The sequence below is a fragment of the Acidovorax sp. 93 genome, assembly GCF_003633835.1.
In the GTDB taxonomy this organism is placed as follows: domain Bacteria; phylum Pseudomonadota; class Gammaproteobacteria; order Burkholderiales; family Burkholderiaceae_C; genus Acidovorax; species Acidovorax facilis.
Genome location: NZ_RBIT01000001.1, coordinates 3,947,168 through 4,002,989, shown reverse-complemented (window position 1 = coordinate 4,002,989; position 55,822 = coordinate 3,947,168). Strand labels below are relative to the sequence as shown.

The window sequence follows — 55,822 nt, the reverse complement described above, 5'->3', positions numbered from 1 at the left end:
GGTGCGCGCCTGCCGTGGCGGAGCGCAGCAGCCAGTGCAACGGCTCCCCGGTGCGTGGGCTGGCGGCCCAGGTGCGGAAAGCCCGGGCGAGTTGGGGGTCGGGCCATTGGTGCAAAGGCAGGGCTGGTTCGACGTTTTCATCGTCGTCGCCCGCCAGCTCGTCCCAGGCGTCCTGGTCTTTTTCCTCCTGCTGGCTGAAGGTCGTCGTAAGCGACTGCAGGGTGGCGCCATTGCGCAGCGCCGCTTTGCGCCACCAGACACCCCAGCACAGCCAGGTGGCCACGTCCTCAGGCGCCAGCCGCGCCCATTCGGCCCCGGACGCGTGGGACAGGCGGCGCAGCTGTTCGAGCAAGGGCGGGGGCAGTGGAACGGGGCTGTCCGCCAGGGTCGTGTTGTTACCCAGGCAGGCACCTGCGCGCGCCGCCAGTGCCTGGAGGGTGCGGCGCTCCGGCTCCCGTGCATCGGCCAGCACGGCCATGGCCAGCGCCTTGGCCAGTGCGCGTGTGCGGGCTGGAGTCTTCGTCACGAAGCTGCGAAGTGCAGGAAGTTGGCCCGGTGCCAACCTGCGGGTTGGGTGCGAACTGCACGCCACGGGTGGCGGGAGGTTCGCGCGCCGCGATGGACGCGTTGGAAGACAACACCGTGGGGCTGCCCCACGGCTCGATCCTGATCGACAGGCTCGAAGTGCTTGGCACCGGGCCGGTCTGATTCTATAACTGCTATAAATTTAATAGCTATTGACGCAATATCAGTGAGCGCAGGCACCAAAAACTCAAGAAATATCAACCTTGAGGTAGTGCGCCCCCGCAATGGGGTTGTGGTAGTAGGGTGGAATCTCTTCAAAGCCCAGGTCGGTGTACAGCGCCCGGGCCGATTCCATGTCGTCGAGCGTGTCGAGCAGCACGCAGGCGTAACCCGCCTGGCGCGCCCGGTCGAGCATGGCCTCCGCGAGTTCGCGGCCCAGGCCGAAGCCCCGGAAGGCTTTGCGCACGTACAGCCGCTTCATTTCGCTCGCGTTGGGGTAGTCGGCCGTATCCAGTGGCCGAAGGGCGCAGCAGCCGGCAATCGCCCCTTCGACCTGGGCCAGCAGCAGTGCGCCGCGCGGCGGGCCGTAGTCGCCGGGCAGGCCCGCGAGTTCGGTCTCGAAGTCCTGGAAACACAGGTCTACGCCGAGGGTGTCGGCGTACTCCCGGAAGATGGTGCGGACCGCTTCCATCTCAGCGGGCGAGGTGGGGGTCAGCAGGGTGACGGAAGGCTTGTCCAAAACGCAGTAGTTCAAAACAGCGGAAGCCGCAGTGTAGCGAGTCTGGCTAGAACCCCGCCGCTGCCCCCAGAGAGGACACCCACCAGGCCAGCGCGGCACTCAGGGCCAGCACCACCAGCGCCACGGCCCGGCTGGTCAAGTCGTCGCGAGACGGCGTGGCCGGGGCGGGCAGCAGCTTGTCGCCATGCAGCATGGGCCGGACGAGGCGTTGGCGGCGAACCAGCACATAGAAAATGATGGCGATCAGGTGCAACCCCACCAGCCCCAGCACCAGGTACTGGCCAATTTCCTTGTGGTAGCCCGTGGCCTGGCCGACCACTGCATTCGACACAAACCGGGTGAGCGGGCCAGCGAAGGCGATCTCGTCATCACTCAGCAAACCGGTGGCCACTTGGGCCACCAGCACGGCCAGCAGCGCAAAGACCGACAGGGCGCCCAGTGGGCTGTGGCCAATGCTGTCTTCGGCGTGGGCTGAACCGCGCAGATACCGCAGCACCCGCATCGGGGAGTACAGAAAACTCGTGAAGCGCGACCAGCGCCCGCCCATCAGTCCCCAGACCATGCGGAACACCAGCAGCGCCAACACGCCGTACCCCAGCCGGAAATGCCATTCCATGGCGTTGCCCCCCACCTTGGCGGTGATGACCAGGCCCACGACGCTCGCGGCGAGTGCCCAGTGGAAGATGCGGGTGGGAAGGTCCCAGATGCGTACGGAGTGTTGCGTCATGGCGGCGGGGCAGGGTGGTTGGACGAAGGGTGGTGGGCCGCATTGTGAAGGAGGCGGGGTCAACCCGAAAGAGCATGCCCGCTGCGAAATGGGCGGTAAAACGGCATACTTGCCCCGGGCTCTCAGAGCCTGTCCACCCCACGAAAAAGGAATCTCCCTATGAAAGCACTTGCCGCGTTCGCCCTTGCCGCCGCTACGCTGACCTTGTCCGCACCGGCCTCTGCCCAGTTCGCCAAGGCGGAAGACGCCATCAAATACCGCCAGAGCGCGCTGTTTGTGATGGGCCAGCACTTTGGCCGCCTTGGGGCCATGGCCAATGGCCGTATCCCGTTCGACGCCAAGGCCGCGCAGGAGAACGCGGACGTGGTGGCGCAGATGGCCAAGCTGCCCTGGGCGGGATTTGGCGCGGGCACCGACAAGGGCGCGCCCACCAAGGCATTGCCTGAAATCTGGACCGAACAGGCCAAGTTCAAGGAGCATTCCGACAAGCTCGAAGCCGAATCCGTCAAGCTGGCCGCTGCGGCCAAGACGGGCAACCTGGACAACCTCAAGACCGCATTCGGCGCGGCCGCTGGCACCTGCAAGGCCTGCCACGACAATTACCGCGCGAAATAGGGTACATCCCCCTGAGCGGCTGCGACGCTTCCCCCTTCTCTCTACGCGCTACGCGCTCCGGGAAGGGGGACGACGCCAGCGCGGCGGGGCGGCCCTTGCGTGGCGTCCGCTCCTCTGGGCAACGCCAGTTTCAGATGCCATTCGCAAAATTGATAGCTGCTGGCGCTTTATCCATAAGCGCAAGAGGCCGACTTCTTACGAAATCGGCCTCTTGTTTTTGAAGGTGTTGTGGTGGCTCAGGTTTCTGCCAGCAGCTTCTCGATGAGCTGGTGCAGTTCAGGGAAATTCGGGGCACCTACATAGGTCTTCACAATCTCCCCACGCTTGTTCACGATGAAGGTCGATGGCGTGAGCCGCACATCGCCCCAGGCCTGAGCCACCTTGCCGGTGTTGTCGATCGCCACCTTGAAGGGCAGTTTGCGGGTTTCGGCAAAGTTCACCACGTAGCTGGGCGGGTCGTAGCTCATGGCCACGGCGAGCGTGTCGAAGCCTTTGGCGTGGTACTTGTTGTAGGTGGCCACGATCTCGGGCATTTCGGCCACGCAGGTGGTGCAGCTGGTGGCCCAGAAATTCACCAGCGTGACCTTGCCGCGCAGATCGGCGGTGGATTGGCTCGTGCCGTTTAGCAACACGAAGGTGGATTCCGGTGCCGCAGAGCGGCCTGTATCCAGGTACACATAGGCACCCACGGCCGCAAATGCTGCCACTGCCACCCCTGCCGCCCAATGCTTGATCGCCATGACTTGTCCATTCATCCTGAAACTGTGGCCCCTGTGGGTACCCGGGCCTGCAACCGGCATTGTGCCGGACCTGCCCTAACAACAACGCCCGTCTTCTACCTTCAAGGGTGGCCCGCAGGCCGAACTTGGGATGGAGTCGGCTTGACGGGCAAAAGTTCGCCCGCAGGGGATGCCGCCTGTTGATCTGGGTCACTGTGCCGATAATCGACCGATGAACTGGACACCAACCCGGGCTGCTGCCCTGCCACCGTTGCTGTGGCTGCTCGTGGGCTGCAGCCCTGCGCTGAACTGGCGCAGCGTGCCTTTGCCCGAGGCCGGCATCACCATCACCTTGCCTTGCAAGCCTGACCAGGCCACGCGCACGGTTGAACTGGCGGGGGTGCCCGTCGAGCTGTCCATGGCGGGCTGCGATGCCGACGGCGCCACATTTGCCGTGTCGCATGCGGCCCTGGCAGACCCTGCCCAAGCGGGCGCTGCCCTGCGGCACTGGCGGGCCGCTGTGGTCGCCAACCTCGGCGCGGGTGCCGCAGCCAGGGCGGCTGATGCGCCGTATGCCCCCAAGGGTGCACTGCCCCTGCCGCAGTCGGTGCGCACCGTGGTGCAAGGCCAGCGTGCCGACGGCAGCCCCGTGTTTGCCCAGGGCGTGTGGTTTGCGCGCGCTGCGGGGCCGCAGATGCGGCTGTACCACGCGGTGGTTTACACGGGCAAGCCCCGCCCCGAGTTGGCCGACCAGTTCTTTGCAGGGATGGTGCTCCAATGACCGGGCATGCGGTGCTGCCCAGGCGGGCAGCGGTCATCGTTTTTCTGGCCTTTGCCTTCGCCTACTTCCTGTCGGCGCTGGTGCGGGCTGTTACGGCCACGCTAGCGCCCACACTGGCGCAGGAGTTTTCGCTGCAGGCCAGCGACCTGGGCTTGCTTGCGGGCGGGTACTTTCTGGGCTTTGCAGCCACGCAGCTGCCGCTGGGCACCTGGCTGGACCGGCATGGCCCCCGCAAGGTGGCACTGGGATTTCTGGGTGTGGCCGTGGTGGGCAGTCTGGTGTTTTCGGTGGCGACGGGGTTTTCGGGCCTGCTGGCCGGGCGTGTGTTGTGTGGCGCAGGGGTCAGCGCCTGCCTGATGGCGCCGCTCACGGGCTATAGGCGCTGGTTTGAGCCCACGGCGCAGATGCGCGCCAACTCCTGGATGCTGATGACGGGCTCGCTGGGCATGGTGGCGTCCACGCTGCCTGTGCAGTGGGCACTGCCCTTGGTGGGGTGGCGGCCGCTGTTCTGGGGGTTGGCGGCGCTGATCGCGCTGTCGATGGTGGTGATTGCCGTTTGGGTGCCCGGATGGGCGGCGGGCACACCGGGCGCGGGCGGTGGTGGCGGTGGTGATGCCACAGCGGAGCGCGGCCCCCGGGGTGTCACTGTGCCACCGGGCTATGCGATGGTGTGGCGCCACCCGTATTTCCAGCGCCTGGCGCCCCTGGGCTTCTTTGTGTACGGCGGCATGGTGGCCATGCAGACGCTATGGGCAGGCCCATGGATGCAGCGGGTGGCGGGCTACTCGCCGCTGGAGGCTGCCACGGGGCTGTTCTGGATCAACGTGGCCATGCTCTGCACGTTCTGGACCTGGGGCATGGTCAACCCCTGGCTGCTGCGCAAGGGGCTGGGAGCGGACCGGCTGATGGCTGCGGGCTTGCCGCTGTGCCTGGTGGTGTTGCTCGGCATCATTCTCGCGGGGCCGCAGGCGGGAGGCGGTGCCTGGGCGCTGTTTTGTGTGTCGTGCACGTTTGTGTCGCTGTCGCAGCCTGCGGTGGCCATGGCGTTCCCGCAGGCGCTGGCGGGGCGCGCGCTGTCAGCCTACAACCTCGTGATTTTTGCGGGAGTGTTTGTGGTGCAGTGGGGCATTGGCCTGGGGGTGGACGCCTTTGCCGCGGCCGGCCTGTCCACGGTGCAGTCGTTCCAGGCCGCGATGGCGGTGTACCTGGCGTGCAACGCGGTCGCCTACGCGTGGTTCCTGCTGCAGGGGCGGCGCCATAATGTGCTGCAAACCACCACGCCATGAGCACCACCAGCATCCTCATCATTGCCCACGCCCCGTTGGCCCATGCACTGCGCGAATGTGCGCTGCATGTGTTTCCTGACTGCGGCGACAACGTGGCCGCTCTCGACGTGCAGCCCAACCAGCCGCCCGAAGAGTCGCTGGCGCAGGCCCGCATCATGCTGCAGCAACTGGGCGCAGATTCCACCCTGGTGCTCACCGACGTGTTTGGTGCCACCCCCTGCAACGTGGCGCAGCGCGTGATCGAGAACGTGCGCTCGCGCCTGGTGACGGGGGTCAACCTGCCCATGCTGCTGCGGGCCGTGAGCTACCGCCACGAACCCCTCGACGCGGTGGTCACCCGCGCCGTGGTGGGGGGCACCCAGGGCGTGATGCAGGTGGCCATCTCCGCGCCGCAGAACCAGAACACCCGTAATCGACATGATCAAGATACGTACGACCATCAGCAATAAATTGGGCCTGCATGCCCGCGCTTCGGCCAAGCTGACCAAGCTGGCTGGCAGCTTCCCCTGTGAGGTTTTCATGAGCCGTGGCGACCGCCGCATCAACGCCAAGAGCATCATGGGCGTGATGATGCTGGCCGCCGGCATGGGCACTGAGGTGGAGATTGAAACCAACGGGGATCGTGAACAGGAGGCCATGGATGCCCTGCTGGCCTTGATTGCCGACAAATTTGGTGAGGGTGAATGACTTTTTCCGTCCACGGTCTCGCAGTCGCTCGCGGCATTGCCATCGGCCGTGCCGTGCTGGTGGCGTCCAGCCGTGTGGACGTGGCGCACTATTTTGTGAAGCCAGAACAGGTCGAGGGCGAAATTGAGCGGGTGCGCAACGGCCGCAATGCCGTGGTCGAGGAACTGCAGCGCCTGCAGACCGACATGCCCGCCGATGCGCCGCATGAGCTGACCGCGCTGCTCGACGTGCACCTGATGCTGCTGCAGGACGAGGCCCTCACGGGCGGCGTCAAGCACTGGATCACCGAGCGCCTGTACAACGCCGAGTGGGCGTTGACCACACAGCTCGAAGTCATCGCGCGCCAGTTCGACGAGATGGAGGATGAGTACCTGCGCGAGCGCAAGGCTGACCTGGAACAGGTGGTCGAGCGCATCCTGCGCTACATGAAGGGCGTGGCCAGCCCCGTGGCGCCGCCGGTCAGCAGCCCGCGCCGCCACAAGCAATTGGGCCTGCAGCAAGACCTGCTGCTCGACGACACGGTGGACGTGCCCCTGGTGCTGGTAGCGCACGACCTCTCGCCTGCCGACATGCTGCAGTTCAAGCAAAGCGTGTTTGCGGGCTTTGTGACCGATGTGGGCGGCAAGACCAGCCACACGGCCATCGTGGCGCGCAGCATGGACATCCCGGCCGTGGTCGGTGCGCGCGCCGCGAGCCAGCTGGTGCGGCAGGACGACTGGGTCATCATCGACGGCGATGCAGGTGTGGTCATTGTCGATCCGTCGCCCATCATCCTGGCCGAATACGGCTTTCGCCAGCGCCAGGTGGAGCTCGAGCGCGAGCGGCTGGCCCGGCTGCGCCACACCCCCGCCATCACCATCGACGGCCACAAGATCGAGCTTCTGGCCAACATCGAACAACCCGGCGACGCGGCCACCGCCGTGCGCGCCGGGGCCGTGGGCGTGGGCCTGTTCCGCAGCGAATTCCTGTTCATGGGCAAAACGGGCAACCTGCCCGGCGAGGACGAGCAGTACCGCGCCTACTGCGAGGCCATTGACGGAATGCAGGGCCTGCCCGTCACCATCCGCACCATCGATGTGGGCGCTGACAAGCCGCTGGACCACAAGAGCCATAAGGACAACTACCTGAACCCCGCGCTGGGCCTGCGCGCCATCCGCTGGAGCCTGGCCGACCCGGCCATGTTCCGCACCCAGCTGCGCGCTGTGCTGCGTGCGGCGGCGCATGGCAAGGTCAACCTGCTGTTCCCCATGCTGGCGCACACGCACGAAATTCAGCAGACGCTCGCCCAGGTGGACCTGGCCCGGGGTGAGCTGGATGCGCGTGGCGAACCCTACGGCCCGGTGCAGCTGGGCGCGATGATCGAGGTGCCCGCCGCCGCGCTCATGGTGCGCACCTTCCTCAAGTACTTCGACTTTCTCTCCATCGGCACCAACGACCTGATCCAGTACACCCTGGCAATCGACCGTGCCGACGAGGCTGTGGCCCACCTGTACGACCCGCTGCACCCCGCCGTGCTGCGCCTGGTGGGCGACGTGATCGCCGAGGGGGAGCGCCAGGGCAAGAGCGTGTGCGTGTGTGGCGAGACGGCGGGCGATGTGACCATGACGCGCCTGCTGTTGGGCCTGGGCCTGCGCAGCTTCTCCATGCACCCCGCGCAGATCCTGGCTGTGAAGCAGGAGGTGCTGCGCGCTGACACGCGCAAGCTGGCGCCCTGGGCGCAGCAGGTGCTGGAGGGCGACGAACCTGCGGCGTTGCTGAGCTCTTGAGCGATAGGTTCTGCTCTTAAAATAATAGCTGTTAGCGCTTTATAGATGAGCGCTAGAGGCCAATTTGACGCGTATTTCTCATGGTCAGCGCGCCCGCATCCCCATCACTGCCGCGCTGATGATCATCACCGTGGCCAGTGCGATGCTCCAGCTGAACGAGCGGCCACTCACCACGATCAGCAGCGCGGTGGACGCCAGCGGCGTGATGTAGCTCAGGATGCCGATGTGCCGCGCGTCCCCGAGCTTGAGGGCCTTGTCCCACATGAAAAACGACGCCCCCAGCGGCCCCAGGCCCAGCACTGCCAGCAGGGCCCAGTCGCGCGGCTGCAGCGCCACGGCGGGCTCCAACACCACATGGCACAACAGCGACAGCACGCCGGACACCAGTCCGAACAGGCCGATGGCTGTGGTCGGAAAAGCCGCCACGCGCTTGGTCATGAGCGAGTACGTGGCCCAGATGAATGCTGCGGCCAGCGCGGGCAGGTAGCCCCAGGCCAGCGTGCCACTCAGCTCGCGTCCACCCGCAATCGCAATGGCTGCACCCGCAAAACCCAGCAGCGCCGCCAGCACATGCGGCAAGCGCAGCGCCACAACGGGCAGCACCACAGGCGAGAGCACCACGATGAACAGCGGCCACAGGTAGTTCACCAGGTTGGCCTCCACGGGCGGCGCGTGGCGCAGCGCAATGAACAGCAGGAAGTGGTACGCAAACAGGCCATACACACCGAGCGCTAGCGTGCGCAGTGGAATGCGCCACTGCGACGGGTCACGCAGCACAAACGGCCAGGCTGGCACGCTGCCGATGATGAGCGCAATGCCCGTGAGCAGGAACGGTGGAATGTGGGTGAGCGAGACACCCAGCGAGGCGAGGGAGGCCCACAGCGCGATGGCGCCCAGGGCGTACAGGTTGGCTTGCATGGCGCCGAGCTTACGCGCGCAGGACATTCGGAATCGTCGCGCAACGACGGTCCGTCGTCGCGTGGTGATCGTCTGCTGGACGCGGCAGCCTTTGTCAGTGATTCAGTGATCTTCAGCGCGCCGCAGTGCCGCCGTGAGGGCCGAGGGCGAGCGGTAGCCCGTGCGCCGCGCCACTTCGGCCACGGCCATGCCTGTGCCCCGCAGCAGCCGCGCCTGTGCCAGGCGCTGGCCGCGCAGCCAGGCCATGGCACCCATGCCCTGGTCTTCGCGGCACCTGGTAGCGAACTGGCTGGGGCTCAGATGCACCTGCGCCGCCAAGTCGGCAACGTTGAGTTCGCGGTGCCATTGCAGGGCAGCCCAGCGCTGCAGAGCAGGCCAATCGATAGTGCGTTGTCGCGTGGATCGGTGGAGGGATGTATGGGGCGTTGAGCCCGCCAGCCACGCTTCCAGCAGCAATGCCGGGCCGTGGGTCTGCGCCAGCGGGCGGCCTTGTTGCAATGCGCTGGCCAGGTAGTGCGCCAGGGGCAGCGCATCGGTGGGCAGTGCGGTAGTGAGCTGCGCGCTGGCGCACTGCGCCCAGCCGGGGTGGGCGCTGTCGAGCACCAGGCAGACGCTGCCGCGCGACGATTCGAAGTCGTGGCGATCCCCCGGCGCAATCACGCAGCCGCCACCGGGCGCCACGCGCACACCGTGCCCCGCGACTTCCAGGTCCAGTGCGCCGGAGAGACCCAGCAGTATCTGGAAGTGATCGTGGCTATGGCTGCCCGGCGATGCGCCGTAGCGCCGCAGCGAGAGCGATTCCGCTGCGCCCATGATCGTGCTCTGGGTTGCGCGTCCCGCCAGGCTTAAACGCCAGCGGCGTGCGCCTGCTGGTCCGCGTGGTAGCTGCTGCGCACCATGGCGCCAACCGCAGCGTGGCTGAAGCCCATCTTGTAGGCCTCTTCCTCGAACATCTTGAAGGTGTCGGGGTGCACGTAGCGGCGCACGGGCAGGTGGCTGTTGCTGGGCGACAGGTACTGGCCGATGGTCAGCATGTCGATGTTGTGTTCGCGCATGTCGCGCATCACCTGCAGGATCTCTTCGTCCGTCTCGCCCAAGCCAACCATGATGCCGCTCTTGGTGGGAACATTGGGGTGCAGGGCCTTGAACTTTTTCAGCAGATTCAGGCTGAACTGGTAGTCGGAGCCTGGGCGCGCTTCCTTGTACAGCCGGGGTGCGGTTTCCAGGTTGTGGTTCATCACGTCGGGTGGCGCGGCTTTCAGGATTTCGAGCGCACGGTCGTCGCGGCCCCGGAAGTCGGGCACCAGGATCTCGATCTGCGTGGCGGGCGACAACTCGCGGATGTTCTGGATGCACTCCACAAAATGGCCGGAGCCGCCGTCGCGCAGATCGTCGCGATCCACGCTCGTGATCACCACGTACTTGAGCTTGAGCGCGGCGATGGTCTTGGCCAGGTTCAGGGGCTCGTCCTTGTCCAGCGGGTCGGGGCGGCCGTGGCCCACGTCGCAGAACGGGCAGCGGCGCGTGCACTTGTCGCCCATGATCATGAAGGTGGCCGTGCCCTTGCCGAAACACTCGCCGATGTTGGGGCAGGAGGCTTCTTCGCACACCGTGTGCAGCTTGTGCTCGCGCAGGATCTCCTTGATCTCGTAGAAGCGTGTGGTGGGGCTGCCCGCCTTCACGCGAATCCACTCGGGCTTCTTGAGCACTTCGCCTTGCTCGACCTTGATCGGAATGCGCGAGAGCTTGGCGGCCGCTTTTTGCTTGGCCAGCGGGTTGTAGGCTTCGGTGGATTGCGCTTCGCGGACGACTTCAGGGGTGCTCATGGCATGTAGGCAGGTTCAGGGCGCCAACCGGATGCTGAGCTGCTGGCCCAGCACCTGCGCGGCTTCTTCCCAGGTGGTGTGGACCCCGATTGTAGAAAGGTCCACCGTTTGCAAACCTGCGTAACCGCAAGGGTTGATGCGCGCAAAGGGCTCCAGGTCCATCGCCACATTGAGCGCCACGCCGTGGTAAGTGCTGTGCCGACTGACCTTGATACCCAGGGCGGCGATCTTGCCCAGGCCCTCGAAGTCCGGGATTGGCGCCGCCGTGCCGATGCGCTTTTGCGGACGCTGCGGCAGCAGGGCGTGACTGTGTGGGTCGTCCAGCCGCACATAGATGCCAGGCGCGCCGCCCACGCGGTGGCCCGTGATGCCAAAGTGCGCCAGCGTGCGGATCACGGCTTCTTCCACGCGGTAGACGTACTCCTTGACGAAGTAACCTGCGCGCTGCAGGTCGATCAGTGGATAGGCCACCACCTGGCCGGGGCCGTGGAAAGTGACCTGCCCGCCACGGTTGGTGGCTACCACCGGAATGTTGCCCGGGTTCAGCACGTGATCACTTTTGCCTGCGAGCCCTTGTGTGTACAGCGGTGCGTGCTCGCACACCCAGAGCACGTCGGGTGTACCGGCCGAACGCGCGGTGGTGTAGTCCTGCATGGCCTGGACGGTGGTGGCGTAGTCCACGCGGCCCAGCATGCAAATGTCGATGGTCATGCGGCAAATATGCTGCAGCTCCGGGGCTACAGCACCACTTTCACCAGGGGGTGTGACGACAGTGCGCGGTACAGGTCGTCGAGCTGCTCCCGGCTGGTCGCGGTGATGGTGATGGTTACTCCGAGGTAATTGCCAGCGCGGCTGTCTCGCAGTTCAATGGTGCTGGCGTCAAAAGTGGGGTCGAACTGGCGGGCCAGTTCAGTGACAGCATGCACGAAGCCGTCCACCTTGGCGCCCATGACCTTGATGGGAAACCTGGAGGGGTATTCGATCAACGAGTCTTTGCGTGGATCGTTAGCCTGTGTGTCGAGGCCATTGGCAGGTGGTGGGCTGGAGGTTGTCATGGTGCGTACTGCTTCGGTTTCAATAGCTGGCGGGGCTTTGCCATTGTGCGCCAGCGGGGTTGTTGTGCTGCCGCTTGGGTGCAGGCAGCCTGCCCCAGGCCAGTGCACGGCAGTGCGGAAAGGATCGGAAAGCCGTTGGCCTGTCACCACAACAGCGCATGCACGCGCACCGGTTTTGGGCCGGGCTTGCAGGTCTTTGTCGTGCGTCACGGGTTTTTACTTATAATTAGAGGCTTTGTGAAAGTTGCAGTCTGTAACGCGGGCGTCATTCAACAATGAAAACAATCCCGCCTGAGACTGAAATTGAGGCTGAAGAATCTGACTTCAAGCCCCTGACGGCCGAGGAGGCCGAGGTGTGGCGCAGTCGCAATCCTTCCATCTCTGTGTGGAAGGTGGTGGCGGGTCAGGCACTGGTCGGGATGCTGGTGGCCCTGGTGGCCTGGGCTCTGACGGGCAGGGCATCGGTGGGCTGGTCTGCGGCTTATGGTGCGCTGGCTGTGGTGGCTCCGGCAGCGTTGTTTGCACGCGGTGTGTTGCGCCATTCGGCGTCTTCCAAGCCGCGTGCTGCCATGGTGGGATTCTTTGGTTGGGAGATTGCCAAGATCGTGCTGACGGTGGCGCTGCTTGCTGCGGCACCTCGGCTGGTGTCGGGCTTGAGCTGGATTGCCTTGCTGGTTGGCATGGTGGTCGCAATGAAAACGTACTGGGTGGCGCTTTTGGTGCGACCCGGTGTCCGAAAAACCGATTGATATAGAGAAGAGTTGTCCGATGGCCGCAGAAGCGCACGCTCCGACTGCAAGTGAATACATCGTTCACCACCTGCAGCATCTTCAAAACGTCAACCAGACCAAGATTGTTGATTTCACCGTCATCAACTACGACTCGATCATCGTCGGTCTGGTTCTGGGTGTGCTCACCCTTTTGATTCTGTGGTCAGCTGCCCGTAAGGCAACCTCCGGTGTGCCCGGTCGCTTCCAGGCGGCGGTGGAAATGCTGGTCGAGATGGTGGACAACCAGGCCAAGGCCAATATCCACAATGCCGAGAGCCGCAAGTTCATTGCTCCTCTGGGTCTCACGGTGTTTGTCTGGATCTTCTTGATGAACTTCATGGACATGTTGCCGGTGGACCTGCTGCCCGCCATCTGGGCCAAGATCTATGGCGCTGCTGGTCATGATCCCCACCACGCCTATCTGCGTGTCGTGCCTACGGCCGACCTGTCCACCACCCTGGGGCTGGCATTTGCTATTCTGATCCTGCGCTTCTGGTATAGCGTCAAGATCAAGGGCGCTGGCGGCTGGGCGCATGAACTCGTGTCGGCTCCGTTCGGCACCAGCAAGAACCCCATCTTCGCCCTGATTCTGGGCGTCGTGAATCTGCTGATGCAGATCATTGAATATGTCGCCAACACCGTATCGCATGGCATGCGGTTGTTCGGCAACATGTACGCCGGTGAACTGGTGTTCATGCTGATCGCCCTGATGGGTGGTGCGGCTGCACTGTCGCTGTCGGGTGTGCTGCTGCCTGTGGGCCACGTCATCGCTGGCACCATCTGGACGCTGTTCCACATTCTGGTGATCTCTCTGCAAGCCTTCATCTTCATGATGCTTGCACTGATCTACCTCGGTCAGGCGCACAACGCGCACTAACGGTTCCCTTTCGTTTCCCTTTTCTTTTTCAACCTTTCTTTTTTTAACTCAGGAGTCATCATGGAAAACATTCTCGGTCTCGTCGCTCTGGCTTGTGGTCTGATCGTTGGTCTGGGCGCTATCGGCGCTTCCATCGGTATCGCACTGATGGGCGGCAAGTTCCTCGAATCGTCGGCACGTCAGCCTGAACTGATCAACGAACTGCAAACCAAGATGTTCATCTTGGCTGGTCTGATCGACGCCGCCTTCCTGATCGGCGTGGCTATCGCTCTGCTGTTCGCTTTCGCCAACCCCTTCGCTTCGACGTTCTTGGCCAACCTGCCCAAGTAAGTCCCGTTCAACGCCACTCTAGAAAGGTGTTGCCGTGAGTATCAATGCGACCCTGTTCATTCAGGCCATCGTCTTCTTGATCCTGGTGTGGTTCACGATGAAATTCGTGTGGCCCCCGATCGCGAAGGCGTTGGATGAACGAGCCCAGAAAATCGCCGAAGGCCTCGCTGCTGCCGACCGTGCCAAGTCCGAACTGACCGCTGCCAACCAGCGCGTCGAAAAGGAGTTGTCACAGGCGCGCAACGAAACGGCCTCGCGTCTTGCGGACGCCGACCGACGTGCCCAGGCCATCATCGAAGAAGCCAAGGCACGCGCCACGGAAGAAGGCAACAAGATTGTTGCCTCCGCCCGTGCCGAAGCCGAGCAGCAAACGGTGCAAGCCCGCGAAGCCCTGCGTGAGCAGGTGGCAGCGCTGGCCGTCAAGGGTGCTGAGCAGATTCTCCGCAAGGAAGTCAATGCCGGCGTTCACGCCGACCTGCTCAACCGCCTGAAGACCGAGCTGTAAGGGGACACACATGGCTGAACTCGCCACCATTGCCCGCCCTTACGCCGATGCCCTGTTCAAGGCCGCTACTGCGGGTGCGGGCATGGACCTGGCCAGCACCGCTGACTGGGTCGATGAACTGGCGGCCATTGCCGCCAACCCCCAGTTGCGTCAGCTGGCGGACAACCCCAAGGTGACGGCAGATCAGGTGTTTGCCGTCTTCACGGGTGTTGCGCGTTCGGCGCTGTCCGATACGGCCAAGAATTTCCTGCGCACAGTCATCGACAACGGACGCATCAACGCGCTCCCGGAAGTGGCTTCGCAGTTTCGTACCCTCGTGAATCGCCGCAACGGCTCTTCGGATGCCGTGGTGTACAGCGCTTTTCCGATGGACAGTGCCGCACTGTCCGAGGTCAGCGCAGCGCTGGAAAAGCGCTTCGGCCGCAAGCTCAATCTCGCTGTTCAGCAGGACGAGTCCCTGATCGGCGGCATTCGCGTAGTGGTGGGTGACGAGGTGCTGGACACTTCGGTCAAGGCCCGTCTTGAACAAATGAAAGCGGCCCTCACCGCGTAACGCGCGGCGAGGACAGCGAACCAAAGAAAGAAGGAAAGAGTCATGCAACTCAATCCCGCAGAAATTTCTGAACTCATCAAGAGCCGCATCGAAGGTCTGGCTGCCAGCAGCGATATCCGCAATCAGGGCACCGTGGTGTCTGTGTCGGACGGTATCGTTCGCGTTCACGGCCTGTCGGACGTGATGCAAGGCGAAATGCTGGAGTTCCCCGCCACCAAGGACGGCCAACCTTCCTACGGCTTGGCGCTGAACCTGGAGCGCGACTCCGTCGGCGCCGTGATTCTGGGCGAGTACGAGCACATCTCCGAAGGCGACACCGTCAAGTGCACGGGCCGCATTCTGGAAGTACCCGTCGGTCCCGAGCTGATCGGCCGCGTGGTGAACGCCCTGGGCCAGCCTATTGATGGCAAGGGTCCTATCAACGCCAAGCTCACCGACGTGATCGAAAAGGTCGCTCCGGGCGTGATCGCCCGTAAATCGGTGGACCAGCCTCTGCAAACCGGCCTGAAGTCCATCGACTCCATGGTGCCTGTGGGCCGTGGCCAGCGCGAGCTGATCATTGGTGACCGCCAGACCGGCAAGACGGCAGTGGCCATCGACGCCATCATCGCCCAGAAGGGCCAAGGCGTGACCTGTATTTACGTTGCCATCGGTCAGAAGGCTTCGTCGATCAAGAACGTGGTGCGCGCACTGGAACAAGCCGGTGCCATGGAATACACGATTGTGGTGGCCGCATCGGCCTCCGAATCGGCCGCCATGCAGTACGTGTCGGCCTACTCCGGCTGCACCATGGGCGAATACTTCCGCGACCGTGGCGAAGACGCCCTGATTGTGTATGACGACCTGTCCAAGCAAGCTGTTGCGTACCGCCAAGTGTCGCTGCTGCTGCGTCGCCCACCAGGCCGCGAAGCCTACCCTGGCGACGTGTTCTATCTCCACAGCCGTCTGCTCGAACGTGCAGCCCGCGTGAATGCCGACTACGTCGAAGCCTTCACCAAGGGTGAAGTCAAGGGCAAGACCGGTTCGCTGACCGCACTGCCGATCATCGAAACGCAAGCTGGCGACGTGTCTGCTTTCGTGCCTACCAACGTGATCTCGATCACGGACGGCCAGATCTTCCTGGAAACCTCGCTGTTCAACGCCGGTATCCGCCCCGCCATCAACGCCGGTATTTCGGTGTCGCGCGTCGGTGGTGCTGCACAGACGAAGCTGGTGAAGAACCTGTCCGGTGGTATCCGTACCGACCTGGCCCAGTACCGTGAACTGGCTGCGTTCGCGCAGTTCGCTTCCGACCTCGATGAAGCCACCCGCAAGCAGCTCGACCGCGGTGCCCGCGTGACCGAACTGCTCAAGCAGGCGCAGTACAGCCCGCTGTCCATCTCGCTGATGGCTTCCACGCTGTTTGCTGTGAACAAGGGCTTCATGGACGACATCGACGTCAAGAAGGTTCTCGACTTCGAACACGGCCTGCACCAGTTCCTGAAGACCAGCCACGCCGCTCTGCTGGCCAAGCTGGAACAGGCCAAGGCCATGGACAAGGACGCAGAAGCTGAATTGACCGCAGCCATCGCCGCGTTCAAGAAGTCGTTCGCTTAAACCGGACGAGGAGCCATCATGGCAGCAGGCAAGGAAATACGCGGCAAGATCAAGTCGGTGGAGAACACCAAAAAGATCACCAAAGCCATGGAAATGGTGGCTGCATCCAAAATGCGCAAGGCGCAAGAGCGGATGCGGGCTGCCCGCCCTTACAGCGAGAAGATCCGCAACATTGCAGCCAATCTCGGCCAGGCCAACCCTGAATACGTGCATCCGTTCATGAAAGTGAACGATGCCAAGACGGCTGGCGTGATCGTGGTGACGACCGACAAGGGCCTGTGCGGTGGCATGAACACCAACGTGCTGCGCGTCGTGACGTCCAAGCTGCGTGAGCTGCAGGGCGCTGGCGTGTCCACCGAGGCGGTTGCCATTGGCAACAAGGGCCTGGGTTTCCTGAACCGTGTCGGTGCCAAGGTGGTTTCGCACGTGACGGGCCTGGGCGACACGCCCCATCTGGACAAGCTGATCGGACCGGTCAAGGTGCTGCTCGATGCGTATGCTGAAGGCAAGATCAACGCGGTGTACCTCTCGTACACCAAGTTCATCAACACCATGAAGCAGGAATCGGTGGTGGAGCAGTTGCTCCCCCTGTCGTCCGCGCAGATGCAGGCCGACAAGACCGAACATGGCTGGGACTACATCTACGAGCCCGATGCACAGACCGTGATCGACGATCTGCTGGTCCGCTATGTCGAGTCCCTGATCTACCAGGCCGTTGCGGAAAACATGGCGTCCGAGCAGTCGGCACGCATGGTGGCCATGAAGGCCGCCACCGACAACGCCGGCAGCGTCATTGGCGAGTTGAAGCTGGTCTACAACAAGACGCGCCAGGCAGCGATCACGAAAGAACTTTCGGAAATCGTGGCTGGCGCCGCTGCTGTGTAAGCAGCTCAACCAACATCTTTATTGGAGCGAAAAATGGCTCAAGTGCAAGGCAAGATTGTTCAATGTATCGGCGCTGTGGTGGACGTTGAGTTCCCGCGCGACCAGATGCCCAAGATTTACGACGCTCTGAAGCTCGACGGTTCGACCCTGACGCTGGAAGTGCAGCAGCAGCTGGGCGACGGCGTGGTGCGTACCATTGCGCTGGGTTCGTCCGACGGCCTGCGCCGCGGCATCATGGTGACCAACACCGGCAACTCCATCACCGTGCCCGTGGGCAAGGCGACGCTGGGCCGCATCATGGACGTGTTGGGTGCTCCCATCGACGAACGTGGTCCCGTGAGCCAGGAACTGACAGCCTCCATCCACCGCAAGGCCCCTGCGTACGACGAACTGTCGCCTTCGCAAGAGCTGCTGGAAACCGGCATCAAGGTGATTGACCTGGTGTGCCCGTTCGCCAAGGGCGGTAAGGTGGGCCTGTTCGGTGGTGCTGGTGTGGGCAAGACCGTGAACATGATGGAACTCATCAACAACATCGCCAAGGCCCACAGCGGTCTGTCGGTGTTCGCTGGTGTGGGCGAGCGTACCCGCGAAGGGAACGACTTCTACCATGAAATGGCCGATTCCGGCGTGGTCAACCTGGAGAAGCTCGAAGAGTCCAAGGTTGCCATGGTGTACGGCCAGATGAACGAGCCCCCAGGCAACCGTCTGCGCGTTGCTCTGACCGGCCTGACCATCGCCGAGTCGTTCCGCGACGAAGGCCGTGACGTGCTGTTCTTCGTGGACAACATCTACCGCTACACGCTGGCCGGTACCGAAGTGTCCGCTCTGCTGGGCCGCATGCCTTCCGCCGTGGGCTACCAACCTACGCTGGCCGAAGAAATGGGCCGTCTGCAAGAGCGTATTACGTCGACCAAGGTCGGCTCGATCACCTCCATCCAGGCCGTGTACGTGCCTGCCGATGACTTGACCGACCCATCGCCTGCTACGACGTTCGCCCACTTGGACTCCACCGTGGTGCTTTCGCGTGACATCGCCTCGCTGGGTATCTACCCTGCCGTGGATCCTCTGGACTCCACCAGCCGCCAGCTGGACCCGAACGTCGTGGGCGAAGACCACTACGCTACGGCCCGTGCGGTGCAAGGCACGCTGCAGCGCTACAAGGAACTGCGCGACATCATCGCCATTCTGGGCATGGACGAACTGGCACCTGAAGACAAGCTGGCCGTGGCCCGCGCGCGCAAGATCCAGCGTTTCCTGTCGCAGCCTTTCCACGTGGCCGAAGTGTTCACGGGCTCGCCAGGCAAGTACGTTCCGCTGTCGGAAACCATCCGTGGTTTCAAGATGATCGTGAACGGCGAATGCGATCACCTGCCAGAACAGGCGTTCTACATGGTGGGCACCATTGACGAAGCCTTCGAAAAGGCCAAGAAGGTGGCCTGATTGCCCGGCGGCTGAGCAGCCTACCGCCGCTCGGCCTTCAGCAATCAAGCAACCCACCTTTTCCTAGGAGCAATGATGAACACCATCCACGTTGATGTGGTCAGTGCCGAAGAGTCCATCTTCTCCGGTGAAGCGCGTTTCGTGGCGCTGCCTGGCGAAGCTGGCGAGTTGGGCATCTATCCCCGCCACACCCCGCTGATCACCCGTATCAAGCCGGGCTCGGTGCGCATCGAAATGGCTGACGGTTCCGAAGAGTTTGTCTTCGTGGCCGGTGGCATTCTGGAAGTGCAGCCCAACTGCGTGACTGTGTTGTCCGATACCGCCATCCGTGGCAAGGATCTGGACGACGAGAAGGCCAACGCCGCCAAGGCCTCCGCCGAGGAAGCGCTCAAGAATGCCAAGAGCGAAATCGACCTGGCCAAGGCCCAGTCCGAACTGGCCGTGATGGCGGCGCAGATTGCTGCGCTTCGCAAGTTCCGCCAGAAGAAGTGATTCAGATCTTGGTGGATCTGCCCCAAAACCCGGCTTGGCCGGGTTTTTTTATGCCCGCCTGCTGCAAAACGGCAAGCGGTCATGGAAGTCTGCTTTAAGGCAAGGCGGGGGACGTTTCCCGCAGGTGAAGTTGCAGCCCTTCACACGCCACGGAAAGCACATCGCCGCTGTCCGCCTGGAGCAAATGCCGGCTGCTCAGAAAGGCACGCGCTATAGATAGTGAGCGCACGCTCAGCGACAGCGATTCAATCAGTAAGTGTTCTCCTGGAACCAGCTCCAGACAGACATCCGGCGTGACTGCAATGGGATGGCCAGGCTGCGAGCCTGTGAGTGCCCGCCAATGGCGCTGGTGTGTTTGCACATCCGGGGTGCCCATGCGCAAGGCATGCAGTCCGGTGATTCCGAGGGGGCCGCCCCCGCTGTCCTGCAGGGCCTGCCGATGCTGCGCGCGGCGTTCTACCGGCGTTGCGGTTTCGGACCAGGGGTAGAGGGCCGCACGCCGATCCCACTCACAAAAGAACACACAGCAGCTTGGAGCGGAAAGCCCAAGCAGCACGGAATTGGTGAAATTGGTGACGCTTTCGCCCCGACTGTTCTCGGACTGGAAGGCGCGGGGAGGCTTGCAAGTGATGCCTGCCTCCATCGCGTGCGCCAGACTTTCGGCCAGGGGCGAAGCAGGCTCCAGAGCAAAACCGTGGATCAAGGGCGGTTGCGCATGGTCGGGAAGATCGCCGTTGGCGGTCGCCGCCCACAATTCGAGGTCTGTGTTGCCCAGATGGACCCAGCCATACGTGGCGAAATCAGTACGTTGCAAGGGCCAGGCCACGGGCAACCCGAAGGTCTCGCTGAAGAGCTGAAACAAAGGCTCGGCTGCGTGAAGGCGCAGCATGACATGGTCGATGGAGCGGTAGCTGGAAGCCATTGAGGTGTTCTGGGCCGGTGACTGGGCCATTGTCAATCTGTTCACGATTGGCAGGGCAGAAAAAAGCCGAGGCCCCGTGAGGGGCCTCGGCTTTTGAGCATGAGACTGCGTCGGCGTGCCGACCGCAGCACCTGCCGTGCAAATTACATGGCGCTGAATTCGCCCGAAGGGATCTTGCCAGTGCGCAGGGCTTCAGCAGCCTGGGCGCGCACAGCAGCGCGGTCAGCCGTGGACGTGTAGGTCACCACACGCGAACCAGCGGGCTCGATGCTGCGGGTCTGGGCCACGGTGGCGGCTTCAGCGGCCACTTCGGCACGGGTGCGGTTCGTGTCGAACTTCAGGGCAAATTGCGAACCATCGGCTTCGTCAGCGTGGGCGCCGAAAGCAGTGAAAGCGGCAACAGCGGCGATAGAGAGGAAACGGACAGACTTGTTCATGGTGAAACTCCAGTGAAATTCAAAAAATAGGGACGAGGTACTTGGCAATACGAAAACGTGTGAACCGTGGATTCAACAAGAATCAACCACGCTCACCCGAAGGGATCTGGCCAGCGCGCAGGGCTTCTGCAGCCTGGGCACGCACGGCAGCGCGGTCAGCCGTGGACGTGTAGGTCAACACACGCGAGCCTGCCGGCTCGATGGAGCGGGTCTGGGCAACGCTGGCGGCTTCTGCTTGCACTTCAGCGCGGGTGCGGTTGGTTTCAAATTTGGTAGCGAATTGCGAAGCATCGGCTTCGTCAGCCTGTGCGCCGAAAGAGGCGAAAGCGGCAACGGCAGCGATGGAGAGGAAGCGGGCGGTGTTGTTCATGATGAAAATCCTTGGAAGTTAAAAAGCGTCTCAAAAAAGCCGGGTCAAAAAACCATTCCTGAACCGGGTTCGGTGAGTCGCCTTGCGGGTTCGGCTCATCGATGGGTTGAACTGTACGCGGGTGAAGTCCAAAGAAAAACCACCGAGTCGCAAACTAACTGTTCCAGTATTGGAAACAATGGGCTGGGAACTTCGGTCGCAGATTTCGTAATGAGCGAGAAGATCGCCTTGAAACAAGGTGATATAGAGGAAAACCCTGCGGCTTATTTGGAACAGTGAGAATGCCCTGAAAGACATGCACGGTGCAGGAAGCGCCAGCCACTCCCCAGCAAATCGTGCCCCTGCAGGGCCCGCAAATCGCTTGGGCGGGCCGTCAAAAGCCCGCAGCGTCAACCCACTTTCTGGAGGCAACTCCGTGCGATCAGCCTCCCGCCGTGGAGGCTGCGCGCGCGATGTCTAGCGCAGCACCGGTGCGTCCGGCAATTCGTTGTGCCCGGGCGTATCGGGCAGGCGTGGAAAGTGCCGGGCAAGGCGCAAGGACACGGCGTCGACGGCTTGTGCGAGGCCCTCTTCGTACTGCTCCTGGCGAAAGCGGGGAGCCATCAGCGCAATCACATCGCGCCATTCGTCCGCTGCCACATGCCGGGCAAGGCCCCGGTCGGCCACGATCTCTATCGCGTGTTCGGGCAGCAGCAGGTAGATCAAGACGCCGTTGTTGTGCTCGGTGTCCCACACGCGGTATTTGCTGAACAGCATGAGGGCGCGTTCGCGCGCGCTGGCGTTGCGGCGCAGGTAGCTCCAGGGCAGGCTGGCTTCTGCGACGATGCGGATCTGGCCCGTGTGCTGCTGCTCGCTGGCAGCCACCCGCGCGGCCAGGCGCTCCAGGGTGTCGCCGGGTAGCGCGCGGCGTGCCGGGGGCTCGCCCCAGCGATGGCGGGCCAGGCGCCAGAGGGCGGCCGGTAAGGTCGCTATGGAGGTGGTGGTGGTTGATCCTGGACCCATGTTCACCAGTCCCCCGAGGCGCCGCCGCCTCCAAAATCGCCACCGCCACCCGAGCTGAACCCGCCACTGTCGCTGCTGCTGCCACCGCCGCTCCAGCCTCCGCCGCCGACACCCGCGCCCCAGCCGCCGACCGCCGCACCGCCTCGACCACGCCGTCGGCTGCTGCCACCGCCAGTGCCGCCGAAGATCCAGGTGTAAAGCAGAGCGAGGAGGCCGGCGCCGCCCGCCACGATCAGGCTGGAGGTAACCACAAAGGCCAACAAGCCCACACCACCGCCCATGAGCAGGCCCCCGAGGCGGCTGCCAAAAATGCTGCGCATCACCGGTCCCGCCACCATCACGCCGAAAAACAAAAAGATGGCGAGGTCCGTCCAGTCGAATCCGTCGCGGCTGGTGTCGGGGCTGTGGGCTGCGGTGCCGCTGTTGCTCGCGGGTGCTGGCAACGCCTCACCGGCTATGCGTGCGGAGATCTGAGTGACGGCGTCGCGCAGGCCGCCTGCATAGTCGCTTTGCTGGAACCGGGGCTTCATGGCGCCGTCGATGATGCGCGCCGCTGCAATGTCGGGGATGGCGCCTTCCAAGGCCTTGGCGACCTCGATGCGCATCTTGCGGTCGTTCTTGGCCACGATCACGAGCACGCCGTCACCCACGTCGCGGCGCCCGATCTTCCAGGTGTTGCCCACGCGATTGGCGAACGATGCAATGTCTTCGGGAGCGGTGGTGGGCACCATCAGCACCACCACCTGCGCGCCCCGGGTCTGCTCCAGCGTTTGCAGCTGCGTCTCCAACGCGGCCTTGTCGGAAGCGCTCAGGGTACCGGTCTGGTCGATGACGGGGCCGGTGAGCGCGGGCACGGGCAACAGGCCGCCGTCAGCATGCGCCCATGGGACTGCAAATGCTATCAATACTATAGCTAACAGCGCTTTATAGATAAGCGCTAGGGGCATATTCGCTCAAACTCTCAGCGGTGAGGAGTGCCGTGTTCAAGGCTTGGGCTTGGATGCGGAGAAATCCACGGTGGGCGGCGCGGAGATCTGGGCTTCGTTGGCCACGGTGAAGCTGGGCTTGGGCGCATAGCTGAACGCGATGGCGGTCAGGTTTGTGGGAAAGCTGCGCGCGAGCACGTTGTATTCCTGCACCGTCTGGATGTAGCGGTTGCGCGCCACGGTGATGCGGTTCTCGGTGCCTTCCAGCGTCACGCGCAGGTCGCGAAAGCCCTGGTTGGCCTGCAGCGTGGGATAGCGCTCGGACACCACCATCAGCCGCGACAGCGCGCCCGACAACTCGCCCTGCGCCTGCTGGAACTTGTTGAACGCCTCGGGGTTGTTCAGGGTTTCGGGCGTGACCTGGATCGAGGTGGCCTTGGCGCGCGCCTCGACCACGCGGGTCAGGGTTTCCTGCTCGAAGTTGGCCTCGCCCTTGACGGTGGCGACGATGTTGGGCACAAGGTCTGCGCGGCGCTGGTACTGGTTGAGGACCTCGCTCCACGCGGCCTTGGACTGCTCGTCCAGCCGCTGGAAGTCGTTGTAGCCGCAGCCGGTCAATGCGCTGAGCGCCAGCAGGGCGGTCAACAGGGCAAAAATGCGTTGGATCATGGTGGCTTCGCCAGGTGGAGTTCAGGGACAGTTTGGGGCACAGAGACAAGATGCCAAGGTGCCATCAACCGGCAGCTTGGCTGATTCTGCAACAAGTGCCGTCCCTGGTGCCACTTTCCGGGCGGGCCACAAGGCTTTGGGAGATGGCCGCACAATAGCAACCCGCACATGGCGGGCCGCATGGCCGCCGCGCCACCTTCCATCCCAGACGCCTCACCAACCACCATGCCCCGTTCTCGCGCCAGCGCCGCCACCCTCGGAGGTTCCTCGGACGAAACCGAAGCCGCGTTCTATGAGGCTTTGCAGCGGGGCGACATCGAGCTTTTGATGTCCTGCTGGGCAGAAGACGACGACATCATCTGCGTGCATCCCGGCGGGCCCCGGCTGCTGGGTGCTGGGGCGATTCGCACGGCGTTCGAGGCGATGTTTTCGCATGGCACGGTGCGGGCGCGGCCGTTGCAGGTGCACCGTGTGGTGGCGCTGACCAGCGCTGTGCACAGCGTGGTCGAGCAGGTCGAGGTGATGCTGCCCGACGGCCTGCACCAGGCCGTGGTGCTGGCCACCAATGTCTATCACAAGACCCCGGAAGGCTGGCGCCTGGTGGCCCACCATGCGAGCCCCGGCGTCGCGCCCGATGCGCAGGTGGTGGACGCCCAACGGCCCGTGCTGCACTGAGTGGTGGGGCCTTGAATCCAAGCCTTTTTAGGGTCTGGCGCTTGATAGGAAAGCGCAAATAGCTATGAAATATGTAGCGCCTCGATGGTTGCCCGGTGGACAGCTCCAGACCATCTGGCCAGCCCTGTATTCGCGCCGCGTGTTCGGCGCCCGCCCCGTGTACCGCCGAGAGCGCTGGGACACGCCGGACGGTGATTTTGTAGACGTGGATTTTCTGCAGGAGGAGGGCGCCACGGCGCCTGCGGCACTCCGGCCGCTGTTGGTGGTCTTCCATGGCCTGGAAGGCTCGTCGCGCAGCCATTACTGTGAGGCCTTTGGCGACTGGGCGCGCGAGCGCGGTTGGGCCTGCGCCTTGCCCCATTTCCGGGGTTGCAGTGGCGAGATCAACCTTGCACCCCGCGCCTACCACTCGGGCGACCATGCCGAGATTGGCTGGATGCTGCAGCGCCTGCGCGCCTCGCACCAGGGCCCCTTGGTGGCCGTGGGGGTCTCGTTGGGCGGCAATGCGCTCTTGCGCTGGGCGGCCGAGGTGGGCGAAGACGCTGCGCGCAGCGCCGATGCCGTGGCGGCCGTGTGCTCGCCCATCGATCTGGCCGCAGGGGGGCACGCCATCGGGCGTGGCTTCAACCGACAGGTCTACACACGCATGTTCATGCGCACCCTGGTGCCCAAGGCGCTGCGCAAACTCGCGCAGCACCCCGGGTTGTTCGATCGCCAGGCACTGATGGCCGCGCGCGACCTGTATGCGTTTGACAACGTGTTCACCGCGCCACTGCATGGCTTTCGGAACACCGAGGACTACTGGCAGCGGGCGTCGACCAAGCCGCTGCTGCACCACATCCGCGTTCCGGCCCTGGTGGTGAATGCGCGCAACGATCCGTTTGTCCCGGCCGCCAGCCTTCCGCTGCCGCACGAGGTGCGCAATGGGTTCGTCACGCTCTGGCAGCCGCCACACGGCGGCCACGTCGGGTTTGCCCATGGCCGCTTGCCGGGGCACGTGCGTGCCATGCCCGACGCGGTGGGCGGGTGGTTGGCGGAACACGCAGGGGCTGGGACGCGGGCGAGCGCACAATCGCCGCATGGATGACATCGTCAAACAGGCGCTGGCCAAGTGGCCCAACGTGCCCGACTGCTATGGCTGGCTGGGCCTGGACGCGCGTGGCCACTGGTACCTGCGCGATGACCAGGCCCAGGCAGCAGGGCCGTTTCCGCAGAGCAAGGGGTCTTTGCTGCAGCATGAAAAGCTCATCGGCTTCATCGCGCGCAATTACGAATCCGATGCGCAGGGACAATGGTTCTTTCAGAACGGGCCCCAGCGGGTGTATGTGGAGCTGGAGGCTACGCCCTGGATCTGGCGCATACAGTCCGATTTTTCGGTGGTGTCCCACACGGGCCGTGGCGCGGCGGTGCAGGACTGCCTGGTGGACGCGCAGGGCCATGTCTACCTGACGTCGGCGCTGGGCGTGGGCCTGGTGCATACGCTGGACGTGCCTCTGGTGGCCGAAGCCGTGGAAGCAGGGCGCTGGCTGCCGCAGGAAGTGCTGGCGGAAGAGTTGCCTGATCGCTACGGCTTTGTCATGAGCCCGCAGGGCCAGTGGGGTGCCCGCGAAACCCCTGGGTCACCGCGCATGGTGGATGCAAAGCAATCCTGAAAAGCAAAAAAGCCGGTCCACTGAACCGGCTTTTTTATGCCTGCATGCAATGCCCCAAAGGGTGCACCGCACTGCCGCAAGGGGAAGGCTTACTTGGCGGCGGCAGCCATGAACTCGACCGCTGCGCGCAGGTCGGCGTCTGACGCCTGGGCTGCACCGCCACGGGGAGGCATTGCGCCCTTGCCCTTGGCCACGCTGTTGTACAGCGCATCGATGCCGGCAGGCAGGCGGGCCGACCAGGCGGCCTTGTCACCAAACTTGGGAGCACCGGCTACGCCTGCAGCATGGCACACCTGGCAGGCCTGCTTGTACAGGGCTTCGCCTGCGCCCGCGGCGGCGGCCGCTGCCACCGGCGCGGCAGCGGCTGGCGCGGCTTCCGCGGCGGGGGCTGCTGCTGTCACCGGCGTGGCGGGGGCGGCGGGAGCGGCTTCTGCCGCTGCCGGAGCAGCACCAGCCGCAGCGGGTGCTGCAGGCTCGGCAAATTTGGCACCGGCAGCATTGGCCATGTAGGCCACGGCCCGTGCGATTTCGGTGTCGTTGAAGTCGCCGCCACCTTGTGGGGCCATCGCACCCTTGCCCTTCAGGGCGGATTGCACCAGCGTTTCAAAGCCGGTCGCGATGCGGGCCGTCCAGGCGCCAGCGTCGGCAAATTTGGGAGCACCAGCGGCGCCGGTTGCATGGCAGGCGGCGCACTGACCCTTGTACACCTCTTCGCCAGCACGGAGAGGGCGGTTGGCGTCACGGATCTCGACCATGCCCACCTTCTGGATGCGCTCGGCAATGGCTTTCTCAGGATTGACGGCACCAGCGGCAGGCTTGTCTGCCGACGTGACGTACAGGACCAAGCCAATGATGGCAAAGATCGGAATCACAAACGAGAAAAGTACCGCGACCAGCAACTGCTTGGGGTTCTTGATCGGGCCGGTATGGGCTTCTTCGTGGTGGTTGTCGCTCATGACGTCCTCTGGTGTATCGGGGGCTTTGATGAAATCAACCTTAAATTATATCTGCGGGGCTGTTGCCTTCGGCTCAGGCCCGCGCGCGCCCTGTATCTCACCCCACACAGCCTGAGCCTGGCACGCGCCCGAAAACCATGGGGGCCGCGCCAAGCTTGCCGCCGCCTGCGTCAGGAAGGGTTGCCTGCTGCCGCTTCGGGTGCACCGCCGCCCAGGGCCTTGTACAGCGCCACCTGGTTTTGCAATTGGGCAAGTTTCACCTGCACCACAGCCTGTTGCGCCGTGAACAGCGAGCGCTGGGCGTCCAGCAGGTCCAGGTAGCTCGACACGCCATTGCGGTAGCGCAGATCAGACAGTTGCAGCCGGGCGGCCTCGGCCTGCGCCTGCAGCTGTTGCGCCTGCGCCTGCTCGCCCAGCGTGGCCTGGCCGGCCAGCGCGTCCGACACTTCGCGAAAGGCCGTCTGAATGGCTTTTTCGTATTGCGCGACGGCGATGCTGCGGCCCGCTTGGGCGCTTTCCAGGTTGGCCTGGTTGCGCCCTGCATCAAAGATGGGCAGCAGCAGGGAGGGTGCAATCGTGAACCCCCACGAGCCGCTCTTGAACAGGCCCGACAGCTCGCCGCTGGCGGTGCCTGCCTGCGCTGTGAGCGAGATGCGCGGGAAGAACGCGGCCCTGGCGGCGCCAATGTTGGCATTGGCAGCAATCAGCTGCTGCTCCGCCTGGCGGATGTCGGGGCGGCGGGTCAGTAGTTCGGATGGGAGCCCCGCCGGCAGCTGTGCCATGGCGGGGGCGGCTGCCAGTCTGCTGCCTGTAAGGCTGGCGCGAATGTCATCGGGCAGGGCTTGTCCCAACAGCAACGCCAGGGCGTTTTCGTCGAGCGCGCGCTGGCGCTGTTGCTGGGCCAGCGTGGCCCGCGCCGCCTGGGTCAGTGACTCGGCCTGGCGAAAGTCCAGCTCCGAGGCCACGCCTGCATCGAGGCGCATCTTGGTCAATCGGATGGACTCCTCGCGCGAGGCGAGGGTCTGGCGCGACAGGTCCAGCAGTTCTTCGTCGGCCAGCAGGTTCAACCAGCCGTTGGCTACGGCGGCCACCAGGCTGACCTGTGCGGCGTTGCGGCCTTCTTCGGTGGCGAGGTACTGGGCAAGGGCCTGTTCCTTGAGACTTGCAATGCGGCCAAAAAAGTCAATCTCCCAGGCCGAAACGGCCAGGCCCACGCTGAACGAGTTGGTCAGATCGCCGGACCCCGCGGCGGGCGCGCGGCTCGCGTTGGCGGCCAGGCCCACGCCGGGGTACTGGTCGGCCCTGCGCACCTGGAATGTGGCGCGGGCCTGCTCGATGTTGAGCACGGCCACGCGCAGGTCGCGGTTGTTGGCCAGGGCCACCTCGATGAGCTGGCGCAGCCGGGGCTCGGCAAAATAATCTTGCCAGGGCGCGGCAGTTGCAGTGCCTGGGGCTGCCGCGTCCGTGGTGGCATAGGTGGCCGGCACTGGCGCTGCAGGGCGCTCGTACGTGGGTATGAACGAACAGCTGGCCAGAAGCAGGGCCGTTGCCAGGGCGATGGCGGTAGTGCGTGGGTGATTAGTCATGGGTTCCAACTCCTGCTTCTTCTGCGTGGCGGCGGTTCATCTCCTGCTGGCGCGCGCTGCCCTTGAACAGACTGCGCACCACTACGAAGAACACGGGCACGAAGAACACGGCCAGCACCGTGCCGGTGATCATCCCGCCCAGCACGCCGGTGCCGATGGCGCGCTGGCTGGCTGAGCCGGCCCCCGACGCAATGGCCAGTGGCAACACCCCGAGGCCAAAGGCCATCGACGTCATAACGATGGGGCGGAACCGCAGGTGGGCCGCCGCCAGTGCCGACTCGATCACGCTCTTGCCCTGGGCTTGCAGGTCCTTCGCAAATTCGATGATCAAAATCGCGTTCTTGGCTGACAGCCCGATGATGGTGATCAGCCCCACCTGGAAGTACACGTCATTGGCATAGCCGCGCAGCAGGGTGGCCAGCAGCACACCCAGCACCCCGAGCGGCACCACGAGAATCACGGCCAGCGGAATCGACCAGCTCTCATACAGCGCGGCCAGGCACAGGAACACGGCCAGGATGGCAAAGCTGTAGAGGATGAGTGACTGGGAGCCCGCCAGCTTTTCCTCGCGCGACTGGCCGGTCCATTCGAAGCCGAAGCCTGCAGGCAACTGGCTGGCGAGTTTTTCCATCTCTGCCATCGCTGCGCCCGTGCTGAAACCAGGGGCCGGTGCGCCCGAGATGCGCATGGCGGGATAACCGTTGTAGCGCACCGTCTGCTGTGCGCCGTTGACCCAGCGCGTTGTGGCAAATGCGGAAAGTGGCACAGGTTTGCCCTGGCTGTTGGCGGCGTTGATCTTCAGCAGATCGTCCGGCTGCATGCGTGCAGGCGCATCGGCTTGCACCACCACACGCTGCAGGCGGCCCTGGTTCGGGAAGTCGTTCACATAGCTCGAACCCAGTGCCGTGGACAGTGCGGAGTTGATCGCATCAAACGGCACACCCAGCGCATTGGCCTTGTCGCGGTCGATATCGATCTGCAGCTGGGGTGCGTCTTCCAGTCCATCCGGACGCACCTGGGTCAGCACTTTGCTTTGCGAGGCCATGCCCAGCAGCTGATTGCGTGCCTTCACCAATGCCTCATGCCCGGCGCCTCCTCGGTCCTGCAGGCGGAATGTGAAGCCGCTGGCGTTGCCCAGTTCGGGAATGGGAGGAGGGCTCAGCGGGAAGATGAACGCGTCGCGGATGCCCATCAGCCCGCCAAAAGCGCGGCTGGCCACGTCTTGCGCAGACTGACCCGGGCCGTGGCGCTCGCTCCAGTCCTTCAGGGTCACAAAGGCGAGGGCCGCATTCTGGCCCTGGCCGGAAAAGCTGAAGCCCAGCACACCCACCATGCTTTGAACTTCGGGCTGCTTGAGGATGAATTCCTCAACCTGTTGCATCACGGCCAGCGTGCGTTCCTGTGTCGCACCGGGGGGCAGTTGCACATTGACGATGATGTTGCCCTGGTCTTCGCTGGGCAGGAACGAGGTGGGCAAGCGCATGTACACCACGGTCACGGCGCCGATGATGGCGGCGTAAATGACCAGGTAGCGCGCGGCGCGCTTGAGCATGCGCGCAACAAAGCCTTCGTACCCCTTGGCCGTGCGTGAGAAGCTGCGGTTGAACCAGCCGAAAAAGCCGCGTTTTTCATGGTGGTGGCCGGCTTCTACGGGCTTGAGCAGCGTCGCGCACAGTGCCGGTGTGAGCGACAGCGCCATGAAGGCCGAGAAAGCGATGGATGCCACCATCACCGCCGAGAACTGGCGGTAGATGTTGCCGGTGGACCCGGCAAAGAAGGCCAAAGGTACGAACACCGAGATCAGCACCACGGTCACGCCGATGATGGCGCCCGAGATCTGGCGCATGGCCTTGCGGGTCGCCTCCAGTGGCGAAAGACCCTCCTCGCTCATGATGCGCTCGACGTTCTCCACCACCACGATGGCATCGTCCACCACGATGCCGATGACCAGCACCATGCCGAACATGGTCAGCACATTGATCGAGAAACCCAGCGCCAGCAGTGTGGCGAACGTACCCAGCAGTGCGATGGGGACCACGATGGTCGGGATGATGGTGTAGCGCCAGTTCTGCAGGAACAGGAACATCACCAGGAACACCAGCGCCACGGCTTCCAGCAGTGTCTTGGCCACCTGGGTGATGGAGATGTCCACGAAGCGCGAGCTGTCGTAGGGGATGCTCCAGCTCATGCCCTCGGGGAAGTAGCGCGAGAGTTCATCCATCTTGGTGCGCACGGCCTTGGCGGCTTCGAGGGCATTGCCGCTGGGAGACAGTTGCACGCCGATGCCTACGGCGGGCTTGCCGTTCAGGCGTGCAGCCGTGGCATAGGCCTGTCCGCCCAGCTCGACACGCGCCACATCCTTGATGCGGACCGTGGAGCCATCGGTGTTGGCGCGCAGCACGATGTTGCCGAACTGCTCCACGCTGGAGAGCTGTCCGTTGACCACCACGGTGGCCGCGATGCCCTGGCCCGCCACATTGGGCAGGTCGCCGATGGTGCCGCTGGCTACCTGCGCGTTCTGCGCACGGATGGCGGCTGTGATCTCGGCCGCCGAGAGGTTGAAGCTCACCATCTTGGCCGGGTCGATCCAGATGCGCATGGCACGCTCGGTACCGAACAGCTGAGCTTGGCCAATGCCTTTCAGGCGCTGCAGTTCGGGCACCACGTTGCGCGATGCGTAGTCGCCCAGGGCCACCGTGTCCGTGGCCGGATTGGTGGACGAGAGCATGGTGAACAGCAGGAAGTTGGAGCGCGACTTGTCCACGCGCACGCCTTGCTGGGTCACGGCCGAGGGCAGGCGTGGCGTGGCTCGCGAGAGCCGGTTCTGCACATCGACCTGCGCCAGGTCGGCGTTGGTGCCGGGCTGGAAGCTCAGGGTGATGCTGCCGGAGCCATCAGCCTGCGCGACGGACTCCATGTAGATCAGCCCAGGTGAGCCGTTCATCTCGCGTTCAATCACCGACAGCACGCTGTCTTCGAGGGTTTGCGCAGAGGCGCCAGGGTAGGCCGCGTTGATGACGATGGACGGCGGCGCGACAGGGGGATACTGGGCGATCGGCAACTGCGTGATCGCCACCCCGCCCATCACCATGATGAACAAGGCAATCACCCATGCAAAGATGGGGCGGTCGATAAAGAACTTGGCCATGCTGGAATGCCCCTTATGGCTTCGATGCCGAAGCGGCCGATGCAGCAGGTGTGGCGGCCTGTGCCGAAGGCGCCCCCGGAGCTTGCCACGGGACGGGTTTTACGGGCGTGCCGGGAGGCAGCATCTGCAGCTTCTGGAAACCGTCCACCATGATCTTTTCCCCGGCCTTCAGCCCCTCAAGAACCACCCACCGGTTGTTTTGTGCGGCGCTGACCTTGATGGTGCGCTGGGACACCTTGCCGTCTTCGCCCACCACGCTCACGGTGTCGCCCTGCTGGGTGCGCGTGACAGCCTGCTGAGGCAGTGTGATGGCATTGCTGGCCTGGGCTTGCTCAATGCGCACGCGCAGGTACAGGCCGGGCAACAACTCGCCCTTGGGGTTGGGTACCTCGGCGCGCAGCGTGACCTGGCCCGTGGTGGCGTCCACCGACAGGTCGGTGAACAGCAGCTTTCCTGTCTGGGCGTACTCCGAACCATCGCCCATCACGAGTTTGACACTGGCGGCCTCTGCGCTGCCTGCACGCTTGAACTGTCCACTTTCCATGGCCCGTCGCAACTGAAAGCCGTCGCCCGCCGATTGGGTGAAGTTCACGTACACGGGGTCGATCTGCTGCACCACCGCCAGGGGCGTTGCTTCGCCTTGTCCCACGAGCGCACCTTCGGTAACCAGAGCCCGGCCGATGCGGCCCGAGATGGGCGAGGTCACACTGGCATAACCCAGGTTGATATCTGCCGCACGTACGGCAGCCCGGGCGGTGGCCACATCTGCCTGTGCCTGCTTTTCGGCAGCTTCGGCATTCACAAAATCCTGTTTGCTGATGGCGTTGGCACTCACCAGCGGGCGGTAGCGTTCCACTTGAGCACTGGCCTGTGCGAGGTTGGCCTGGGCCTTGGCCAGGCCAGCGCGCGCGCTTTCCGATGCGGCGGCGTAGGGGGCAGGGTCAATGCGGAACAGCGACTGCCCTGCCTTCACATCACTGCCTTCCTTGAAAAGACGCTGCTGCAGGATGCCTGCGGCGCGAGCACGTACTTGTGCAACCCGCGAGGCCTCCACACGGCCCGGCAATTCGGTGATCAAGCCGACATCGCCAGGCGTCGCCGTCACCACACCCACCTCAACAGGTGGCATTTGCGGCCCTCCAGCGGGTGCTTGGCCATCCGTCTTGCCACAAGAGGCGAGAAACAGTGTTGTTGCTGTCAAGGCAACCAGAGAGACAGCCCTGCGGGTGGGAAAGGCGCTAAAGGAGGGAGTTGCAGATGCATCACGCAGCATGGGAGTCCTTTTTGATGGGCGTCAAGGAATCGGGTTGTAGGGGATGGGCCGCTTGTCGAGGGCCCGACCAGGCCAGAGCCCGACAAAATAAGTGCGCGATTATACATACAGACATGAATGTATAATTGTGACGGCTGATGCCTTTGTGGATCGTGTGGGTACGTAGTGTGTAGAACGAGGAGACAAATACCAATGGCGCGTCGAACCAAGGAAGATGCGGTTGCCACGCGCAACGGCTTGATTGATGCGGCGGAGCAGGTTTTTCGGGAGAAGGGGGTCTCACGCGCTTCGCTGAGTGATATTGCGCAGGCTGCGGGGGCTACGCGGGGAGCGATCTACTGGCACTTCAAGGACAAGGTGGATCTTTTCAATGCCATGATGGATCGGGTGACACTTCCGCTAGAGCAAGGCTACGGGGAGTTTGAGAGCAGTACCTGCCCAGACCCTGTGCAGCGATTGCGCGCGGTGATGGCGCTCGTGCTGCGCGGCGTTGCCTCAGATGAGCGAACGCGCAGGGTTTTTGAGATCGCGCTCTACAAAGTAGAGTATGTGAGTGAGCTTGTGGGGGTGCGTGACCGCCATGTGGCTGCGTCGGAGGGTTTTACGCAGCAGCTGGCGCGTGATTTCGCGTTGGGGGCGCAGCACCAGGGGGTTGTCTTGCCGATGGCTCCGATCGAGGCGGCGATTGGTTTGCATGCCCTGTTCGATGGCTTGATTCGAAACTGGATCCTGAGCGAGGGTGGTTTTGATCTTGTGGGTGTTGGTGGTGCCTGTACCGATGCCTTTTTGTTGGGGCTGGGGCTCTCGCTGCCGGTGTCCTCGGGTGCCGAGGTTTGCAGTCTTCCTTCCTGATGTGCCATCCATTTCGTCGTTGTACGGGAGTCGGTTGTGATTGATTCCTTCGACGTGTGGTGGCGTGCGATAATGTGAAGCTGTGCCATTTCGGTCGTGCGGCTGTAGCTCAGTGGATAGAGTATTGGCCTCCGAAGCCAAGGGTCGTGGGTTCGATCCCCGCCAGCCGCACCATGAATTTGTATAGCTTTGCCTCCTGTCATGAACTTGGCGTGGTGGCTTGGCCTTGTGAATTTCTCCGGACTGCAAAAAACTGGTGCTATAATTCGAAATTCTCCGGAGGGGTGCCCGAGTGGCTAAAGGGGGCAGACTGTAAATCTGTTGGCTTACGCCTACACTGGTTCGAATCCAGTCCCCTCCACCAGTGAATAGAAGTGATGAGGTTGGTGCTCGGTCTCGTTGTTTGCGGGGCTGGGCGCGCAGAGACTGTTGGTCGATGCGGGAGTAGTTCAATGGTAGAACCCTAGCCTTCCAAGCTAATGACGCGGGTTCGATTCCCGTCTCCCGCTCCATTGCTTGTTGTGCTGGTTTGTTGAGTTGGAGATTTTGATGTCGCGCGAGCGGTGTCAAGTTGCCCATGTGGCTCAGTGGTAGAGCACTCCCTTGGTAAGGGAGAGGTCGCGGGTCCGATTCCCGCCATGGGCACCACTTTCAGGTGCGTCCGATTCTGGTTGCGCCGAGATCCAGTTGTATTGGTATAGATTTTTTTCGGAGTCGGAAAAATGGCAAAAGGTAAGTTCGAGCGCACCAAGCCTCACGTCAACGTGGGCACAATCGGCCACGTGGACCATGGCAAGACGACGCTGACGGCAGCCATCGCTACCGTGCTGTCCGCCAAGTTCGGCGGTGAAGCCAAGGCATACGACCAGATCGATGCAGCGCCCGAAGAAAAGGCCCGCGGTATCACGATCAACACCGCCCACGTGGAATACGAAACGGCCAACCGCCACTACGCCCACGTGGACTGCCCTGGCCACGCCGACTATGTGAAGAACATGATCACCGGCGCAGCCCAGATGGACGGCGCTATCCTGGTGTGCTCGGCTGCTGACGGCCCCATGCCCCAGACCCGCGAGCACATCCTGCTGGCTCGCCAAGTGGGCGTGCCTTACATCATCGTGTTCCTGAACAAGTGCGACATGGTGGACGACGAAGAACTGCTCGAACTCGTCGAAATGGAAGTGCGCGAACTCCTGGACAAGTACGACTTCCCAGGCGACGACACCCCCATCATCCGTGGTTCTGCCAAGCTCGCCCTGGAAGGCGACAAGGGCAAGCTGGGTGAAGAAGCCATCATGAAGCTGGCTGAAGCGCTGGACACCTACATCCCCACGCCAGAGCGCGCTGTGGACGGTGCCTTCCTGATGCCCGTGGAAGACGTGTTCTCCATCTCCGGCCGTGGCACCGTGGTGACCGGTCGCGTTGAGCGCGGCATCATCAAGGTCGGCGAAGAAATCGAAATCGTCGGTATCCGCGACACGCAAAAGACCATCTGCACCGGCGTGGAAATGTTCCGCAAGCTGCTGGACCAAGGTCAAGCTGGCGACAACGTCGGCCTGCTGCTGCGCGGCACCAAGCGCGAAGACGTGGAGCGCGGCCAAGTGCTGTGCAAGCCCGGCTCGATCAAGCCCCACACCCACTTCACCGCTGAAGTGTATGTTCTGAGCAAGGACGAAGGCGGCCGTCACACGCCCTTCTTCAACAACTACCGTCCTCAGTTCTACTTCCGCACGACCGACGTGACCGGCGCCATCGAGCTGCCAGCCGACAAGGAAATGGTCATGCCTGGTGACAACGTGTCGATCACTGTGAAGCTGATCAACCCCATCGCCATGGAAGAAGGTCTGCGCTTCGCTATCCGCGAAGGCGGCCGTACCGTGGGCGCTGGCGTCGTGGCCAAGATCATTGCTTAATTAGCAAGGTATACAGGGGTATAGCTCAATTGGCAGAGCGTCGGTCTCCAAAACCGAAGGTTGTAGGTTCGATTCCTACTGCCCCTGCCACTTGAATGTGGCCCAAAACAAGCCCGCCAGACCCTGGCGGGCTTCGGTGTCTTAAGTGATGCCGTGCATCGGAAGCAGGAAATACTCAAAGATGGCCACTTCACAGGTTGAAACAGTCAATACAGGCGCAGACAAGGCCAAGCTCGCTGCGGTGGTGGCCCTGGTCATCGCTTCGGTTGCAGGCTTCTATTTGTTGGGAAAACAAGGCGCTGTGGTGCAGTGGGCTGCGCTGATCGTTGGGCTGGCTGCTGCTGCTGGCGTGTTCTTGGTGTCGGAGTCCGGTCGCCAGTTCGTTGCTTTTGCCAAAGACGCTTGGCGCGAGGTGAAGAAGGTCGTTTGGCCCACCCGCAAGGAAACCCTGCAGATGACGGCCTACGTATTCGCCTTTGTGGTGATCATGGCCCTTTTCCTGTGGTTCACTGACAAGACGCTGGAATGGGTCTTGTACGACTTGATTTTGGGCTGGAGAAAGTCATGACAACCGCTGCGGAAATCACTGGAGCAGAAGCTCCTGCAGGCGCTTCTGCTTCGGCAAATCCCGATCTGCGTTGGTACATTGTCCATGCCTACTCGGGCATGGAAAAGGCTGTGGAGCGCAATATTCAGGAGCGGATTGGTCGCTCGGGTATGCAGGACAAGTTTGGTCGCATTCTGGTGCCGACCGAGGAAGTGGTCGAAATGAAGAACGGCCAGCGCAAGACGACAGAGCGTCGCTTGTTTCCTGGCTATGTGTTCGTCGAGATGGTGATGGACGATGACACCTGGCATCTGGTGAAGCACACCAACAAGGTGACGGGGTTTGTAGGGGGGGCGAAAAATCGCCCTGCGCCGATTTCTGAAGAGGAAGTCCAGAAAATCGTCAGTCAGATGCAGGAAGGCACAGACAAGCCTCGCCACAAGATCGAATTCATGGTCGGCGAACTTGTACGTGTCAAAGAAGGTCCCTTCACCGACTTCAATGGTTCGGTTGAAGAGGTCAATTACGAAAAGAGCCGCGTGCGGGTCTCCGTGATGATTTTTGGCCGCTCCACGCCGGTCGAATTGGAGTTTGGGCAGGTCGAAAAGACATAGGTCTTTCGGATAACACCTAAGTTCTCCCTGGCGAGGCCAGGGTAAGCAGTTGGATGCCGCACTTTTCGACTCGGTGCGAACATCGTGATAGCGAGTCGTTAACCCCGGGGAGCCAGTTGTTGCGTGGTGCGACAACAGCGTTATGACCCGTAAGGAGTAAAACATGGCGAAAAAAATCGTCGGTTTTATCAAGCTGCAAGTTCCAGCTGGTAAGGCCAATCCATCCCCACCCATCGGCCCAGCACTGGGTCAACGTGGTCTCAACATCATGGAGTTCTGCAAGGCATTCAATGCGCAGACCCAAGGTGTGGAGCCAGGTCTGCCACTGCCCGTGGTCATCACGGCGTTCGCGGACAAGAGCTTTACCTTCATCATCAAGACGCCGCCTGCGACGACTCTGATCAAGAAGGCTATCAAGCTCGAAAAAGGTTCTTCCAATCCGCTGAAGACCAAGGTTGGCAAGATCACGCGCGAACAGCTCGAAGAAATCGCCAAGACCAAGATGAAGGACATGAATGCTGCGAATGTTGACGCTGCTGTCCGTACGCTGGCTGGTTCCGCTCGCTCGATGGGCGTGACGGTGGAGGGTTTGTAAATGGCCAAGTTGACAAAAAAGCAAAAGGCCCTGCAGGGCAAGGTTGACAGCACCAAGCTGTACGCCTTTGCAGATGCCGTGGTTCTGGTGAAGGAAGCTGCTACTGCTAAGTTCGATGAATCCATCGACGTGGCTGTTCAGCTGGGCATTGATGCCAAGAAGTCCGACCAGGTGGTGCGTGGCGCTGTCGTGCTGCCCAACGGTACTGGCAAGACGACCCGTGTGGCCGTCTTTGCGCAAGGTGCCAAGGCGGAAGAAGCCAAGGCTGCTGGCGCTGACATCGTTGGCATGGATGACCTGGCTGCCATGGTGAAGGCTGGTGACATGCCCTTCGACGTGGTGATCGCTGCTCCTGACGCCATGCGCGTTGTGGGTACCCTGGGTCAGATCCTTGGCCCACGTGGCCTGATGCCAAACCCCAAGGTGGGCACGGTTACTCCCGACGTGGCTACGGCCGTGAAGAACGCCAAGGCTGGTCAGGTGCAGTTCCGTGTGGACAAGGCCGGTATCGTGCACAGCACCATTGGCCGCCGCTCGTTCGACAATGAAAAGCTGCAAGGTAACTTGGCTGCACTGATCGACGCTCTGAACAAGGCCAAGCCTGCTTCGAGCAAGGGTCTGTACCTGCGCAAGGTCGCTGTGTCCTCCACGATGGGCGTTGGCGTCCGCGTGGACACACAATCCATCGCAGCGTAATTGCGGTAAAAAATCTTCGGGCCTGCAAGGGCCTGATGTGGTGGGCTGGGGTGGTGCAACAACCATCTCCAGGCCATCCAAGACCGTTGGTGTGCAGCCTTGCACTTAATCCCTCCGGGGCCAACGCAGATGGCGATCCCGCTGCAGATGGAATTCATTCCGAAACAGTTGGTCGCTGCAACAAGAGCGTGTACGAGGGCGCAAGCCTGAATGCACAATTTAAGGAGTAGACCTTGAGTCTTAATCGCAGTGAGAAAGAAGCGGTCATCAGTGAAGTGACCAGCCTCGCCGCTAAAGCTCAAACGCTTGTGATCGCGGAATACCGTGGCATCACGGTCGCCGACATGACCAAACTGCGTGTGGAAGCTCGCAGCAAGGGCGTGAACCTGAGTGTTCTGAAGAACACTTTGGCCCGCCGTGCTGTGGCTGGCAGCGCGTTTGACGTGGTGGCTGACCAGATGACCGGTCCTCTGATCTATGGCTTCTCCGAAGACGCCGTGGCTGCCGCGAAAGTGGTGGCTGACTTTGCGAAAACCAACGACAAACTGGTGATTCGCGGTGGCGCTTTCGGTGGTAAGGCCCTGGACGTGAACGGCGTTAAGCAACTGGCCAACATTCCTTCCAAGGAAGTTCTGCTGGCTCAGATTTGTGGCTTGCTTATGTCCCCCATGTCGCGTACGGCCGTTGTGCTGGGCGCACTGGCGGCGAAAAAAGGCGAAGGCGCAGCCGCACCGGCCGCCGAACCTGTTGCGGCTTGATAGCCCGGCAGACAACCAACACAATTGTTAGGAAATCAAAATGGCATTCGATAAAGACGCATTTTTGACCGCGCTGGACAGCATGACGGTTCTGGAACTCAATGACCTGGTGAAGGCCATTGAAGAGAAGTTTGGCGTGAGCGCTGCAGCCATGGCTGCTCCTGCTGCCGCTGGTGGTGGCGCTGGCGCTGCTGCTGCTGAAGAAAAGACGGAATTCAACGTGGTGCTGACCGAAGCTGGCGCCAACAAGGTGTCCGTCATCAAGGCAGTGCGCGAAATCACCGGCCTGGGCCTCAAGGAAGCCAAGGACCTGGTGGACGGCGCTCCCAAGAACGTCAAGGAAGGCATTGCCAAGGCCGACGCCGAAGCAGCCGTCAAGAAGCTGGTGGAAGCCGGCGCCAAGGCCGAACTCAAGTAATTCGGTCTTGCTCAAGGGCTGGAGTGCTCCTCAAAGGGCCTCCAGCCTTTGGTGCTTTCAGAGCGCACCCGAAAGCCGCTGTGCAAACGCTGGTTTTCGAGTGTCTTCTGACAACCCCGACAGCAGAAGACGCCTTGGTTCGGGTGATGTGCAACGCATCACCGTCCGCCATGGTTGGTAGTGGCCAACCGCCAAGCCCGTAAGGACAGCGCTCCTTGCGGGTCAGTCGTCGAAGACCCAGGACTCATGTCTTTGCCCGGAGATCTCATGGCCTATTCCTACACCGAACGCAAGCGAATTCGCAAAAGTTTCGGCACCCGCGATAGCGTGCTCGAAGTTCCTTATCTGCTGCAGATGCAGAAGGACGCCTACACCGCTTTCTTGCAGGCTGATAAAGCACCCCAGAAAAGAACCATCGAAGGCCTTCAGGCTGCATTCGACGCTGCCTTTCCTATCGTCTCCCACAACGGTTTTGTGGAGATGAAGTTCATTGAATACAACCTGGCCAAGCCGGCTTTTGATGTGCGCGAGTGCCAGACCCGTGGTCTGACTTTCGCCTCGGCTGTGCGCGCCAAGGTGCAACTGATCATTTATGACCGCGAGTCCTCGACCTCGCAGTCCAAGGTGGTCAAGGAAGTGAAGGAGCAAGAGGTCTACATGGGTGAAGTGCCCCTGATGACCGACAAGGGCTCGTTCATCATCAACGGCACCGAGCGTGTGATCGTGTCGCAGCTGCACCGTTCGCCGGGTGTATTTTTCGAGCATGACAAGGGCAAGACCCACAGCTCGGGCAAGCTGCTGTTCTCTGCACGCATCATTCCTTATCGTGGTTCGTGGCTCGACTTCGAGTTCGACCCCAAGGACATCCTGTACTTCCGCGTGGACCGTCGCCGCAAGATGCCGGTCACGATCCTGCTCAAGGCCATCGGCCTGAATCCAGAATCTATCCTGGCGAACTTCTTCGTCAACGATAACTTCCGCTTGATGGACAGCGGTGCACAAATGGAATTTGTGTCCGAGCGTCTGCGTGGCGAAGTGGCCCGTTTTGACATCACCGACAAGTCCGGTAAGGTCGTAGTGGCCAAGGACAAGCGCGTGACGGCCCGCCACACCCGCGAACTGGAACAGTCTGGTACCACGCACATTAGCGTGCCCGAAGACTTCCTGATCGGTCGTGTCGTGGCCCGCAACATTGTGGATGCGGACACTGGTGAGATCATCGCCAAGGCCAATGACGAGCTGACCGAAGCGCTGCTCAAGAAGCTGCGCAGCGCTGGTGTGCAAGACGTACAGTGCATCTACACCAATGAACTCGACCAGGGGGCGTACATGTCGCAGACCCTGCGCATCGACGAAACGGTGGACGAATTTGCTGCACGCGTGGCCATCTACCGCATGATGCGCCCCGGCGAGCCGCCTACGGAAGACGCCGTGCAGGCCCTGTTCCAGCGCCTGTTCTACAACCCCGACACGTACGACCTGTCGCGTGTGGGCCGCATGAAGTTCAACGCCAAGATTGGCCGCGACGAATCCACTGGCCCCATGGTGCTGTCCAACGAAGACATCCTGGCTGTGGTCAAGATTCTGGTGGACCTGCGCAACGGCAACGGCGAAGTCGATGACATCGATCACCTGGGCAACCGCCGCGTGCGTTGCGTGGGCGAACTGGCCGAAAACCAGTACCGCACGGGCCTAGCACGTATCGAAAAGGCCGTGAAGGAGCGTCTGGGCCAGGCCGAGCAAGAGCCGCTGATGCCCCACGACCTGATCAACAGCAAGCCGATCTCGGCTGCCCTGAAGGAATTCTTCGGCGCGTCGCAGCTGTCGCAGTTCATGGACCAGACCAATCCGCTCGCCGAAATCACGCACAAGCGCCGTGTTTCCGCCCTGGGCCCGGGTGGTCTGACCCGCGAACGCGCAGGCTTCGAAGTGCGCGACGTGCACGTAACCCATTACGGCCGCGTCTGCCCTATCGAAACGCCTGAAGGCCCTAACATCGGCCTGATCAACTCGCTGGCTCTGTACGCTCGGCTGAACGAGTACGGTTTCATCGAAACCCCTTACCGTCGCGTGGTGGATGGCAAGGTCACGAACGAGATCGACTACCTCTCCGCCATCGAAGAAGGCAAGTACGTGATCGCGCAGGCGAATGCAGTGCTCGACAAGGATGGCCGTTTGACGGGTGATCTGGTGTCTGCCCGTGAGAAGGGTGAATCCATTCTGTGTGGTGCAGACCGCGTGCAGTACATGGACGTGTCGCCCGCGCAGATCGTGTCGGTCGCGGCTTCGCTGGTGCCCTTCCTGGAACACGATGATGCGAACCGCGCGTTGATGGGCGCCAACATGTCGCGCCAGGCCGTGCCAGTGCTGCGTCCTGAAAAGCCGCTGGTGGGCACGGGCATCGAGCGCGTGGCTGCCGTGGACTCGGGCACCGTCGTGACGGCGACCCGTGGCGGTGTGGTGGACTATGTGGATGCGACCCGTATCGTGATCCGCGTCAACGATGCCGAAGCCGTGGCCGGTGAAGTGGGTGTGGACATCTACAACCTCATCAAGTACCAGCGTTCCAACCAGAACACCAATATCCACCAGCGCCCCATCGTCAAGAAGGGCGACATGCTGGTCAAGGGTGACGTGATCGCCGACGGCGCATCGACGGACTTCGGCGAAATCGCCATCGGCCAGAACATGCTGATCGCTTTCATGCCTTGGAACGGCTACAACTTCGAAGACTCGATCCTGATCTCCGAACGCGTGGTGGCCGAAGACCGCTATACCTCGATCCACATCGAGGAACTCGTGGTCATGGCGCGCGACACGAAGCTGGGCGCCGAAGAAATCACGCGCGACATTCCGAACCTGTCCGAGCAGCAACTGAACCGCCTGGACGAATCCGGCATCATCTACGTGGGCGCCGAAGTGCAACCCGGCGATACGCTGGTGGGCAAGGTCACGCCCAAGGGCGAAACGACGCTCACGCCTGAAGAGAAGCTGCTGCGCGCCATCTTCGGTGAAAAGGCTTCCGACGTGAAGGACACCTCGCTGCGCGTGGACCAGGGCTCGTCGGGCACCGTGATCGACGTGCAGGTGTTCACCCGTGAAGGCATCCAGCGTGACAAGCGCGCCCAGCAGATCATCGACGATGAACTCAAGCGTTTCCGCCTGGACCTGAACGACCAGCTGCGCATTGTGGAAGCCGACGCTTTCGACCGTATCGAAAAGCTGCTGAACGGCCGTGTGGCCAACGGCGGCCCGCAGAAGTTGGCCAAGGGCACGAAGATCGACAAGGCCTACCTGTCGTCCGTCGAGAAGTTCCACTGGTTCGACATCCGCCCGGCTGAAGACGAAGTAGCTACGCAACTCGAGTCCATCAAGAACGCGCTGGAGCAGACGCGCCACAGCTTCGACTTGGCTTTTGAAGAGAAACGCAAGAAGCTCACGCAAGGCGACGAGTTGCCAGCTGGCGTGCTGAAGATGGTCAAGGTGTACTTGGCCGTCAAGCGCCGTCTGCAGCCAGGTGACAAGATGGCCGGCCGCCACGGTAACAAGGGTGTGGTCTCCAAGATCGTTCCGGTCGAAGACATGCCTTACATGGCCGACGGCACACCTGCCGATATCGTTCTGAACCCGCTGGGCGTGCCCTCGCGGATGAACATTGGTCAGGTGCTGGAAGTCCACCTGGGCTGGGCCGGCAAGGGCATTGGCCAACGCATCGGCAACATGCTGCAGGAACAGGCCAAGGCCGCCGACATGCGCAAGTTCCTCGAAGAGGTGTACAACTCGCGCGGCCGCACGGAAGACCTGTCGCTGCTCAGCGATGACGACGTGATGGCCATGGCTGCCAACCTGACCAACGGTGTGCCTTATGCGACGCCCGTGTTCGATGGTGCTTCGGAAGAAGAAATCAAGGACATGCTCAAGATCGCCTACCCAGACGACATAGCAGAGCGCAAGGGCCTCACGCCCACCCGCACGCAGGCGTACCTGTTCGATGGCCGTACGGGCGAGCGCTTCGAGCGTCCCACCACCATTGGTTACATGCACTACCTGAAGCTGCACCATTTGGTGGACGACAAGATGCACGCCCGCTCGACCGGTCCTTACTCGCTCGTCACGCAGCAGCCGCTGGGTGGTAAGGCGCAGTTTGGTGGCCAGCGTTTCGGGGAAATGGAAGTGTGGGCGCTGGAAGCTTATGGCGCCGCCTACGTCCTGCAGGAAATGCTGACCGTGAAGTCCGACGACGTGGTGGGCCGTACCAAGGTGTACGAATCCATTGTCAAGGGCGAACACGCCATCGAAGCCGGCATGCCGGAATCGTTCAATGTGCTGGTCAAGGAAATCCGTTCGCTGGGCCTGGACATCGAGCTGGAACGCTCCTAAGCAGAAAAGGAAAGAGTCACTATGAAATCGCTACTCGACCTGTTCAAGCAATTCACGCCGGACGAGCATTTCGATGCCATCCGCATCGGCATGGCTTCGCCCGAAAAGATCCGTTCGTGGTCTTTCGGCGAAGTGAAGAAGCCAGAAACCATCAACTACCGCACGTTCAAGCCCGAGCGCGACGGCCTGTTTTGCGCCAAGATTTTTGGTCCCATCAAGGACTACGAATGCCTGTGCGGCAAGTACAAGCGCCTCAAGCACCGTGGTGTGATCTGCGAGAAGTGCGGCGTTGAAGTCACGCAGACCAAGGTGCGCCGCGAGCGCATGGGCCACATCGACCTGGCCGCGCCCTGCGCCCACATCTGGTTCCTGAAGTCGCTGCCATCGCGTCTGGGCCTGGTGCTGGACATGACGCTGCGCGACATTGAGCGCGTGCTGTACTTTGAAGCCTATGTGGTGACCGACCCCGGCATGACGCCGCTGAAGAAGTTCAGCATCATGTCCGAGGACGACTACGACGCCAAGCGCAAGGAATACGGCGACGAATTCATCGCCAAGATGGGCGCTGAGGGTATCAAGGACCTGCTGGAATCCATCGACATCGACATGTCGATTGAGCGCCTGCGTGGCGACCTGACCGGCTCTGAAGTCAAGGTCAAGAAGAACGCCAAGCGCCTGAAGGTGCTGGAAGCGTTCAAGAAGTCGGGCATCAAGCCCGAGTGGATGGTGCTCGAAGTGCTGCCCGTGCTGCCACCGGACCTGCGTCCGCTGGTGCCGCTGGACGGCGGCCGCTTTGCGACCTCCGACCTGAACGACCTGTACCGCCGCGTTATCAACCGCAACTCGCGTCTGCGCCGCCTGCTGGAGCTGAAGGCCCCTGAAATCATCGCCCGCAACGAAAAGCGGATGCTGCAGGAAGCTGTTGACTCGCTGCTGGACAATGGCCGCCGTGGCAAGGCCATGACGGGCGCCAACAAGCGTGCTCTGAAGTCGCTGGCCGACATGATCAAGGGCAAGTCGGGTCGTTTCCGCCAGAACTTGCTGGGCAAGCGCGTGGACTACTCCGGTCGTTCCGTGATTACCGTGGGCCCAACGCTCAAGCTGCACCAGTGCGGCCTGCCCAAGCTGATGGCGCTGGAACTGTTCAAGCCTTTCATCTTCTCGCGCCTCGAAGCCATGGGCATCGCGACGACGATCAAGGCCGCCAAGAAGGAAGTCGAATCCGGCACCCCCGTGGTGTGGGACATCCTGGAAGAGGTGATCAAAGAGCACCCTGTGATGCTGAACCGTGCACCTACGCTGCACCGTTTGGGTATCCAGGCCTTTGAGCCCATCCTGATCGAAGGCAAGGCCATCCAGCTGCACCCCCTCGTTTGCGCGGCTTTCAACGCCGACTTCGACGGTGACCAGATGGCTGTCCACGTCCCGCTGTCGGTGGAAGCGCAGATGGAAGCCCGCACGCTGATGCTGGCCTCCAACAACGTGCTGTTCCCCGCATCGGGCGAACCCTCCATCGTTCCTTCGCAGGACGTGGTGCTGGGCCTGTACTACGCCACCCGCGATCGCATCAACGGCAAGGGCGAAGGCTTGGTGTTTGCCGATACCGGTGAAGTGCAACGTGCTCTGGACGCCGGCGAGGTCGAACTGGCCGCCAAGATCACGGTGCGCATGACCGAGTGGACCAAGAACAAGGAAACGGGCGAATTCGTTCCGTCCACCTCGCTCGTGGAAACCACGGCCGGCCGTGCGCTGCTGTCCGAGATTCTTCCCAAGGGCCTGCCGTTCTCCAACATGAACAAGGCGCTCAAGAAGAAGGAAATCTCGCGCCTGATCAACGTCTCGTTCCGCAAGTGCGGTCTGAAGGAAACGGTCGTGTTCGCCGACAAGCTGCTGCAAAACGGCTTCCGTCTGGCCACGCGCGCCGGCATCTCGATCGCCATTGATGACATGCTGGTGCCGCCACAAAAGGCCGGCATCATCGAGCGCTCCGAGAAGGAAGTGAAGGAGATCGAACAGCAGTATGTGTCCGGTCTGGTCACCTCTGGCGAGCGCTACAACAAGGTGGTGGACATCTGGGGCAAGGCCGGCGACGAAGTGTCCAAGGTGATGATGGCCCAGCTGTCCAAACAGAAGGTCATGGACCGCCACGGCAAGGAAGTGGACCAGGAGTCCTTCAACTCCATCTACATGATGGCCGACTCTGGCGCTCGCGGTTCTGCAGCCCAGATTCGTCAGGTGGCCGGTATGCGGGGTCTGATGGCCAAGCCAGACGGCTCGATCATCGAAACGCCTATCACTGCGAACTTCCGCGAAGGTCTGAACGTGCTGGAGTACTTCATCTCCACCCACGGTGCCCGTAAGGGTCTGGCCGACACGGCGCTGAAGACCGCCAACTCGGGTTACCTGACCCGCCGTCTGGTGGACGTGACGCAGGATCTGGTGGTGACCGAAGAAGATTGCGGCACTTCCAATGGTTCGCTGATGCGCGCCATCGTCGAAGGCGGTGAAGTGATCGAATCGCTGCGCGACCGTATCCTGGGCCGCACGGCGGCTGAAGACGTGCTGCACCCCGAGAACCGCTCGGTGCTGGTCTCAGCGGGTGTCATGCTCGACGAAGACCTCATCGAAGAACTCGAAGCGGCTGGCGTGGACGAAGTGAAGGTTCGCACGGCACTGACCTGCGAAACCCGCTACGGCCTGTGCGCCAAGTGCTATGGCCGCGACTTGGGCCGTGGCGGCCTGATCAACCTCGGCGAAGCCGTGGGTGTGATTGCTGCCCAGTCCATCGGTGAACCCGGCACGCAGCTGACCATGCGCACGTTCCACATCGGTGGTGCCGCATCGCGCGCTGCCATCGCATCGAGCGTGGAAGCCAAGTCCAACGGCGTGATCGGCTTCAACGCCACGATGCGCTACGTGAGCAACACCAAGGGTGAGCTGGTGGTGATTGCGCGTTCGGGTGAAATCATCATCCACGACGAGCATGGCCGCGAGCGCGAACGCCACAAGGTGCCTTACGGTGCAACGCTGACGGTCAAGGCCGACCAGACCATCAAGGCTGGCACCATCCTCGCCAACTGGGATCCGCTGACGCGCCCCATCATCACCGAGTTCGCCGGTCAGACCAAGTTCGAGAACGTCGAAGAAGGTCTCACGGTGGCCAAGCAGGTCGACGAAGTGACCGGCCTGTCCACGCTGGTGGTGATCGATCCGAAGCGCCGTGGCGCTGCCAAGGTCGTGCGTCCGCAGGTGAAGCTGATCGACGCCCAGGGCAATGAAGTGAAGATCCCTGGCACCGACCACTCGGTGACCATCGGCTTCCAGGTCGGCGCTCTGATCCAGGTGCGCGACGGCCAGGATGTGGGCCCCGGTGAAGTGCTGGCCCGTATCCCGGTCGAAGGTCAGAAGACCCGCGACATTACCGGCGGTCTGCCCCGTGTGGCCGAGCTGTTTGAAGCCCGTACGCCGAAGGACAAGGGAACGCTGGCCGAGATGACCGGTACCGTGTCGTTCGGCAAGGAAACCAAGGGCAAGGTCCGCCTGCAGATCACCGACCCTGAAGGCCATGTGTTCGAAGAACTCGTGCCCAAGGAAAAGAACATCCTGGTTCACGAAGGCCAGGTGGTGAACAAGGGCGAATCGATTGTGGACGGCCCGGCCGACCCACAAGACATCTTGCGTTTGCTGGGTATCGAAGAGCTGTCACGCTACATCGTTGATGAAGTGCAGGATGTGTACCGCTTGCAGGGTGTGAAGATCAACGACAAGCACATCGAGGTGATCGTTCGCCAGATGCTGCGCCGCGTCGTGGTCGAGAACGTTGGCGAGTCCAACTACATCGCCGGTGAACAGATCGAGCGTTCCGAGATCCTCAACACCAACGATGCGTTGCAGGCCGAAGGCAAGATCCCCGCGACCTACAGCAACCTGCTGCTGGGTATCACCAAGGCTTCGCTGTCGACCGACTCGTTCATCTCGGCCGCTTCCTTCCAGGAAACGACCCGCGTGCTCACCGAGGCTGCCATCATGGGCAAGCGCGACGAGCTGCGTGGCCTGAAGGAAAACGTGATCGTGGGTCGCCTGATCCCGGCCGGTACCGGCATGGCCTACCACCAGGCACGCAAGGCCAAGGACGCCATGGACGACGCTGAGCGCCGTGCCATTGCCGAAGCCGAAGCCGCCGAGATGGAAGCCCAGGGTGAAGCAACGGAAGTCGAGGGCAGCACCTCCACCGCGACCGACGCAGCCGCTGACTAAGCCTTCGGGCCGCCTCTGAAAAGCTCCCGTCCTGTCCCTGGCAGGCCGGGAGCTTTTTTCTGGAACCCGCACTTCGATCTTTCGTAGTCTTCGCCTTTCTCCCTCATTTCCTTATCGGGCCGTAACGCGTGGTGCACGCGAGGACGGCAACTGTGCATGTGGTCATCGCCCCTTTTCTGGATTGTTTTTGCCATTGCCGCTTTTTGGGCGCTGGGCGCCTACAACCGCCTGATGCGGCTGCGCTCGGCCGTTGTGCAGGCGTTTGGCAGCTTTGACGCTCACATGGTGCGCCAGCTGTCTTTGATGGGTGAGTATGGTGCGGCGCAAGCGGTACAGCAGGTCCCCTTGGCAGGTGGCACGGAGCCAGAGATGGCGGCACTGCAAGGCGCCACCACCCAGTTGAGCGCATCCTTGGCCATGGCGCGGGCGCGTCCCTTGCAGCCAGACGCGGTGGCCGCCTTGGCGGCAGCGCGCGAGGTGCTCCATGCGTCCTGGCAGAAGGCCACACACAACAGTGGGCAAGCGACCCGGGCGCAGACGTCTGTGGCTACCGCCGCTGCGGACGCGCCGCCCGCGTCTCCGTCGCTGTGGCAGGTTCGGTGGGACGAGCATGTTCTGCAGAACGACCAGGCGATGCGTGTTTTCAACGAAGCGGTGTTGCACTACAACGCTGCCATTGCCCAGTTTCCAGCCAACCTGCTGGCCTGGGTGTTCGGATTCAAGGCCGCCCGCGGGCTGTAGAAAGGTTGCCAGGACCACAATGAACCCACCCGCACCACGACAACAACCCCCACGCCCTGCGTCCCGCCCCGGGCCTAACAAGCGAGCCGACAGAGCCAACAACGCGCCAGCCCGTGACCGGACGCTTTCCGGCCCGGGCGGTGCCAGTCGCCCGGGGGCGGGCGGTCAGCCCGTAGCGCTATGGCAACAGTTGGAGGCTGTGGCCAGTGCCTTGCAGGCCATTCGCACAGGGCAGTCGGGCACCGCAGCACTGGCGGCGGTAGACACAGCTCTGCGCCCTGGGGTGCAGTCTCTCCTGTTCCAGGTGCTGCGCCAGGCCGGACGGGCCGAGGCGTTGCGCCGCCAGATGGTTGCACGCACGCCTCCACCGGCTGCGGATGCGCTGTTGTGTACGGCGCTGGCGCTGTGCTGGAACCCTGAGGAGTCGCCGTACGAGCCGTTCACCTTGGTGAACCAGGTGGTGGAAGCGGCCAAACGCAGCGCGTCCACGCGTGCGCAGGCTTCATTCCTTAACGGTTGCTTGCGCCGCTTTCTGCGCGAACGCGAAGCGCTGGTTGCCCGCACCGATGGCGATCCGCTGGCCCGTTGGAACCATCCGGTGTGGTGGGTCGAGCGCCTGCGCAAGGACCATCCCCAGCACTGGGAGCAGATTCTGCAGGCCAACAATGCCCACGCACCGATGACGCTGCGGGTCAATACACAAAAAAGCACTCTAGCGCTTTACCAGAAAGCGCTGGAAGCTATCAATTTAGAAGCAATTCCGTCTGGGAGTGTAGGGCTGGTATTGCAGCACCCCGTGCCCGTGCAATCGCTGCCGGGGTTTGAAGAGGGCTGGGTCTCGGTGCAGGATGCCGCAGCCCAGATGGCTGCGCCCCTGTTGCTTGAAGGTCTAGACCTCACCCGGCCTGTGCGGGTGCTTGACGCCTGTGCGGCGCCCGGGGGTAAAACCGCCCACCTTCTGGAGTGGGCGGGCGCTGGTGCGCCGATACAGGTCACTGCGCTGGAGATCGATGCCACCCGCAGCGCGCGCATTGGTGAGACCTTGCAGCGCCTGGGGCTGCGCGCCCAGGTGGTGGTGGCCGATGCGGCGCGTCCGCAAGACTGGTGGCAGCAGCATTGCGATGGTGCGCAGTTCGATGCCATCTTGCTGGATGCGCCCTGCACGGCCTCGGGCATCGTGCGCCGCCATCCGGATGTGCGCTGGCTGCGCCGCGAGAGCGATATTGCGCAGCTTGCAGGCCTGCAGGCCCGGTTGCTCAAGACCCTGTGGCCGCTGTTGCGCCCTGGCGGACGGCTGCTGTATTGCACGTGTTCCGTGTTCCGTGCCGAAGGCGACGACCAGGTGCAAACGTTTCTTGCACACAACACCGATGCGCAATTGCTGCCGTCGCCGGGTCATTTAATCCCCGCCAACGGGGACAAGCCCGGAGCTGTCCCGGACAATCGGTCGGGTGACCACGACGGATTTTTTTACGCACTGTTGCAAAAATCGCCGCAATGAGTTCCGTGGGGCTCGTTGGGTGGCGATCTGTGCGCTCTTTCTCTGGGTGGCATGGGCCGCAATGGTGCAGTCGGCCATCGCCGGCCAGCCGGTGGACCCCGAGGTGGGCGAACTTCGGCTCGACCGTGCCGAGGATGGCCTCTACCTCAGCGCCACACTGCAATTTGTGCTGCCGGAGCTTGCCGAGGATGCGCTGTACAAGGGCATTCCCATGTTCTTCGTGGCGGAGGCCCAGGTTTTGCGAGACCGCTGGTACTGGTCTGACCGCCAAGTGGCTGAAACCACCCGCTATCTGCGGCTAAGTTACCAGCCGTTGACGCGACGTTGGCGTCTGAACATCTCCCCGGTACCTTTCACCAACAGTGGCCTGGGTGTGGTTTTGGGGCAGAATTTTGACAGTTATGCCGATGCGTTGTCGGCCATTCAGCGCATTTCGCGATGGAAGATCGCAGAACGCGATGTCATTGAGTCAGACGCCGTCCATACGGTCAATTTCCGGTTCCGGCTTGACATGTCGCAGTTGCCCCGACCCTTCCAGATCGGTGCCGTGGGGCGCTCCGGCTGGAATCTCCTGGTATCCCGCAGCCAACGCCTGGCTGCAGAGACCGTCGCCAAGTGAGCCCTCCAGAGTCTTCTCAGACGGGAGCTTCCGCGTCGGCCCATGCCGCCGCACGCCAGTCGCGCGCCGTGCGCTGGGCTGTGGGGGTTGGGGCCGCCATCATGTCGGCTATCGGCATGGTGCTGTTGTTCCTGCTCACCCTGGCCACCAACAACCGCGCGCTGTACGAGCGCAACTACGCCTGGCTTTTTGGCGTGAACGTTTTGGTGGCCGTGCTGCTGCTGGCCGTGCTTGTGTGGGTGGCGGTGCGCCTGGGCATGCGCTTGCGCAAAGGGCGCTTTGGCAGTCGACTGCTGGTCAAGCTTGCGGCCATCTTTGCGCTGGTGGGGCTGATGCCGGGGCTGCTGATCTATGTGGTGTCCTACCAGTTTGTCACGCGGTCCATTGAGAGCTGGTTCGATGTGAAAGTGGAGGGCGCTCTTTCAGCGGGGGTGAACCTGGCCCGTGTGTCGCTGGATTCGCTGGCCGCCGACATGGCCTCAAAAGCGCGCAATGCCAGTGCCCAAGTGGCGCAGGTGCCTGATGCCGCGGCTGGTCTGGTGCTGGAGCGCATCCGCGACCAGCTGGGAGCCACCGATGTCGTGCTCTGGAATGCTGCGGGCCAGGCGGTAGCCAGTGCAGGCCAATCGCGCTTTAGCCTGAACCCCGACCGGCCCGGCGTGGCGTTGCTGCGCACCGTGCGGCAGCAGCGCGCCACCGCGCAGATCGAGGGCCTGGACGATATTTCGGACCCTGCCGCGGCACAGAATGCGCGCGTGAAAGTGCTGGCGCTGGTCAGCAGCCCCAGCGTCGGCTTGCTCGTGGAGCCCCGATACCTGCAGGCCACATTGCCCCTGCCGCCTGCGCTGGTGGCCAACGCCATCGCCGTGCAGGAGGCCAACCGCGAATACCAGGAGCGAGCCTTGGCCCGCGGGGGGCTGCGGCGCATGTATGTGGGCACGCTCACGCTGAGCCTGTTCCTGGCTGTCTTTGGCGCCGTGTTGCTGGCGGTATTGCTGGGCAACCAGCTGGCCCGCCCGCTGCTGGTGCTGGCCGAGGGGGTGCGCGAGGTGGCGGCTGGGAATCTCAGCCCCAAGGCTGCATTGCAGGGCAAGGATGAGCTGGGTGGACTCACACGCTCTTTTGCACTGATGACCCAACAGTTGTCCGACGCCCGCCATGCCGTGGAGCAGAGCATGGGCGAAGTCGATGCCGCACGCGCCAACCTGCAGACCATCCTGGACAACCTCACGGCGGGGGTGATCGTGCTGGATGCCCAAGGTTTGATCCGATCGTCCAATCCGGGGGCCACCCGCATCCTGCGGGCACCGATGGCGGCCTATGAGGGGCGACCCCTGTCGGAAGTGCCCGGGCTCGCCGAGTTTGCGGCGTCGGTGCAAGGGCACTTCGACGCTTTCCTGGGCGACCACGAACGCCATGGACTGGACCACTGGCAGCAGCCTTTTGAGCTGCATGCGTCTTCTGGCGGCGTCGGGCAACACGCTACCAGCCTCGTCGCGCGGGGGGCGGAACTGCCCGATTCGGCCAGACTGTTGGTTTTTGACGACATTTCGGAAATTGTTTCCGCCCAGCGCGCGCAGGCTTGGGGTGAGGTGGCGCGGCGCCTGGCGCACGAAATCAAGAACCCGCTCACGCCCATCCAGCTGTCTGCGGAGCGGCTGGAAATGAAGCTCTCTGGCAAGCTGCCCGGCCCTGAACAGGCCATCCTCGCCAAGTCCGTCAAGACCATCGTGGACCAGGTCGATGCGATGAAGCGGCTGGTCAACGAATTCCGCGATTACGCACGCTTGCCTGCTGCAGAACTCCATGCACTGGACCTCAATGCCCTGGTGGCCGACGTGCTCCATCTCTACGGCGAAGAGAACGCCGCCGTGCGCGTAGAAGCCGAGCTGGACCCGCGCTGCCCCTCTATCGCAGGCGATGCGCAGCAGCTGCGGCAGGTTGTGCACAACCTGCTGCAAAACGCGCAAGACGCCACCGAGCAGGCGCGCGCTGGAACCTCGGAGCCCGTGCCCCCGGTACGCATCAGCACGCGCTGGAGTGAGTCCTCGCGCCGCGTGCGGCTCACGGTATCCGACAGTGGTGGGGGCTTTCCTGCGCACATCCTGCAGCGTGCCTTCGAGCCCTACGTCACCACCAAGCCCCGGGGCACCGGCTTGGGTCTGGCCGTGGTCAAAAAGATTGCCGATGAGCACGGTGCGCGCATTGACTTGTCGAATCGGACCGAAGATGGCGTAGTGCGGGGGGCCCAAGTGTCGTTATCATTCGCCCCTGAACCAGCGGTGGCGTCATAACAACACCGCCCCGCAGTACCCCAAGGCGCTTCAACACACATGGCAAACATTCTGGTGGTCGACGATGAGCTCGGCATTCGTGATCTGCTGTCGGAAATCCTGAACGACGAAGGTCACAGCGTAGACCTCGCAGAAAACGCCACCCAGGCGCGCACGGCCCGGGCAGGCAACACCTACGACCTCGTGCTGCTCGACATCTGGATGCCGGACACCGACGGGGTTTCGTTGCTCAAGGAATGGGCCACAGCGGGCGTACTGACCATGCCCGTGATCATGATGAGTGGCCACGCCACCATCGACACCGCCGTAGAGGCCACCCGGATCGGCGCCTTCTCGTTTCTTGAAAAACCCATCACCCTGCAAAAGCTGCTCAAGGCGGTGGAGCAGGGCCTGGCACGCAACGCTGCCCACCAGTCCGCCCCGGTGGCTGCGGCCCCAGCGCCCGTCCATACCCCGGCCGACCCCACGTTTTCGCAACTGCCTGCTGTGTCGGCCATCATGGCTGGCGTCGAGGCTGGCCCGCACGCGCACCAAGGGTTTGACCTGGACCGCCCCCTGCGCGAAGCGCGCGATGGGTTTGAAAAAGCCTATTTCGAATTCCACCTGGCCCGCGAAGGCGGTTCCATGACGCGCGTGGCCGAAAAGACGGGCCTTGAGCGCACGCACCTTTATCGCAAGCTGCGCCAGCTAGGGGTCGATCTCGGCCGGGGCAAACGCGGGTAGGCTTGCAAGAAATTATTGGCGGTTTCGCCTAAACGGCCTTTTTTTCTGGTTATAATTTGAGGCTCAGGCCCGGTAGCTCAGTCGGTAGAGCAGAGGATTGAAAATCCTTGTGTCGGTGGTTCGATTCCGCCCCAGGCCACCAAATAAAAGCCCTTGATTTTTGCTAATCAAGGGCTTTTTCCATTCTGCATGCGGTGTCCACGGCGCTGGGTCGTGCCTCGGAGGGGCTTTGCACGGGTCTCCTGTCGCGCCACCAAGCTGCCCAGAGCATTCTTCTCGCCGCAGCACCGCATCCGATGTTTGCGTTCACCGAGGCTGTGGCCGGTGTGCGTTGAACACTTCCTCATCGCTTCGACACTTCACCCATGCCCCTCCTGAAGGACACCACCCTTGGTATCGACTTTGGCACTTCCAACTCCGCGATGGCCGTGCGCCAGGAGGCGGGGTTGGCGCGGATGATTGCGCTGGAAGGGAGTGCGCACACACTGCCCACCGCACTGTTCTTCAACGCAGAGGATCACCGCACGCACTTTGGTCGCGATGCCGTGGGCCAGTATCTGGCAGGCACCGAGGGGCGCCTGATGCGGTCGCTCAAGAGCCTGCTCGGCAGTGCGCTGCTGCAGGACAAGACGGCGGTGCACAACAAGATGGTGAGCTACCAGGACATCATCAGCCTCTTCTTGCGCATGCTGGTGCAAAAGGCGCGCGATGAGCTGGGCGGCATGCCTGCCCGGGTGGTGATGGGGCGGCCGGTGCATTTTGTGGATGGGGATGCCGACCGCGATCAGCAGGCGGAAGATGCGTTGCGCCAGGCTGCGCTGGATGCGGGGTTTGCCGAGGTGTCGTTCCAGCTGGAGCCGATTGCCGCCGCGCTGGACTACGAACAGCGTATCGCGCAGGAGTCCCTGGTGCTGGTGGTGGACATTGGGGGCGGTACCTCGGACTTCACGGTGGTGCGGCTGGGGCCGGAGCGCATGGCGCGCGCCGAGCGCGGCAGCGATGTGCTGGCCACCACCGGCGTCCACGTGGGTGGAACCGACTTTGACCGGCGGCTGAGCCTGGACCTGTTGATGCCCTTGCTCGGGTTTCGGCACACCGGGCCCACGGGGCGCGAGGTGCCCAGCCGGGTGTTTTTTGACCTGTCCACCTGGCATCTGATCCAGTGGCTGTACTCGCCGCGCGCGCTGCGCGATGCGCAGAACCTGCGCACCGATTATTCCGATGCACGGCTGCACGCGCGGCTCATGCGGGTGCTGCACGAGCGCCTGGGGCACCGCATGGCCAACACGGTGGAGCAGGCCAAGATTGCGGCCTCGCTGGCCGATGCCGAAGCGCCCATGCCGCTGGACTGGATCGAGGCCGGGCTCGGTGCCGCCGTGACACCGGAGGGACTGGCGCAGTCCCTGTTGCAACCCCTCGAACAGGTGGTCGCCTGCGCGCAGGAATGTGTGCAGCTGGCGGGCTTGGGTGTGCAGGGGCTGGATGCAATCTATCTCACCGGGGGCTCGTCGGCCCTGCGGCCGCTGCGGCAGGCGCTCAAAGCGGCGTTTCCCGACACTCCCCAGGTGGAAGGCGATTTGTTTGGCGGGGTGGCGGCCGGGTTGGCGGTGTCAGGGCGATAGATCCGGAGGGGGCGGCGGCACCAGGGCCGGTGGTGGATTCACTGTGGCGGAGAAATGCTATTAAAAATATAGCTATCAGCGCTTGTCCATCAAGCGCTAGGTGCCAATTTGGCCTGAAATCCGAGGTGTTATCAGCTCCCGGCGTCGCCTGCTTCGTCCTCATCTTCCCCGCTCGCGCCGCTGCGCTTCCACGCCAGGGCCGTGTCGTACAGCACATTGCGCGATGCACCCGTGATCTCGGCAGCCAGGCGCACGGCGGTTTTCAGCGGCAACTCCTGCACCAGCAGGCGCAACACCCGCAGGCTGGCGCCATCGTCGCCAGCCACCGCCACCGGGTGCAGCAGCACCACAAACTCGCCGCGCGAGCGCTGGGGTGCGCCGTCCAGCCAGGCCGTCAGCTCCCGGGCGGGCCGCGTGGTCACTTCCTCGAACTGCTTGGTCAGCTCCCGTGCCAGCGTTACCGGACGATCACCCAGCACCGCCAGGGCCTGGGCCAGCTCGTTGATGCGGTGGGGGGCTTCAAGCAGCACCACGCAGCGCGCCTCGTTGGCCAGTTGCTGCGCAATCACCGTGGCGCGTTCAGC

General features: G+C 62.8%; 54 protein-coding genes and 6 tRNA genes (1 of these 60 only partly in view). 41 read left to right on the top strand and 19 right to left on the bottom strand.

The annotated features are described in order from the left end of the window. Positions 1-772: 772 nt before the first annotated feature. Positions 773-1,264 carry a GNAT family N-acetyltransferase gene (locus C8C93_RS18215; protein ID WP_121422003.1) on the bottom strand — a complete coding sequence of 164 codons (492 nt, stop codon included), beginning with the start codon at positions 1,262-1,264 and terminating at the stop codon, positions 773-775. A gap of 46 nt (positions 1,265-1,310) precedes the next feature. Further along, a complete protein-coding gene (locus C8C93_RS18210) occupies positions 1,311-1,991 on the bottom strand; it encodes a cytochrome b/b6 domain-containing protein (RefSeq protein WP_121507823.1) in 681 nt (226 codons plus the stop codon). Between the two features lie 159 nt (positions 1,992-2,150). On the opposite strand from C8C93_RS18210, the gene C8C93_RS18205 reads away from it, so the two are divergent. Then, complete coding sequence (locus tag C8C93_RS18205; RefSeq protein WP_055394996.1) at positions 2,151-2,606, top strand: cytochrome c; 456 nt, start codon at positions 2,151-2,153, stop codon at positions 2,604-2,606. A gap of 236 nt (positions 2,607-2,842) precedes the next feature. On the opposite strand, the gene C8C93_RS18200 is transcribed toward C8C93_RS18205, so the two are convergent. Then, the gene (locus tag C8C93_RS18200; protein ID WP_121422005.1) at positions 2,843-3,346 is read right to left on the bottom strand and encodes a peroxiredoxin; all 504 of its coding nucleotides are present in this window, start codon (positions 3,344-3,346) and stop codon (positions 2,843-2,845) included. 211 nt (positions 3,347-3,557) lie between these two features. Here C8C93_RS18200 and C8C93_RS18195 point away from each other — a divergent pair, with 211 nt between their 5' ends. Genes C8C93_RS18195 through ptsP form a run of 5 tightly spaced genes read left to right on the top strand, consistent with a single transcriptional unit; the run spans position 3,558 to position 7,845 of the window. Then, complete coding sequence (locus C8C93_RS18195) at positions 3,558-4,106, top strand: hypothetical protein (RefSeq protein ID WP_121507822.1); 549 nt, start codon at positions 3,558-3,560, stop codon at positions 4,104-4,106. Then, positions 4,103-5,392, top strand: coding sequence for an MFS transporter (locus C8C93_RS18190; protein ID WP_121507821.1), 1,290 nt, complete (start codon positions 4,103-4,105; stop codon positions 5,390-5,392). The genes C8C93_RS18195 and C8C93_RS18190 overlap by 4 nt, the downstream gene beginning before the upstream one ends. Further along, positions 5,389-5,841, top strand: coding sequence for a PTS sugar transporter subunit IIA (locus C8C93_RS18185; protein WP_055395004.1), 453 nt, complete (start codon positions 5,389-5,391; stop codon positions 5,839-5,841). The genes C8C93_RS18190 and C8C93_RS18185 overlap by 4 nt, the downstream gene beginning before the upstream one ends. Continuing rightward, positions 5,810-6,079: an HPr family phosphocarrier protein gene (locus tag C8C93_RS18180; protein ID WP_121422008.1), complete on the top strand. Its 270-nt coding sequence runs from the start codon at positions 5,810-5,812 to the stop codon at positions 6,077-6,079. The genes C8C93_RS18185 and C8C93_RS18180 overlap by 32 nt, the downstream gene beginning before the upstream one ends. Beyond that, the gene (gene ptsP, locus C8C93_RS18175) at positions 6,076-7,845 is read left to right on the top strand and encodes a phosphoenolpyruvate--protein phosphotransferase (protein WP_055395009.1); all 1,770 of its coding nucleotides are present in this window, start codon (positions 6,076-6,078) and stop codon (positions 7,843-7,845) included. Before C8C93_RS18180 ends, ptsP begins: the two co-directional genes overlap by 4 nt. Before the next feature lie 84 nt (positions 7,846-7,929). Here ptsP and C8C93_RS18170 read toward each other — a convergent pair whose 3' ends face one another. The 5 genes from C8C93_RS18170 to C8C93_RS18150 all read right to left on the bottom strand — a co-directional run bounded on the left by C8C93_RS18170 (position 7,930) and on the right by C8C93_RS18150 (position 11,644). Then, the gene (locus tag C8C93_RS18170; protein WP_121507820.1) at positions 7,930-8,763 is read right to left on the bottom strand and encodes a DMT family transporter; all 834 of its coding nucleotides are present in this window, start codon (positions 8,761-8,763) and stop codon (positions 7,930-7,932) included. A 102-nt stretch (positions 8,764-8,865) separates the two neighbouring features. Next, entirely contained in the window at positions 8,866-9,576 is a 711-nt protein-coding gene (locus tag C8C93_RS18165) for an AraC family transcriptional regulator (RefSeq protein ID WP_121507819.1), read from the bottom strand. 32 nt (positions 9,577-9,608) lie between these two features. Then, positions 9,609-10,589: a lipoyl synthase gene (gene lipA, locus C8C93_RS18160; protein ID WP_055396226.1), complete on the bottom strand. Its 981-nt coding sequence runs from the start codon at positions 10,587-10,589 to the stop codon at positions 9,609-9,611. Between the two features lie 15 nt (positions 10,590-10,604). Beyond that, positions 10,605-11,300 (bottom strand): lipoyl(octanoyl) transferase LipB, encoded by a 696-nt coding sequence (gene lipB, locus C8C93_RS18155; protein ID WP_121507818.1) that lies wholly within the window; start codon positions 11,298-11,300, stop codon positions 10,605-10,607. 26 nt (positions 11,301-11,326) lie between these two features. After that, positions 11,327-11,644 (bottom strand): YbeD family protein, encoded by a 318-nt coding sequence (locus C8C93_RS18150; RefSeq protein ID WP_055396230.1) that lies wholly within the window; start codon positions 11,642-11,644, stop codon positions 11,327-11,329. Positions 11,645-11,919: 275 nt separating this feature from the next. Between C8C93_RS18150 and C8C93_RS18145 the strand changes: the two genes are divergently transcribed. The 9 genes from C8C93_RS18145 (at position 11,920) to C8C93_RS18105 (ending at position 19,092) form a co-directional block, all read left to right on the top strand. After that, positions 11,920-12,393, top strand: coding sequence for an ATP synthase subunit I (locus C8C93_RS18145; protein WP_055396234.1), 474 nt, complete (start codon positions 11,920-11,922; stop codon positions 12,391-12,393). Positions 12,394-12,412: 19 nt separating this feature from the next. Next, positions 12,413-13,291: a F0F1 ATP synthase subunit A gene (gene atpB, locus C8C93_RS18140; RefSeq protein WP_121422014.1), complete on the top strand. Its 879-nt coding sequence runs from the start codon at positions 12,413-12,415 to the stop codon at positions 13,289-13,291. Between the two features lie 60 nt (positions 13,292-13,351). Next, positions 13,352-13,621, top strand: coding sequence for a F0F1 ATP synthase subunit C (gene atpE, locus C8C93_RS18135; RefSeq protein ID WP_007847749.1), 270 nt, complete (start codon positions 13,352-13,354; stop codon positions 13,619-13,621). Positions 13,622-13,655: 34 nt separating this feature from the next. Beyond that, positions 13,656-14,126, top strand: coding sequence for a F0F1 ATP synthase subunit B (locus tag C8C93_RS18130; RefSeq protein WP_007847746.1), 471 nt, complete (start codon positions 13,656-13,658; stop codon positions 14,124-14,126). A 10-nt stretch (positions 14,127-14,136) separates the two neighbouring features. Next, positions 14,137-14,679: a F0F1 ATP synthase subunit delta gene (locus tag C8C93_RS18125; RefSeq protein WP_055396238.1), complete on the top strand. Its 543-nt coding sequence runs from the start codon at positions 14,137-14,139 to the stop codon at positions 14,677-14,679. A 42-nt stretch (positions 14,680-14,721) separates the two neighbouring features. Further along, a complete protein-coding gene (gene atpA / locus C8C93_RS18120) occupies positions 14,722-16,275 on the top strand; it encodes a F0F1 ATP synthase subunit alpha (RefSeq protein ID WP_055396240.1) in 1,554 nt (517 codons plus the stop codon). 18 nt (positions 16,276-16,293) lie between these two features. Then, entirely contained in the window at positions 16,294-17,160 is an 867-nt protein-coding gene (gene atpG, locus C8C93_RS18115; protein ID WP_055396242.1) for a F0F1 ATP synthase subunit gamma, read from the top strand. Positions 17,161-17,193: 33 nt separating this feature from the next. After that, positions 17,194-18,600: a F0F1 ATP synthase subunit beta gene (gene atpD, locus C8C93_RS18110; RefSeq protein ID WP_055396243.1), complete on the top strand. Its 1,407-nt coding sequence runs from the start codon at positions 17,194-17,196 to the stop codon at positions 18,598-18,600. A gap of 75 nt (positions 18,601-18,675) precedes the next feature. Continuing rightward, positions 18,676-19,092 carry a F0F1 ATP synthase subunit epsilon gene (locus C8C93_RS18105; RefSeq protein ID WP_010467232.1) on the top strand — a complete coding sequence of 139 codons (417 nt, stop codon included), beginning with the start codon at positions 18,676-18,678 and terminating at the stop codon, positions 19,090-19,092. 94 nt (positions 19,093-19,186) lie between these two features. Here C8C93_RS18105 and C8C93_RS18100 read toward each other — a convergent pair whose 3' ends face one another. The 3 genes from C8C93_RS18100 to C8C93_RS18090 all read right to left on the bottom strand — a co-directional run bounded on the left by C8C93_RS18100 (position 19,187) and on the right by C8C93_RS18090 (position 20,794). Continuing rightward, positions 19,187-20,014: a hypothetical protein gene (locus C8C93_RS18100; protein WP_121507817.1), complete on the bottom strand. Its 828-nt coding sequence runs from the start codon at positions 20,012-20,014 to the stop codon at positions 19,187-19,189. Positions 20,015-20,157: 143 nt separating this feature from the next. Continuing rightward, positions 20,158-20,451, bottom strand: coding sequence for a DUF4148 domain-containing protein (locus C8C93_RS18095; protein WP_121419969.1), 294 nt, complete (start codon positions 20,449-20,451; stop codon positions 20,158-20,160). Between the two features lie 82 nt (positions 20,452-20,533). Beyond that, positions 20,534-20,794 carry a DUF4148 domain-containing protein gene (locus C8C93_RS18090; RefSeq protein WP_233559602.1) on the bottom strand — a complete coding sequence of 87 codons (261 nt, stop codon included), beginning with the start codon at positions 20,792-20,794 and terminating at the stop codon, positions 20,534-20,536. On the opposite strand from C8C93_RS18090, the gene C8C93_RS25445 reads away from it, so the two are divergent. Beyond that, positions 20,687-21,100 carry a hypothetical protein gene (locus C8C93_RS25445; RefSeq protein ID WP_233559616.1) on the top strand — a complete coding sequence of 138 codons (414 nt, stop codon included), beginning with the start codon at positions 20,687-20,689 and terminating at the stop codon, positions 21,098-21,100. The genes C8C93_RS18090 and C8C93_RS25445 overlap by 108 nt on opposite strands. 177 nt (positions 21,101-21,277) lie before the next feature. Here C8C93_RS25445 and C8C93_RS18085 read toward each other — a convergent pair whose 3' ends face one another. The 3 genes from C8C93_RS18085 to C8C93_RS18075 are packed head-to-tail and all read right to left on the bottom strand — an operon-like array spanning position 21,278 to position 23,418. Beyond that, complete coding sequence (locus C8C93_RS18085) at positions 21,278-21,823, bottom strand: TPM domain-containing protein (protein WP_121507816.1); 546 nt, start codon at positions 21,821-21,823, stop codon at positions 21,278-21,280. A 2-nt stretch (positions 21,824-21,825) separates the two neighbouring features. Next, entirely contained in the window at positions 21,826-22,770 is a 945-nt protein-coding gene (locus C8C93_RS18080; RefSeq protein ID WP_121507815.1) for a YgcG family protein, read from the bottom strand. Between the two features lie 36 nt (positions 22,771-22,806). Then, positions 22,807-23,418 (bottom strand): LemA family protein, encoded by a 612-nt coding sequence (locus C8C93_RS18075; RefSeq protein ID WP_242701291.1) that lies wholly within the window; start codon positions 23,416-23,418, stop codon positions 22,807-22,809. 225 nt (positions 23,419-23,643) lie between these two features. Here C8C93_RS18075 and C8C93_RS18070 point away from each other — a divergent pair, with 225 nt between their 5' ends. The 3 genes from C8C93_RS18070 to C8C93_RS18060 all read left to right on the top strand — a co-directional run bounded on the left by C8C93_RS18070 (position 23,644) and on the right by C8C93_RS18060 (position 25,745). Further along, positions 23,644-24,093, top strand: a complete 450-nt coding sequence (locus C8C93_RS18070; protein ID WP_055401297.1) for a nuclear transport factor 2 family protein — start codon at positions 23,644-23,646, stop codon at positions 24,091-24,093. A gap of 64 nt (positions 24,094-24,157) precedes the next feature. Beyond that, positions 24,158-25,180 carry a YheT family hydrolase gene (locus C8C93_RS18065; protein WP_121507814.1) on the top strand — a complete coding sequence of 341 codons (1,023 nt, stop codon included), beginning with the start codon at positions 24,158-24,160 and terminating at the stop codon, positions 25,178-25,180. Continuing rightward, the gene (locus C8C93_RS18060) at positions 25,173-25,745 is read left to right on the top strand and encodes a DUF2946 family protein (protein ID WP_121507813.1); all 573 of its coding nucleotides are present in this window, start codon (positions 25,173-25,175) and stop codon (positions 25,743-25,745) included. The genes C8C93_RS18065 and C8C93_RS18060 overlap by 8 nt, the downstream gene beginning before the upstream one ends. Positions 25,746-25,834: 89 nt before the next feature. Here C8C93_RS18060 and C8C93_RS18055 read toward each other — a convergent pair whose 3' ends face one another. From C8C93_RS18055 to C8C93_RS18040, 4 genes are all read right to left on the bottom strand, one after another. Further along, positions 25,835-26,701: a cytochrome c5 family protein gene (locus C8C93_RS18055; RefSeq protein ID WP_121507812.1), complete on the bottom strand. Its 867-nt coding sequence runs from the start codon at positions 26,699-26,701 to the stop codon at positions 25,835-25,837. A 170-nt stretch (positions 26,702-26,871) separates the two neighbouring features. Beyond that, positions 26,872-28,287, bottom strand: a complete 1,416-nt coding sequence (locus tag C8C93_RS18050; RefSeq protein ID WP_121507811.1) for an efflux transporter outer membrane subunit — start codon at positions 28,285-28,287, stop codon at positions 26,872-26,874. After that, a complete protein-coding gene (locus C8C93_RS18045; protein WP_121507810.1) occupies positions 28,280-31,435 on the bottom strand; it encodes an efflux RND transporter permease subunit in 3,156 nt (1,051 codons plus the stop codon). The genes C8C93_RS18050 and C8C93_RS18045 overlap by 8 nt, the downstream gene beginning before the upstream one ends. Positions 31,436-31,448: 13 nt before the next feature. Further along, positions 31,449-32,708: an efflux RND transporter periplasmic adaptor subunit gene (locus tag C8C93_RS18040; RefSeq protein WP_121507809.1), complete on the bottom strand. Its 1,260-nt coding sequence runs from the start codon at positions 32,706-32,708 to the stop codon at positions 31,449-31,451. Between the two features lie 192 nt (positions 32,709-32,900). Here C8C93_RS18040 and C8C93_RS18035 point away from each other — a divergent pair, with 192 nt between their 5' ends. The 22 genes from C8C93_RS18035 (at position 32,901) to C8C93_RS17930 (ending at position 55,238) form a co-directional block, all read left to right on the top strand. Further along, a complete protein-coding gene (locus C8C93_RS18035) occupies positions 32,901-33,560 on the top strand; it encodes a TetR family transcriptional regulator (protein ID WP_121507808.1) in 660 nt (219 codons plus the stop codon). Positions 33,561-33,658: 98 nt separating this feature from the next. Then, positions 33,659-33,734: transfer RNA gene (locus tag C8C93_RS18030), tRNA-Arg, on the top strand. Positions 33,735-33,838: 104 nt separating this feature from the next. Continuing rightward, positions 33,839-33,924: transfer RNA gene (locus C8C93_RS18025), tRNA-Tyr, on the top strand. Positions 33,925-33,998: 74 nt separating this feature from the next. Continuing rightward, positions 33,999-34,072, top strand: a tRNA-Gly gene (locus C8C93_RS18020). 61 nt (positions 34,073-34,133) lie between these two features. Next, a tRNA-Thr gene (locus C8C93_RS18015) sits at positions 34,134-34,208 on the top strand. A gap of 74 nt (positions 34,209-34,282) precedes the next feature. Next, a complete protein-coding gene (gene tuf, locus C8C93_RS18010; protein WP_056642984.1) occupies positions 34,283-35,473 on the top strand; it encodes an elongation factor Tu in 1,191 nt (396 codons plus the stop codon). Between the two features lie 14 nt (positions 35,474-35,487). Further along, a tRNA-Trp gene (locus tag C8C93_RS18005) sits at positions 35,488-35,563 on the top strand. 91 nt (positions 35,564-35,654) lie between these two features. Next, positions 35,655-36,041 (top strand): preprotein translocase subunit SecE, encoded by a 387-nt coding sequence (gene secE / locus C8C93_RS18000; RefSeq protein WP_121422025.1) that lies wholly within the window; start codon positions 35,655-35,657, stop codon positions 36,039-36,041. After that, positions 36,038-36,634: a transcription termination/antitermination protein NusG gene (gene nusG, locus C8C93_RS17995; protein WP_082437456.1), complete on the top strand. Its 597-nt coding sequence runs from the start codon at positions 36,038-36,040 to the stop codon at positions 36,632-36,634. The genes secE and nusG overlap by 4 nt, the downstream gene beginning before the upstream one ends. Before the next feature lie 163 nt (positions 36,635-36,797). Then, positions 36,798-37,229, top strand: coding sequence for a 50S ribosomal protein L11 (gene rplK, locus C8C93_RS17990; protein ID WP_010467238.1), 432 nt, complete (start codon positions 36,798-36,800; stop codon positions 37,227-37,229). After that, positions 37,230-37,925: a 50S ribosomal protein L1 gene (gene rplA, locus C8C93_RS17985; RefSeq protein WP_055398510.1), complete on the top strand. Its 696-nt coding sequence runs from the start codon at positions 37,230-37,232 to the stop codon at positions 37,923-37,925. 233 nt (positions 37,926-38,158) lie between these two features. Continuing rightward, positions 38,159-38,683, top strand: a complete 525-nt coding sequence (rplJ, locus tag C8C93_RS17980) for a 50S ribosomal protein L10 (protein WP_055398511.1) — start codon at positions 38,159-38,161, stop codon at positions 38,681-38,683. A 40-nt stretch (positions 38,684-38,723) separates the two neighbouring features. Continuing rightward, positions 38,724-39,101: a 50S ribosomal protein L7/L12 gene (rplL, locus tag C8C93_RS17975; protein WP_008907085.1), complete on the top strand. Its 378-nt coding sequence runs from the start codon at positions 38,724-38,726 to the stop codon at positions 39,099-39,101. Positions 39,102-39,368: 267 nt separating this feature from the next. After that, positions 39,369-43,481 (top strand): DNA-directed RNA polymerase subunit beta, encoded by a 4,113-nt coding sequence (rpoB, locus tag C8C93_RS17970; protein WP_055398512.1) that lies wholly within the window; start codon positions 39,369-39,371, stop codon positions 43,479-43,481. Positions 43,482-43,502: 21 nt separating this feature from the next. Next, positions 43,503-47,738: a DNA-directed RNA polymerase subunit beta' gene (gene rpoC, locus C8C93_RS17965; protein WP_055398513.1), complete on the top strand. Its 4,236-nt coding sequence runs from the start codon at positions 43,503-43,505 to the stop codon at positions 47,736-47,738. Between the two features lie 156 nt (positions 47,739-47,894). Then, the gene (locus C8C93_RS17960) at positions 47,895-48,479 is read left to right on the top strand and encodes a LemA family protein (protein ID WP_121507807.1); all 585 of its coding nucleotides are present in this window, start codon (positions 47,895-47,897) and stop codon (positions 48,477-48,479) included. A gap of 190 nt (positions 48,480-48,669) precedes the next feature. Next, on the top strand, positions 48,670-49,980 hold the full coding sequence (gene rsmB / locus C8C93_RS17955; protein ID WP_121507806.1) for a 16S rRNA (cytosine(967)-C(5))-methyltransferase RsmB: 1,311 nt from the start codon (positions 48,670-48,672) through the stop codon (positions 49,978-49,980). Positions 49,981-50,041: 61 nt separating this feature from the next. Next, on the top strand, positions 50,042-50,599 hold the full coding sequence (locus C8C93_RS17950) for a DUF4390 domain-containing protein (RefSeq protein WP_055398521.1): 558 nt from the start codon (positions 50,042-50,044) through the stop codon (positions 50,597-50,599). Continuing rightward, positions 50,596-52,893 carry an ATP-binding protein gene (locus tag C8C93_RS17945; RefSeq protein ID WP_121507805.1) on the top strand — a complete coding sequence of 766 codons (2,298 nt, stop codon included), beginning with the start codon at positions 50,596-50,598 and terminating at the stop codon, positions 52,891-52,893. Before C8C93_RS17950 ends, C8C93_RS17945 begins: the two co-directional genes overlap by 4 nt. A gap of 39 nt (positions 52,894-52,932) precedes the next feature. After that, positions 52,933-53,616, top strand: a complete 684-nt coding sequence (locus C8C93_RS17940) for a response regulator (protein WP_121422031.1) — start codon at positions 52,933-52,935, stop codon at positions 53,614-53,616. A 66-nt stretch (positions 53,617-53,682) separates the two neighbouring features. Further along, positions 53,683-53,758, top strand: a tRNA-Phe gene (locus C8C93_RS17935). A 223-nt stretch (positions 53,759-53,981) separates the two neighbouring features. Continuing rightward, complete coding sequence (locus tag C8C93_RS17930; RefSeq protein WP_121507804.1) at positions 53,982-55,238, top strand: Hsp70 family protein; 1,257 nt, start codon at positions 53,982-53,984, stop codon at positions 55,236-55,238. A 131-nt stretch (positions 55,239-55,369) separates the two neighbouring features. On the opposite strand, the gene rsmI is transcribed toward C8C93_RS17930, so the two are convergent. Beyond that, a protein-coding gene (gene rsmI, locus C8C93_RS17925; protein ID WP_121507803.1) for a 16S rRNA (cytidine(1402)-2'-O)-methyltransferase crosses the window boundary here: on the bottom strand, positions 55,370-55,822 show its end. 507 nt of this gene lie beyond the right edge of the window; 453 of the gene's 960 nt are visible here — the last part of the coding sequence; the start codon falls outside the window, past its right edge; it ends in the stop codon at positions 55,370-55,372.

Excerpts from the sequence above, each read along its gene's own strand:
- C8C93_RS18210 (WP_121507823.1), bottom strand. The coding sequence starts at position 1,991 with ATGACGCAACACTCCGTACGCATCTGGGACCTTCCCACCCGCATCTTC.
- C8C93_RS18205 (WP_055394996.1), top strand. The coding sequence starts at position 2,151 with ATGAAAGCACTTGCCGCGTTCGCCCTTGCCGCCGCTACGCTGACCTTG.
- C8C93_RS18200 (WP_121422005.1), bottom strand. The coding sequence starts at position 3,346 with ATGGCGATCAAGCATTGGGCGGCAGGGGTGGCAGTGGCAGCATTTGCG.
- C8C93_RS18195 (WP_121507822.1), top strand. The coding sequence starts at position 3,558 with ATGAACTGGACACCAACCCGGGCTGCTGCCCTGCCACCGTTGCTGTGG.
- C8C93_RS18190 (WP_121507821.1), top strand. The coding sequence starts at position 4,103 with ATGACCGGGCATGCGGTGCTGCCCAGGCGGGCAGCGGTCATCGTTTTT.
- C8C93_RS18185 (WP_055395004.1), top strand. The coding sequence starts at position 5,389 with ATGAGCACCACCAGCATCCTCATCATTGCCCACGCCCCGTTGGCCCAT.
- C8C93_RS18180 (WP_121422008.1), top strand. The coding sequence starts at position 5,810 with ATGATCAAGATACGTACGACCATCAGCAATAAATTGGGCCTGCATGCC.
- ptsP (WP_055395009.1), top strand. The coding sequence starts at position 6,076 with ATGACTTTTTCCGTCCACGGTCTCGCAGTCGCTCGCGGCATTGCCATC.
- C8C93_RS18170 (WP_121507820.1), bottom strand. The coding sequence starts at position 8,763 with ATGCAAGCCAACCTGTACGCCCTGGGCGCCATCGCGCTGTGGGCCTCC.
- C8C93_RS18165 (WP_121507819.1), bottom strand. The coding sequence starts at position 9,576 with ATGGGCGCAGCGGAATCGCTCTCGCTGCGGCGCTACGGCGCATCGCCG.
- lipA (WP_055396226.1), bottom strand. The coding sequence starts at position 10,589 with ATGAGCACCCCTGAAGTCGTCCGCGAAGCGCAATCCACCGAAGCCTAC.
- lipB (WP_121507818.1), bottom strand. The coding sequence starts at position 11,300 with ATGACCATCGACATTTGCATGCTGGGCCGCGTGGACTACGCCACCACC.
- C8C93_RS18150 (WP_055396230.1), bottom strand. The coding sequence starts at position 11,644 with ATGACAACCTCCAGCCCACCACCTGCCAATGGCCTCGACACACAGGCT.
- C8C93_RS18145 (WP_055396234.1), top strand. The coding sequence starts at position 11,920 with ATGAAAACAATCCCGCCTGAGACTGAAATTGAGGCTGAAGAATCTGAC.
- atpB (WP_121422014.1), top strand. The coding sequence starts at position 12,413 with ATGGCCGCAGAAGCGCACGCTCCGACTGCAAGTGAATACATCGTTCAC.
- atpE (WP_007847749.1), top strand. The coding sequence starts at position 13,352 with ATGGAAAACATTCTCGGTCTCGTCGCTCTGGCTTGTGGTCTGATCGTT.
- C8C93_RS18125 (WP_055396238.1), top strand. The coding sequence starts at position 14,137 with ATGGCTGAACTCGCCACCATTGCCCGCCCTTACGCCGATGCCCTGTTC.
- atpA (WP_055396240.1), top strand. The coding sequence starts at position 14,722 with ATGCAACTCAATCCCGCAGAAATTTCTGAACTCATCAAGAGCCGCATC.
- atpG (WP_055396242.1), top strand. The coding sequence starts at position 16,294 with ATGGCAGCAGGCAAGGAAATACGCGGCAAGATCAAGTCGGTGGAGAAC.
- atpD (WP_055396243.1), top strand. The coding sequence starts at position 17,194 with ATGGCTCAAGTGCAAGGCAAGATTGTTCAATGTATCGGCGCTGTGGTG.
- C8C93_RS18105 (WP_010467232.1), top strand. The coding sequence starts at position 18,676 with ATGAACACCATCCACGTTGATGTGGTCAGTGCCGAAGAGTCCATCTTC.
- C8C93_RS18100 (WP_121507817.1), bottom strand. The coding sequence starts at position 20,014 with ATGGCTTCCAGCTACCGCTCCATCGACCATGTCATGCTGCGCCTTCAC.
- C8C93_RS18095 (WP_121419969.1), bottom strand. The coding sequence starts at position 20,451 with ATGAACAAGTCTGTCCGTTTCCTCTCTATCGCCGCTGTTGCCGCTTTC.
- C8C93_RS18085 (WP_121507816.1), bottom strand. The coding sequence starts at position 21,823 with ATGGGTCCAGGATCAACCACCACCACCTCCATAGCGACCTTACCGGCC.
- C8C93_RS18080 (WP_121507815.1), bottom strand. The coding sequence starts at position 22,770 with ATGCCCCTAGCGCTTATCTATAAAGCGCTGTTAGCTATAGTATTGATA.
- C8C93_RS18075 (WP_242701291.1), bottom strand. The coding sequence starts at position 23,418 with ATGATCCAACGCATTTTTGCCCTGTTGACCGCCCTGCTGGCGCTCAGC.
- C8C93_RS18070 (WP_055401297.1), top strand. The coding sequence starts at position 23,644 with ATGCCCCGTTCTCGCGCCAGCGCCGCCACCCTCGGAGGTTCCTCGGAC.
- C8C93_RS18065 (WP_121507814.1), top strand. The coding sequence starts at position 24,158 with ATGAAATATGTAGCGCCTCGATGGTTGCCCGGTGGACAGCTCCAGACC.
- C8C93_RS18060 (WP_121507813.1), top strand. The coding sequence starts at position 25,173 with ATGGATGACATCGTCAAACAGGCGCTGGCCAAGTGGCCCAACGTGCCC.
- C8C93_RS18055 (WP_121507812.1), bottom strand. The coding sequence starts at position 26,701 with ATGAGCGACAACCACCACGAAGAAGCCCATACCGGCCCGATCAAGAAC.
- C8C93_RS18050 (WP_121507811.1), bottom strand. The coding sequence starts at position 28,287 with ATGACTAATCACCCACGCACTACCGCCATCGCCCTGGCAACGGCCCTG.
- C8C93_RS18045 (WP_121507810.1), bottom strand. The coding sequence starts at position 31,435 with ATGGCCAAGTTCTTTATCGACCGCCCCATCTTTGCATGGGTGATTGCC.
- C8C93_RS18040 (WP_121507809.1), bottom strand. The coding sequence starts at position 32,708 with ATGCTGCGTGATGCATCTGCAACTCCCTCCTTTAGCGCCTTTCCCACC.
- C8C93_RS18035 (WP_121507808.1), top strand. The coding sequence starts at position 32,901 with ATGGCGCGTCGAACCAAGGAAGATGCGGTTGCCACGCGCAACGGCTTG.
- tuf (WP_056642984.1), top strand. The coding sequence starts at position 34,283 with ATGGCAAAAGGTAAGTTCGAGCGCACCAAGCCTCACGTCAACGTGGGC.
- secE (WP_121422025.1), top strand. The coding sequence starts at position 35,655 with ATGGCCACTTCACAGGTTGAAACAGTCAATACAGGCGCAGACAAGGCC.
- nusG (WP_082437456.1), top strand. The coding sequence starts at position 36,038 with ATGACAACCGCTGCGGAAATCACTGGAGCAGAAGCTCCTGCAGGCGCT.
- rplK (WP_010467238.1), top strand. The coding sequence starts at position 36,798 with ATGGCGAAAAAAATCGTCGGTTTTATCAAGCTGCAAGTTCCAGCTGGT.
- rplA (WP_055398510.1), top strand. The coding sequence starts at position 37,230 with ATGGCCAAGTTGACAAAAAAGCAAAAGGCCCTGCAGGGCAAGGTTGAC.
- rplL (WP_008907085.1), top strand. The coding sequence starts at position 38,724 with ATGGCATTCGATAAAGACGCATTTTTGACCGCGCTGGACAGCATGACG.
- rpoB (WP_055398512.1), top strand. The coding sequence starts at position 39,369 with ATGGCCTATTCCTACACCGAACGCAAGCGAATTCGCAAAAGTTTCGGC.
- rpoC (WP_055398513.1), top strand. The coding sequence starts at position 43,503 with ATGAAATCGCTACTCGACCTGTTCAAGCAATTCACGCCGGACGAGCAT.
- C8C93_RS17960 (WP_121507807.1), top strand. The coding sequence starts at position 47,895 with ATGTGGTCATCGCCCCTTTTCTGGATTGTTTTTGCCATTGCCGCTTTT.
- C8C93_RS17950 (WP_055398521.1), top strand. The coding sequence starts at position 50,042 with ATGGTGCAGTCGGCCATCGCCGGCCAGCCGGTGGACCCCGAGGTGGGC.
- C8C93_RS17940 (WP_121422031.1), top strand. The coding sequence starts at position 52,933 with ATGGCAAACATTCTGGTGGTCGACGATGAGCTCGGCATTCGTGATCTG.
- C8C93_RS17930 (WP_121507804.1), top strand. The coding sequence starts at position 53,982 with ATGCCCCTCCTGAAGGACACCACCCTTGGTATCGACTTTGGCACTTCC.